The sequence below is a fragment of the Dehalococcoidales bacterium genome, from assembly GCA_035529395.1.
Taxonomy (GTDB): Bacteria; Chloroflexota; Dehalococcoidia; order Dehalococcoidales; family Fen-1064; genus DUES01.
The window spans coordinates 1-46051 of the sequence record DATKWT010000045.1; the positions used below are offsets into that span (position 1 = coordinate 1).

The 46051-nt window shown below is 55.8% G+C and carries 40 protein-coding genes; 24 read left to right on the forward strand and 16 right to left on the reverse strand.

The features are described from left to right. Positions 1–396 (reverse strand): CoA transferase (locus VMW13_02900; GenBank protein ID HUV43759.1); only part of this gene is annotated, 396 nt, incomplete at its 3' end. 247 nt (positions 397–643) lie between these two features. Between VMW13_02900 and VMW13_02905 the strand changes: the two genes are divergently transcribed. Genes VMW13_02905 through VMW13_02915 form a run of 3 tightly spaced genes read left to right on the forward strand, consistent with a single transcriptional unit; the run spans position 644 to position 2548 of the window. Continuing rightward, positions 644–853, forward strand: a complete 210-nt coding sequence (locus tag VMW13_02905; protein ID HUV43760.1) for a PLD nuclease N-terminal domain-containing protein — start codon at positions 644–646, stop codon at positions 851–853. A 1-nt stretch (position 854) separates the two neighbouring features. Then, entirely contained in the window at positions 855–1796 is a 942-nt protein-coding gene (locus tag VMW13_02910; protein HUV43761.1) for an ABC transporter ATP-binding protein, read from the forward strand. Further along, positions 1793–2548, forward strand: a complete 756-nt coding sequence (locus VMW13_02915) for an ABC transporter permease subunit (protein ID HUV43762.1) — start codon at positions 1793–1795, stop codon at positions 2546–2548. The genes VMW13_02910 and VMW13_02915 overlap by 4 nt, the downstream gene beginning before the upstream one ends. A 13-nt stretch (positions 2549–2561) precedes the next feature. Here VMW13_02915 and VMW13_02920 read toward each other — a convergent pair whose 3' ends face one another. Together VMW13_02920 and VMW13_02925 are read right to left on the reverse strand one after the other, a co-directional pair. Then, positions 2562–3428 carry an SDR family NAD(P)-dependent oxidoreductase gene (locus VMW13_02920; GenBank protein ID HUV43763.1) on the reverse strand — a complete coding sequence of 289 codons (867 nt, stop codon included), beginning with the start codon at positions 3426–3428 and terminating at the stop codon, positions 2562–2564. A gap of 27 nt (positions 3429–3455) precedes the next feature. Continuing rightward, the gene (locus tag VMW13_02925) at positions 3456–4790 is read right to left on the reverse strand and encodes an IS1182 family transposase (protein ID HUV43764.1); all 1335 of its coding nucleotides are present in this window, start codon (positions 4788–4790) and stop codon (positions 3456–3458) included. A 370-nt stretch (positions 4791–5160) separates the two neighbouring features. On the opposite strand from VMW13_02925, the gene VMW13_02930 reads away from it, so the two are divergent. Further along, a complete protein-coding gene (locus VMW13_02930) occupies positions 5161–5991 on the forward strand; it encodes an SDR family NAD(P)-dependent oxidoreductase (GenBank protein HUV43765.1) in 831 nt (276 codons plus the stop codon). Between the two features lie 243 nt (positions 5992–6234). Here the strand turns inward: VMW13_02930 and VMW13_02935 are convergent, their stop codons facing one another. The 7 genes from VMW13_02935 to VMW13_02965 all read right to left on the reverse strand — a co-directional run bounded on the left by VMW13_02935 (position 6235) and on the right by VMW13_02965 (position 14790). After that, positions 6235–7467 (reverse strand): serine hydrolase domain-containing protein, encoded by a 1233-nt coding sequence (locus VMW13_02935; protein HUV43766.1) that lies wholly within the window; start codon positions 7465–7467, stop codon positions 6235–6237. Between the two features lie 87 nt (positions 7468–7554). Next, positions 7555–8256, reverse strand: coding sequence for an HAD-IA family hydrolase (locus VMW13_02940; protein HUV43767.1), 702 nt, complete (start codon positions 8254–8256; stop codon positions 7555–7557). A gap of 63 nt (positions 8257–8319) precedes the next feature. Then, positions 8320–9486: an aldo/keto reductase gene (locus tag VMW13_02945; GenBank protein HUV43768.1), complete on the reverse strand. Its 1167-nt coding sequence runs from the start codon at positions 9484–9486 to the stop codon at positions 8320–8322. A 599-nt stretch (positions 9487–10085) separates the two neighbouring features. After that, complete coding sequence (locus VMW13_02950) at positions 10086–10997, reverse strand: AAA family ATPase (GenBank protein ID HUV43769.1); 912 nt, start codon at positions 10995–10997, stop codon at positions 10086–10088. A gap of 582 nt (positions 10998–11579) precedes the next feature. Continuing rightward, complete coding sequence (locus tag VMW13_02955) at positions 11580–12893, reverse strand: haloalkane dehalogenase (GenBank protein ID HUV43770.1); 1314 nt, start codon at positions 12891–12893, stop codon at positions 11580–11582. Then, positions 12890–13819, reverse strand: a complete 930-nt coding sequence (locus VMW13_02960; GenBank protein ID HUV43771.1) for an alpha/beta fold hydrolase — start codon at positions 13817–13819, stop codon at positions 12890–12892. The genes VMW13_02955 and VMW13_02960 overlap by 4 nt, the downstream gene beginning before the upstream one ends. Positions 13820–13944: 125 nt before the next feature. Then, on the reverse strand, positions 13945–14790 hold the full coding sequence (locus VMW13_02965; protein ID HUV43772.1) for an HAD-IIB family hydrolase: 846 nt from the start codon (positions 14788–14790) through the stop codon (positions 13945–13947). 251 nt (positions 14791–15041) lie between these two features. Between VMW13_02965 and VMW13_02970 the strand changes: the two genes are divergently transcribed. The 6 genes from VMW13_02970 (at position 15042) to VMW13_02995 (ending at position 21554) form a co-directional block, all read left to right on the forward strand. Continuing rightward, entirely contained in the window at positions 15042–16007 is a 966-nt protein-coding gene (locus VMW13_02970) for an ABC transporter permease (protein HUV43773.1), read from the forward strand. Between the two features lie 508 nt (positions 16008–16515). Next, a complete protein-coding gene (locus VMW13_02975; protein HUV43774.1) occupies positions 16516–19101 on the forward strand; it encodes a PAS domain S-box protein in 2586 nt (861 codons plus the stop codon). Continuing rightward, positions 19098–19520: a response regulator gene (locus VMW13_02980; GenBank protein ID HUV43775.1), complete on the forward strand. Its 423-nt coding sequence runs from the start codon at positions 19098–19100 to the stop codon at positions 19518–19520. The genes VMW13_02975 and VMW13_02980 overlap by 4 nt, the downstream gene beginning before the upstream one ends. Next, positions 19499–20203: a response regulator transcription factor gene (locus VMW13_02985; protein ID HUV43776.1), complete on the forward strand. Its 705-nt coding sequence runs from the start codon at positions 19499–19501 to the stop codon at positions 20201–20203. The genes VMW13_02980 and VMW13_02985 overlap by 22 nt, the downstream gene beginning before the upstream one ends. A gap of 174 nt (positions 20204–20377) precedes the next feature. Next, positions 20378–21130, forward strand: coding sequence for a sensor histidine kinase (locus tag VMW13_02990; GenBank protein HUV43777.1), 753 nt, complete (start codon positions 20378–20380; stop codon positions 21128–21130). Beyond that, on the forward strand, positions 21123–21554 hold the full coding sequence (locus tag VMW13_02995) for a response regulator transcription factor (protein HUV43778.1): 432 nt from the start codon (positions 21123–21125) through the stop codon (positions 21552–21554). The genes VMW13_02990 and VMW13_02995 overlap by 8 nt, the downstream gene beginning before the upstream one ends. A 69-nt stretch (positions 21555–21623) precedes the next feature. On the opposite strand, the gene VMW13_03000 is transcribed toward VMW13_02995, so the two are convergent. Together VMW13_03000 and VMW13_03005 are read right to left on the reverse strand one after the other, a co-directional pair. After that, positions 21624–23357 carry a CocE/NonD family hydrolase gene (locus VMW13_03000; GenBank protein HUV43779.1) on the reverse strand — a complete coding sequence of 578 codons (1734 nt, stop codon included), beginning with the start codon at positions 23355–23357 and terminating at the stop codon, positions 21624–21626. A 191-nt stretch (positions 23358–23548) separates the two neighbouring features. Further along, positions 23549–24793, reverse strand: a complete 1245-nt coding sequence (locus tag VMW13_03005) for an MFS transporter (protein ID HUV43780.1) — start codon at positions 24791–24793, stop codon at positions 23549–23551. A 231-nt stretch (positions 24794–25024) separates the two neighbouring features. On the opposite strand from VMW13_03005, the gene VMW13_03010 reads away from it, so the two are divergent. The 5 genes from VMW13_03010 to VMW13_03030 all read left to right on the forward strand — a co-directional run bounded on the left by VMW13_03010 (position 25025) and on the right by VMW13_03030 (position 33967). Further along, a complete protein-coding gene (locus VMW13_03010) occupies positions 25025–26374 on the forward strand; it encodes an MFS transporter (GenBank protein ID HUV43781.1) in 1350 nt (449 codons plus the stop codon). Between the two features lie 176 nt (positions 26375–26550). Next, positions 26551–27270 carry a ferredoxin family protein gene (locus VMW13_03015; GenBank protein HUV43782.1) on the forward strand — a complete coding sequence of 240 codons (720 nt, stop codon included), beginning with the start codon at positions 26551–26553 and terminating at the stop codon, positions 27268–27270. Positions 27271–27286: 16 nt separating this feature from the next. Further along, positions 27287–27922 (forward strand): hypothetical protein, encoded by a 636-nt coding sequence (locus VMW13_03020; GenBank protein ID HUV43783.1) that lies wholly within the window; start codon positions 27287–27289, stop codon positions 27920–27922. 244 nt (positions 27923–28166) lie between these two features. Continuing rightward, positions 28167–32681, forward strand: coding sequence for a DEAD/DEAH box helicase (locus tag VMW13_03025; GenBank protein HUV43784.1), 4515 nt, complete (start codon positions 28167–28169; stop codon positions 32679–32681). A gap of 56 nt (positions 32682–32737) precedes the next feature. After that, positions 32738–33967: a hypothetical protein gene (locus tag VMW13_03030; GenBank protein HUV43785.1), complete on the forward strand. Its 1230-nt coding sequence runs from the start codon at positions 32738–32740 to the stop codon at positions 33965–33967. Between the two features lie 79 nt (positions 33968–34046). Here VMW13_03030 and VMW13_03035 read toward each other — a convergent pair whose 3' ends face one another. The 4 genes from VMW13_03035 to VMW13_03050 form a co-directional block, all read right to left on the reverse strand. Further along, positions 34047–35324 (reverse strand): adenylosuccinate synthase, encoded by a 1278-nt coding sequence (locus tag VMW13_03035; GenBank protein HUV43786.1) that lies wholly within the window; start codon positions 35322–35324, stop codon positions 34047–34049. 549 nt (positions 35325–35873) lie between these two features. After that, the gene (locus tag VMW13_03040) at positions 35874–36974 is read right to left on the reverse strand and encodes a nitronate monooxygenase (protein ID HUV43787.1); all 1101 of its coding nucleotides are present in this window, start codon (positions 36972–36974) and stop codon (positions 35874–35876) included. A gap of 323 nt (positions 36975–37297) precedes the next feature. Beyond that, positions 37298–38206, reverse strand: coding sequence for an SPFH domain-containing protein (locus VMW13_03045; protein HUV43788.1), 909 nt, complete (start codon positions 38204–38206; stop codon positions 37298–37300). A 2-nt stretch (positions 38207–38208) separates the two neighbouring features. After that, entirely contained in the window at positions 38209–38664 is a 456-nt protein-coding gene (locus VMW13_03050) for an NfeD family protein (GenBank protein HUV43789.1), read from the reverse strand. Between the two features lie 178 nt (positions 38665–38842). Between VMW13_03050 and rpsB the strand changes: the two genes are divergently transcribed. The 9 genes from rpsB to VMW13_03095 form a co-directional block, all read left to right on the forward strand. After that, positions 38843–39628 carry a 30S ribosomal protein S2 gene (gene rpsB, locus VMW13_03055; GenBank protein ID HUV43790.1) on the forward strand — a complete coding sequence of 262 codons (786 nt, stop codon included), beginning with the start codon at positions 38843–38845 and terminating at the stop codon, positions 39626–39628. Beyond that, complete coding sequence (locus VMW13_03060) at positions 39618–40190, forward strand: elongation factor Ts (GenBank protein ID HUV43791.1); 573 nt, start codon at positions 39618–39620, stop codon at positions 40188–40190. The genes rpsB and VMW13_03060 overlap by 11 nt, the downstream gene beginning before the upstream one ends. A gap of 48 nt (positions 40191–40238) precedes the next feature. Beyond that, positions 40239–40973, forward strand: coding sequence for a UMP kinase (gene pyrH, locus VMW13_03065; GenBank protein HUV43792.1), 735 nt, complete (start codon positions 40239–40241; stop codon positions 40971–40973). After that, a complete protein-coding gene (gene frr, locus VMW13_03070; GenBank protein HUV43793.1) occupies positions 40966–41523 on the forward strand; it encodes a ribosome recycling factor in 558 nt (185 codons plus the stop codon). Before pyrH ends, frr begins: the two co-directional genes overlap by 8 nt. Positions 41524–41556: 33 nt before the next feature. Beyond that, positions 41557–42279, forward strand: a complete 723-nt coding sequence (uppS, locus tag VMW13_03075) for a polyprenyl diphosphate synthase (GenBank protein HUV43794.1) — start codon at positions 41557–41559, stop codon at positions 42277–42279. An 8-nt stretch (positions 42280–42287) separates the two neighbouring features. Continuing rightward, positions 42288–43139, forward strand: a complete 852-nt coding sequence (locus tag VMW13_03080; GenBank protein HUV43795.1) for a phosphatidate cytidylyltransferase — start codon at positions 42288–42290, stop codon at positions 43137–43139. Then, positions 43124–44263, forward strand: a complete 1140-nt coding sequence (locus VMW13_03085) for a 1-deoxy-D-xylulose-5-phosphate reductoisomerase (protein HUV43796.1) — start codon at positions 43124–43126, stop codon at positions 44261–44263. Before VMW13_03080 ends, VMW13_03085 begins: the two co-directional genes overlap by 16 nt. Continuing rightward, positions 44257–45555, forward strand: coding sequence for an RIP metalloprotease RseP (gene rseP, locus VMW13_03090; GenBank protein HUV43797.1), 1299 nt, complete (start codon positions 44257–44259; stop codon positions 45553–45555). Before VMW13_03085 ends, rseP begins: the two co-directional genes overlap by 7 nt. Before the next feature lie 127 nt (positions 45556–45682). Further along, the coding region (locus VMW13_03095; GenBank protein ID HUV43798.1) for an SDR family NAD(P)-dependent oxidoreductase at positions 45683–46051 on the forward strand (369 nt) is incomplete at its 3' end.

Sequence of the window (46051 nt, forward strand, 5' to 3'; positions counted from 1 at the left end):
GGACAGCCCGGCGTAGATGAGCCGGGGGTTCAACTGGCTCAGCGCATCGTAGTCCAGTTTGAACTTCTCCCGCTCGAAGAGCCGCAGGTTGGTGGTAAAGACATCGGCACTTTCCACCAGACGGTAGATTACCTCCCGACCCTCGTCCTGCGAGAGGTCAACCGCCAGGCTCCTTTTATTGCGGTTATAGGTCTCCCAATTGTAGTTGATATCGGACGGTGCACCAGCACCACCACTACCCAGGCCGGCCTGGAAACCCCGCCATGAGTCCCCGGTCTTCGGGTTCTCTACATGGATAACGTCAGCACCAAAATCAGCAAGGTGGCGGGCCGCCATCGGTACCGCAGCCACCTGTGAAACATCTATGACTTTGATACCGTCAAGCGCCTGGTTCATGTAGTCCTCCGGGTCATTCTTCGCGCACGTGTTTACTGAACGCCTTTGCTGACTTGGCCGGGCTGGCTGGTCGACATCTGTTCTACATCCGTGGAAGAAGCAGTGCCATATCATACCACACCACCGGCCATCGTTGGGCCACCCAGCAAACACGATATCACGTCAGGAATAGCCCTTTTTCTTCGTTGACAACCACCAGTAGTGACGTCTAAGCTTATTCATGGACAGCATGCGGGGAGGCAGTACTATGAATGATGTCGAGGTTCTCAGGGAGATGCTTCCCTTCCTTATACCGGTCGGCGTTATCGAACTCGGTCTGATGGCTTTCGCCCTGGTTGACCTTACCCGGAGGGAAGTGGTCAAGGGCGGGCGGAAGTGGCCGTGGGCAGTGGTGATTGTCCTGCTCGGCATTATTGGCCCCATCATCTACCTTCTTATAGGGCGGGAGCAGTACTAGTATGGAAGCTATCCGCTGCCAGAATCTTACCAAACGGTACGGTGAGATTACAGCTCTGGACAACCTCGACCTCACTATCGAGGAACACTCGGTCTTCGGTTTCCTCGGACCCAACGGCGCCGGTAAGACCACCACCGTCAAACTACTGACCGGGCTAAGTATACCCTCGGCAGGCACCGCATGGATTGCCGGGGAGGAAATCACCACCGGCAACGCGGTAGTCCGTACCGGTATTGGATTCCTGCCCGATGTTCCTGCCTTCTGCGACTGGATGACAGGGCAAGAGTTCCTTACCTTTGTTGGCGAACTGCACGGTCTTCCCTCACGAGAGATTTCCCTGCGCCGCGATGAACAACTCGAACTGGTCGATCTGAAAGACGCAGCCCGGCGCAAGATAGGTGGCTACTCGCGCGGCATGAAACAACGTTTAGGTATTGCACAGGCGTTGATAAACCACCCTCGTGTACTCTTCATGGACGAGCCTACCTCTGCCCTCGACCCCGTGGGCCGGCGTGATGTGCTGCTGTTGATAGAGCGTCTGAGAGAGCAGACCACTGTATTTATGTCAAGCCACATCCTGTCCGATGTTGAGCGCGTCTGTGATGTCGTCGGTATCATCGACAAAGGCAAGCTGGTCATCCAGTCAACCGTAGAGGAACTCAGGCAGCGGTATACCCGATCCATCTTCGAACTCGAGTTTGAGGAGGACACCGCCCCCCTGATGGCCAGAATAGAGTCTGCTCACTGGTTGGCCACCCAGGAGTTAGTAACTATCAATGAAGTTCCTACTCTACGTGTCCAGGTCAACAATATCGCTGAGGCAAAGCGGGAACTGCCGGGACTGGTCGCTGCCAGCGGGCTCACGCTACTCCGCTACGAACTGACACTACCGAGCCTGGAAGACATCTTCGTGGACCTGGTGGAAGGCGGGGGTGCGCCATGACCGGCCTGGTAGCCCTGCTCAAGAAGGAACTGAGAGAGCAACTGAGGACGTATAAACTGCTGATTGTTACCGCCGTCTTCCTGTTTTTCGGCTTTGCTACTCCCCTGCTGATAAAGTACACGCCACAACTCCTGGAGGCAACGGGAGAGGATATCATAGTGCAGATGCCGGAGCCCAGTGCTGCAATGGCAATCGGGGAATACGCCGGTACAATTGTCCAGATCGGCGTTCTGATAGCCGTTCTCATGCTCATGGGTGCAGTCGCCCGAGAGAGGAACAGAGGACTCGCCGCCATGATTCTCAGCAAGCCGGTCAGCCGGGGTGCTTACATCACCGCTAAATTCCTGGCGACAAGTGTCAGCTTCATAGCTGCCCTTGTCCTGGGTTCAACCGCCTGCTGGATATACACCGTTCTACTCATCGAGCCTGCCAGCGTATCCGCTTTCCTCGGTCTAAACCTGCTGATGGCACTCTTCCTGGTCTTCTGTCTATCGGTCACGCTGCTCTGCTCAAGCCTGTTCCGAAATCAGCTGATAGCTGGTGGTGTGGCCCTGGTTGTCCTGGTTGTCCAGGCACTCCTCACCCAGGTACCCGGTTTTGGAGACTACATGCCCGGTCAATTGACCGGCTGGGGAATAGGGTTGCTTTCCAGTCCACAGCCCGCGGCATGGCCCGCCGTGGCGGTATGCATGGTACTCACGATTGCCTGCTTGTTCCTGTCCCCCGTGGTATTGCGTCGCAAGGAGCTATAACCGTAACGGTGTCCTAGCGCAATATGTACCCGCCGTCAACATTCAGGGCCTGGCCGGTGACGTTTCGGGCGTCATCGGAAGCAAAGAAGACTACCGCCCGGCCCATATCTTCGGGGGTCTGCTCTCTGCCGAGAGGGGCATTGGGCTCAACAAGGCGTGTCCGCCAGAACTCCTCGGGCGTCAACTCCTCAATCTCCGCACCAGCAAAACGCTCCGGAAGCTCTTCTCCGGACTCTTTTGCCTGCTTGATTTGGTTGTACATAGCGGTTGCCCCTCTCTCCCATAGCGGGGTGTAGACCCACCCCGGGCAGACACAGTTGACATTGATGTTGTTCGGGGCCAGCTCACGGGACAACGACCACGTGAAGGAAATCACACCTGCCTTGAACACCGAATAGGGCATATTGCCGAAGTCGCCCAGTCGACCGGAGATGGACGAGATGTTGACTATCTTACCGCTCTGCTGCGCTGTCATGTGGGGAACAACAGCCCGGCACATGATAATCGTCGGCTTGAGGTTGATTTCGTAGGAACCCAGCCACTCTTCGTCGGTGCGGTTCGTTATGCGAGCCGGCTCAGTCCGGGATTCCGGTACTCCTCTCATACCACCGACGTTGTTGACCAGGATATCAATCCTGCCAAAGCAGTCCATTACGGCAGCTACCGCTCCTTCCACATCATCACTGGCGGTAAGGTCAGCGACTACAGGAAGTGACCGGCGTCCCATCTTCTTGACCTCATCGGCTGCGCTCCGGGCGTGTTCACCATCAATATCAATCACGGTAACATCCGCGCCTTCTTCAGCGAGGCAACGGACTATGCCCCTGCCAATCCCCTGCGCTCCACCGGTAACTACCGCCACTTTTCCTTCGAGTTTCAATCGACCCTCCTTTGTAGAACTTATTTTCTACCTAACTATGGTAGCGGTGTCTCCAGAATCCACCTGCGGATGTTCTCGGCGACTTCCTCTCCGGCGTCCTCCTGGATGAAGTGACCTGCGTTCCTCACTCCTCAGCTTCTCCCTCATCGCTTTCACGAGACTCTCGCGGCCGTCCCGCGTAATCCTCCGGGCAGGACCTTTTGTGCACTCTTCCCTTACAGCGCATCCCTTACAGAACTTGCCTCGGTATACAATGAACGGTGGCTTGCCTTTCCGTTTCATCTCTTGATATCGCTTTAAGTCCTGACCCTCAGGACAGATATAGACATCCCTCATCTGGTCGTACTGAAAGTTGCTTTTGTGATACCTTTTCTCAGACTCGCCTTTCTTCTCCAGCACTACAAAGAAGTCATCAGGCATGTAGGCATCTAGCCCCCTCTGCTGAGTATATTCCAGATTCTCATAAGATGAGTATCCAGCATCAGCGCTTGCCTCTTGGGGCAGAGTCCCCAGATTTTGTTCCACCGCTTCTACCATCTTTATTAACTCGTGGTGGTCAGTCGTTTCCTGGGTGATGTCGGCAGCTACGATTACTTGCTCCTTTTCGTCCACTGCAATCTGTCCATTGTAGCTGGGCTGGATTGCCCTGCGGCTGTCCTGCATCAGCCGAGATTCCCGATCGGTTATATTGACGCGCTTAAGCTTTCCCCTTTCAAGCGTTTCCCTTGCCTCGTTGAGCCTCTTCAACCGGTATTCCTTTTCTCGGAGTTCCTTTACCATCTCCGAGCCATCCCCATCAGGATGCGCCTGTTCTTCGCTCTCATCTATCCGGATCGAGGCTTCGATCATCCGTCTCACTTGCTCCTTGATGCACTTAATCTCCTTCTCAAGACTGTCCCTGTCGCGGCTTTGCCTCAACGCAGCATTGGCTTTAAGTTTTGTGCCATCGAAGGCTATATGCCCGAGTCCCACCATGCCCACGGAGGCGCAGAGCCTAACCACCTCCACGAATAGATCCGGAAGAATACCAGCATGCTGGGAACGGAAAAGGCAGATGGTTCTGAAGTCAGGTGTTTGTAGCCCCGATAGAAACATGAAAGCAGTATCAGTTTTCAGTTCTTGAGCAACTCTGCGAGAGCTATATATTCCTAGGCTATAGGCATAGATGATCACTTTTAGCATCATCGCTGGATGATAGGCTGGTGCCCCGCCACCTTCATACTGACCAAGTAAAAGCGACGAATCAAGGGTATCCACCACATCACTGATAATACGCACTTCGTGATCCTCAGGTACAAATTCATCCAGCGATGGGGGAAGTAGAAAATTCTGATCTTGTCTGTATTCCTTAAATATCTTCATCTCGTGGCCTCCAACGGAAAGACCTTCTTGTGGAATATTATACCCTACTTTGCCACGTGGGTGTGATCGTAGGGGGACTTTTTAGACAGCCTGATATAGTATGTTGTTACCTCGATATGGCATATAAAGGTTCCTGGCTTGCCCCCATAGAGGGTGCTACTTCTTAGATCTCGGTTACAGTCAATATCCGTGTTTCATTCACGGCAAGGAGGGACTATAATAGGGCTGCCAGGGAGCAGAGTAAAGAGCTTTGACTGTCGATTAACTCAAAGGCTACAATTGTTCCACTTTTGCTGACCACATACATACGGGGGTAGGTCAGCGTGAAAGCCGTCACATAAACTGAAATGGAGGAAAAAAGGACGTCAACATGAGTGAGAAGCATTTAGAAGACAAAGTCGCCTGGGTGACCGGTTCCTCGCGGGGCATTGGTCGGGTGATTGCCGATCATCTGGCGGCCTTGGGGGCGAAAGTAGCGGTTCACGGCACGAGTCCCACCTCAACCCGTGCCTTTAATGAGGCTGAATCGCTGGACGCGGTGGCCGAGGCCATTACCGCAGCCCATGGGAGCGTAGTGCTGCCAGTCTGGGGCGATCTGACCGATGCGGCCACGGTTAAGCAGGTCGCCGAGCAAATTCGCCAGAAGTTCGGCCAGATCGATATTCTGGTGAACTGTGCCGGAGGTGACATCGGTTCGCAGGGTGTTATGGGAGAGAATGCCGGTAAACCGCTGTCCAACGATGCCGTGTTTATTGCCCTGGAAGATGTGCGGACAGTGCTGGACCGGAACATAATGACCTGTATTTTGTGTTGTCGTGAGGTGGCGCCGGAAATGATCGCCCGCAAAGCAGGCTGGATCGTCAATATCGGCAGCGTTGGTGGGCTGTCGGGCCACGCTGGAGAGGCGATCTACTCAACGGCTAAAGCGGCCGTCCACGAGTATACACGCTGCCTGGCGGCCCAGTTGCGGCCCGATAACGTATACGCCAACGCAGTTGCGCCCGGGCCGATTATTACACCCCGCTTTGAAGCCAGCCGGCCCATTAATGAGTCCATGAAATTGACCGACGGTACGCTCGAGCGGTACGGCTGGCCGATTGAAATTGCTCGGGCGGTTGAGTTTTTTGTTACCCAGGATTCGTCATACATAACCGGGCAGGTGCTGCGGGTGGATGGCGGGATTCAATTGTGGCCGGCTTAAAAGCCGGCGAGTGTCTTTGTTTTGGGAAATTGAAGCCCGGTGCTCTACCTAAGCCGAACTCCTAACTGCAGTTGCCTACAAAACGCATAGGGTCACAATCAGCCAGATTGTTAGATCACGACCCCCTGTGCGTGCGGAATGTAGCTGCGACATTTGAGGGAGGAAGTGCTGTTGAGGTAGTAACTAAGCAATCTCCACCAAATAAGGGCTAGCAAACCATTGAAGAGCTGCTAGCCTTCCCCTTTAATCTACTATCGCAGGGTAAATCAAAGACTTCAATTGACCCCGGAAATTAAAGGTATTTGACGGCATTAGCTGCGTTAAGAATATTACGATGAGGTCCTGGGCCGGGTCTATCCAGAATATAGTACTGGCGGCTCCTCCCCAGTAATACTCACCAAGCGAACCTACCTGCTGGGATTTAACCAAGTCAATGATGACAGCGAAACCAAGTCCGAAGCCGACACCTTCATTAGCCGTCTCACTGAATGCGCTTATACTGAGGTCAGTAAGGTCTTGATTTCCCGGCAGATGATTAATCGTCATATATTCAATTGTTCTTGGACCCAGAAGACGAGCGCCGTCAAGTTCTCCCCTATTTAAGAGCATCTGGCAGAACCGGTAATAATCGGCCGCAGTTGAAACAAGCCCACCACCACCGGAAAAACAGGCAGGAGGCGTCAGATATGCACTCTTAGCAGGGTCATCCATTAGCTGCAATCTCTTCTTATCATCACGATTATAATTAGCGGCGAAACGGTCTACCTTTTCTGGAGGTACATGGAAACTGGTATCTACCATTCCTAATGGCTCGAAGATATACTCCTTCAGGTATTCGTCAAAACTCATTCCGGATATCACTTCCACCAAGCGACCGCATACATCAGTCGAAATCCCGTAATTCCACCTCGTACCCGGTGAAAACTCAAGGGGTAATTTAGCTACTTCTTGAACCATTTCCTTAAGTGTTCCCTTACGTCGGTCCATTACATTTAACTTCTGATAAGCTGCACCTACCGGCGTACCTAACTCCGCGGGTGCACCATACGTAAGACCTGAAGTATGTGTAAGAAGGTCTCGAATAGTCATGTCCCGCTCTGACGGTTTCGTCACGAAGTTTGGGTATTCTCCGGAAACATAAACCTCCAGGTTTCTCCACTCAGGTATGTATTTGTAGACTTGGTCCCCGAGCTGGAAGTGACTGTGCTCATAAAGCATCATCAAGGCAACCGTAGTAATCGGCTTGGTCATCGAATAAATACGAAAGATAGTGTCCTCAGCCACAGGTTTTGCCCGTTCGATATCCATCATGCCTGTGGGAGATAAATAGGCTACCTTACCATGGCGGGCAACCAGGGTAAGAGTACCGGCGATTTTCTTAGGTATCAGATACCGGTTCAGTAGGTGGTTTTCTATCCGGACTAGGCGTTCACCTGCGAGGCCGACTTCTTCTGGATTTGCTACTTTAATAGTCACGATTAATTCTCCTTATGTTTCAGTGCCCTCTGCAGCGAAGGCTGCATCTTCATCTCGCGGAACTCGTTGATGGCGAAGCCCAGGTGCTCAACGACCTCCATCCTCTTTTATTACAGTCAGAATGTCTGTCAATGAGGAGATAGTGAGGCCATCCCACTGTTCGCGGTTCATCAGATGCGACTCGGTGCTGTCTGCATCAGGGCGGGTCAGGACAGGCTTCATACCGACGCCTAGTGCTCCACTTAACTCCTGACTACCACCATCACCAACAAACAGGCATTCCTCTGGTCGGACCTCAAGTCGTTCGGCTGTGAGTTTGTATATCCGTGGGTCAGGCTTCCTCATTCCCACTAAGCATGAGAATACTGCCACATCAACCAGGGGAGCGAAAGGCGTTTCTGGCCAGACAGTCGGAATCTCGTGAGTGCAATTGCTGAGGAGGCCAATCTCATACCCTTCTTCCTTCAGGCGCAAGAGCACTTCTATGGCGCCCGGCTGCGGCGTCATAACGTCACGTATATGGTCCAGCCTATGTTGTACTGCGAGTTGCACCTGCTTATCTCTGGGAAGTACACCCAGTTCACGACAGACTTGTTTAACATCGGCCTCGCAGTTCTGATTTACACCTGTGTTCCGCTTTCTTGAAGTGGTGAACCACTCCCGCCTGAAGTCATCGGAAGGTAGTGATAGTGCAGAAGCCATCTTAACCAGTGCTTCGTTGTAATCTTGAGACGAGAAGTTGCCTGCCAGCGTCCCAAATAGGTCGAATATTACAGCTAGATACCCCATCGTTTCGAGTTACGCTCTCAGAATCTCCTTGTATCTCGGTTCACCGGTACAGCCTATGGGTAGCTACTTACCGAATAGCTCCGCGGCTCGCCTCATGTTGGCGACGACGTCCACACCGAATGGGCAGCGGTCTGTGCAGATACCACACTCGGTGCACGCTGAGGCGTGAACGGCGAGGGATTCATACTGGGTGATGGTGTTGCCGTCCATGCTGTAGCTAGCAGTATCTGTGATTCGCGTCGTCACGGCGATGTCTATGGCCTCTGGACAAGGTAGGCAGTGGTTGCAGTACATGCAGGCCCCATGCAGCTTCCACATGGCGTTAGTATCGATAGCGCTGTAGTCCTTCTGCTCGTCGGTGGCATCCAGATAGGCAAGTGCCGCCCTCATCTCGTCGACATTCTTGCAGCCGGGCACGATGGTGGTGACGCCTGGTTGTGACAGAGCATAGCTGGCGCATTGTACCGGAGTCAGGACGATGGAACTGGGATTCTCGGGATTGAACAGCCGACCAGCGGCGTAGGGCTTCATGGCCACTACGGCAACACCCGCGGCGGCACATGTATGGTACAGCTCCTGGCGCGTCGGTGACGTAGTCTCTTGCACCGCTTCGGCTTTCTGAAACGTCCCAGGCTCCCACACAGTTTCGAATCTCATATCACCGGGCAGGATGTCCGTCGCTGGATTCACCGGGAACATCAGTACGTCAATGTGTCCGCCCCTCACTGCCTTAAGGGCAACAGGTACGGAGTGGCCGCTCATTCCGAGTAGTCGTGCCTTGCCTTCCTTCCGGAGTCGCTGGGCTACTCCCAGCAGACCCTCCGGCTCAAACACCTTGTTATAATCACCCTGCTCATCAACGCAGTGCAGCATAAGCACATCGACGTAGTCCGTCTGGAGCCGTACCAGAAGGTCCTCGAAGGACTTCTCGCACAACGCTTTCTCCCTATGGGGAGTGTACTGGTTATTCTCCAGTACAGCCCCTAGATGACCGGCAACCATCACTTCCTGGCGCCTGCCCTGGAGGGCAATACCGAGATTCTTTCTTACCGCTGGAGCAGGCAAAGGTATATCTATGTAATTAAGGCCCTTGTCCAGCGCTTCGTCTACCACGGAGACAACAGTGTCTAGCGAGGCCGGTCTTCCCAGACTGAAGTCCCATAGATACTCGGCGCCCAGTCCTATGACACCGACATCCAGACCGCTTCTTCCCAATTTACGATACTGCATACGCCAACGACCCTCCTCTGTTGCCGTGAACGTTCCCCTACTGAGCCGGTGCCCACAGTCTATGACTGGGAGGTGAGGATGTCAAGCAATGCAGCTTGCCAGATGCGGGCATGAGTACCCTCTCACCTGCCCGTGCAGCTACTACGACGGCTTTTGGCAATATTATGTACTTGTTGCGGTTAACAAAACATCGGATTGGTCAACCGAAGACACAAAACCTAGGATTGTTACCTATGGTTTACCATATGGTTTACGATGACGTTTACCATACCGTTTACCTGTATGGTTTACCTCCGTTATTGCAGCTGATATTTTTCTCTAATCGAGGCTAATACAGGAGGGGGGGACCCGCCTGAGGGTACACGTGAAAAATGAAGGAACTCTGTTGCAGACGCCACACGGAAAAACGTGAAAGAGAAGGTCTCTTGATTGGATAGGCTATCAGCGAACAGAGTAGAACCGGTTACCCGTGGCTGCCAGCGCGGAGTGCCGCCAGGCTGACGGTCACACACATAGTCTTATTGCTGGATGAGGCCGACTCACCGGATACGGAAACAGGTATACGGTACGGTTGATTACCGCAGGTGGGATAGATCCCCTCAGCTCAGGAGCAGCCGGATCGTTTTGTCGATGCCCAGTTGTGGGCTCAAGCGGGCAACCCTTACCGCGTCTCTCACGTCCTGGCAACGACCGCCAAGCTTCCTGGCTATCTCTTCCGCAAGCTCTGGAGTGCTACCTTCACGATGTACCAATACGCCCTCGACGACCGAATGGAACTGTGCCGCGTCATAAGGTCTTAGCGTCCGCATGGCAAACCTGGACATCAGTTCCGGAGATAGCCTGGCCACTCGGTTGGTTGCTGCCACGACTCTAATGGCAATGGTGGCATCGAGTGCCCTGCCTTTCTTGGCCCGCACCAGTCTACCACCCTCCATCAAGCTGAGTAATGCCGCGGTATCGACGGCGCTCATCTTGTCCAGTTCGTCGATGAGCAGAATCTGCGGCTCCCGTTCCGCTACCACGTCCCACAGTCCCGCCTTGCTGGTTGCCGACCCAACAAGCCATAGAGCCTGCTTGCCACACACTCGCTCTATGTCCCACAGGAATAGGGACTTTGCGAGTGCCGGTGGCCCTGCCAGCAGCACATGCACTGGCTTGTCCGCAAGGAGTGCAGCCGTCAGGAGTTCCTTGACATCTTCATGGCCAATGATGTCTTCGAAGATGTCGCTGGGGAGTGTCACGGTTTCATCTCGATGTTTCTCACAGGCTTCTGATGCCTCCGTCAGCAGTGTTGCCTGCTGCCGGCCCAGGTCGGTTAGCAGCAATCCCCGATGGCTGTTTGAGTGGAACTTCTCCTCAAGCAGTCCCTTCAGCAATAGGCTATTCAGAGTAGGTGGGGCAACACGGACATCACTCCAACGCCATCCCAGGCTGAAGTCCTCCGGATCATGGGTCTGCTCGTATTCAAGTGTCTTGAGTAAGGCATCCGTCTGCTTCTGATTTAGGTTCATTCTACTCACCTCCCAGTGATAATAACAACGGCAGGGTGTAACTCCTTTGTCCCCTCTCCCTTCGGTTCTCTACCCCGTTCCGCCGACATTTTGCTGACAAACTGCTCAGTATCAGGCAGTATATGATGGTATGTCCAGGTACGATACATCACCGCGGTAACAACAGAAAAGGACCAGATACTACCTGGAGGGGCGGTGTGGGACATCGGGCTTCTTATGTTGGCTAAGACGTAGTCTACCAGACGACCGGATATCCGGTCCTCCCAGGCAGTCTATCACCAACTTGACTGCCAATTGTGCACTTCCACAAGGGGAAGGGGAAGAGATTATATCTGGGGGACACCGGCAGAATCTGGTTTCGGATTCTGCTAACGTCATTCTGTAAGAATGACGCCCAGACACCCCCGCCATAGGGGGCTCAGGCCCTTTCCAAGGGGTAGGCCCACTATGGACTTCCCTTTTTCAGAACCCTGTCAGAGTAGTAGCTCCATTTGAAAGCAGGGTAAAAATGCAGGGCAAACGAAGTTTGTATTAAGTTAATGCCCCACAGCAAGCTGTGGGGTAGTTTATTATATTCTCTAGCTATGGTAGCGGTGTCTCCAGAATCCACCTGCGGATGTTCTCGGCGACTTCCTCTCCGGCGTCCTCCTGGATGAAGTGACCTGCGTTCCTGATGGGCAGCGGGGGAGCGCAGTTGCGGAATATATTGCGGAACATACCCTCTCCTGCCCTGGTTATGGCGTCTCCCTCTGCCCAGGGTAGAAGTACCGGTAGCTCAAGCGTCTTCAGCACCTCGATGGCAACATGGTTGTCATAGGCACCGGGATGGTCCGGGCGTATCGGTACCTGACGGGGCCAGAGGAGGGCCGCTGTCTGATACTCCACCGAAGGGAAGGGCGCCCCGTAGGCGGCTGCTTCGGCTTCGGTCAGTTCGCGGTTGCCGACCGCCTGCTTCATCATTGCCGGCAGGTCGAACTCTGCCAGCCGTTGTGAAAGCCTTCGCCACGTCATAAAGGCTCCTCCCATTCCGCCGGTCTCCGCAGCAGACGACCCACCAGGTCTACCCCCATCGGGGATACCGGTGTTCATCGGGACAATCCGGGCAAAACGTTCGGGCAACTGAGAGACAACCCGCAGGCCAACCAGACCTCCCCAGTCCTGGCAGACCAGCGTGATTCGCTTGAGGTCCAGTTCCAGGATGAGCTTCCGCATCCAGCGCACGTATGCCCTGTAGCTGTATGCGTTATCCGCAACCGGCTTATCGGACCGTCCAAACCCTATCTGGTCGGGCACTATGACACGGCCTACCCCGGATAGAACCGGTATCATGTGTCGGTACAAATACCCCCAGGTCGGCTCACCGTGAAGCATCAGTATCGGGTCGCCGGAGCCTTCCTCCACGTAGGCCATGCGCAGACCTTCAATCTCCACATAGCGCGGCTCGTAGGGGTAGTCCGGCAGATTGGCAAAGCGTTCCTCCGGCGTACGCATCACTGAGCCGTCAGGCCAGGACAACTGCACCCGGTCGGTCTGCTGCTGAGCGAACCCGGCCACCAGCCTGATATCGGCGGGGTCCATGCCCTCGGTGACTTCCGCCACCCACGTCCCGAAGTCAAGCAGGTCACTATCAATCTCGTGCTCCGGGGGACGCGGCTCGTAGCGGTCCCAGAAACCGAAGACGGTGGCTGTCGAGGGCCGACCCCTACCGAGGTCCCCCAGTTCCAGGGCGTAGAGGTGGTCATGCTCCGAACGCCAGTAGACCCTGCCCGCGCGGATACCGGTCGCTCTCTCCAGTGCTTGGGCGACTTCCGGGCGGATATCAAGCTCCTGCTCTACCAGCAACGGGTCGGCACGGAGATAGGATAGCTGTTCAGCGGATGGTGTAATGAACTTCATAATGACCTCCCCACCGTCCTGTCAAGGAACTCGACTATGCTTCGGGCGATATCCGGGCCGCGGTCATCCTGAAGGAAGTGCGCCGCATTTTCAAATGTTATCGGGCCTTCGGCATGTGGCAGTAATTCCTTCAGTCGGTTAGCGTACTCTATTGGAAAGACATTGTCCTCCGGCGCCCAGATAAGGAGGGTCGGAATCCGAGCCAACTCCGGCAACCGTCGCTCGATGGTGAGCATGTCCTCCCAGCCACGGTCGCCTTCACGCATCGGGATGGTGCGCGGCCATGTCAACACCACGTGGTCCGAATCCGCCTCATCGTAGATGTGGTGATAGGCACGGGCTTCCGGCTCACTCATGCCCCGCCGGGAGACAAGTGATGGCCCGGCGTGGGACAGAATCTTGTGCCGTTTCATAAAGAACTGACCTATCAGCGGTGCGTGCCACGTTGTCCAGGGACGCGACGAAGAATGGAAGCGGCCGACATTACCGGTAAACAACCAGGTATTCATCAGCACCATTGCATCGAGTCGTTCCTGGCGCTGCAAGGCGGCACCAACTCCCTGTGGGCCTCCCCAGTCCTGCCCCACGACGACGAATCCCCGCAGTCGTAGCTGGTCCATGAGAGATACCAGGTCGGCAATGTGGTGGGGCGTCGTGAGAGCGCTGTCTACCCGCGGTTTGTCAGAGTAGCCCGCCCCAATCCAATCCGGCACGATAACCCGGTACCCGGCCTCGGTCAGCGGCGGAATGAAATAGCGGTATAGGAAGCCCCAGGTGGGATTTCCATGGAGGAGCAGGACCGGTCGGGCTCCGGGGTCACCCTCGTCGATGTAAGCCATAGTCCGCCCGTTCACGGTAGCCGCATGCTGCTCCCAGGGAAAGATTGCCTTGAGCCAGTCAGGTCTTTCAAGCAGTTTTCGGGTCATACGAACATCACCTCCTTTCGATGAGAGAAACAGAATAGTGTTTCAGGTTAACCGTAAGCGCAATTATAGCAGGCTGCTACGATAGCCGACAAGCAGAGTCACACAACCCCGATGTCCCGGCCTCGTTATTGCACCTGCCCGCTTATTGCCAGCACTCGCTCCAGCACCACAGCCACACCGTCGTCATCATTACTGGTAGTGGAATATCTGCAAAGGGATAGTACTTCAGGAACGGCATTAGCCATGGCTACCGCAGTACCACATGAGGCCAGCAAATCAACATCCGGAATATCATCTCCAAAGGCAAGCACATCAGCCATTGCGATTTCCCGCGACAGGAGGAGATGCCGTAGAGCGCCGGACTTTGATGCCCGGATACTCAGGATATTGAGAAACGTCATCCCGTTAGCCGGCACCACTGATACAATATCGCCATATCGCCGCGAGACCTCCGCAGCAAGGTCAGAGACATCGCTCCCACCACGACTGGCGGCAATCTTTGCGGGGTTTCTCGACAGAGCCTCGTCCACGGACGTGACCATATCCGGTGTTGCCGCGTTGAACCGCCAGAGCGTGTCTGCGTCGGCTGCCCAGTTGGCACCGAATTCCCAACCTTCGATTTCCACCGTCACGCGCACTTCCGGTCCCATGCCTACGAGCAGGTCCACAATGCCCCGGGCCACCCCTGTCGGGAGCACCTCCCGAAACTCACCTGACAGTGGCGGTGTTGTCAGGGCGACAGCGCCATTCATAACTACCAGAGAGCAGATGTTTGTCAGGTCATTACCGACCAGGCGGCGAAGCGTCCGGATGGGTCGAGAGGTGGCAATAACAACGGGAATGCCCCGTGCTACGCACCCTCTGATAGCCATGCGATTGCGCTCGGATAACTGTGTCCGGTTGTTTAGCAGGGTCCCGTCAAGGTCAACGGCAATCGCACCGGGAATACGGTTAAATGTGGGAATGTTCATCGCTTTCCAACTCCGGAACAGCACCCTCTTAAGTACGCATAGGTCACGCAGACAGCGCTAAGCGCCAAAAACATTATGTGTCAAAGAGACAACTTTTGCAAAGTAAACGGGAACTGCCGGTTGACTGTTCGAATGGGCAGCATATGCTTCGGGGAAGGACGCCCGGGTCACCGTTCCGCGATATTGATAATTGTCCGCACTATAATGTAGAATGAGCCAATGTTTCTTCCGTAAAAGGAGTGCCACGAGCAATGCGCAACTACATAATCCGAAGAATTGCTCTCATGATACCCACTCTTTTATTGGTAACCATAGTGGTCTTTCTCACCATTCGCCTTGTTCCCGGCAGCGCGGTGGAGATGATGGCTATCGAGATGGGGTCAAGGGAATCGACCGGTGGGCAGCTGGACATCGAGGCAGTCGAGGCAATGCTCGGCATGGACATGCCCTGGCATGAGCAATACCTGACATGGATGCAGGGTATCTTTATGCGCGGCGATTTCGGAGATTCCCTATGGTTAAAGCGCCCCGTACTCCCCGAGATAATCGCCAGGCTACCGATAACCTTTGAGCTTGGCCTTCTCGCATTTCTAATCTCACAGATAATCGCCATCCCGATAGGTCTCTATTCCGCGATACGTCAGGACACCATTGGCGACGTCCTGGGAAGGACTTTTGCCATTGTTAACCTGGCGACGCCTGCCTTCTGGCTGGCGACTATGATTATGGTCTTCCCATCCATATGGTGGGGCTGGTCGCCACCAATGCGCTACATTCCTTTTGGTGACGACCCCATGTCCAACCTCGAACAATTCCTCATTCCTGCAATACTCATGGGCACGGCGATGTCGGCAACGACAATGAGGATGCTGCGCACCACAATGCTTGAAGTACTGCGGCAGGACTACGTGCGGACTGCCTGGTCAAAAGGTCTGAAAGAGCGCGTAATCGTCATTCGCCACGCCATGAGGAACGCCATGATTCCCGTGATTACCATGATATCCGGCCAGGTACCCATTATGATAGGTGGTGCCGTCATAATGGAGCAGATATTCAGTCTGCCCGGTATGGGGCGCCTTTTTCTGGATGCCATCAACAGAAGAGACTATCCCTTTGTCAGCGCAATAAACACTCTGCTGGCTGCATTCGGTATGGTACTTATTTTACTGACAGACCTAAGCTATGCCTTTCTGGACCCACGGGTACGCTACAGGTAGTATTCATATCCATTGACAGAGTAAGTGATTAATCTGTCGGCCGACCTGACAGTCATTCCCTCTCAGTATTCTCCTTACAAAACCAGCACGGGTTCTTTCCACAGACAAACTCCGTGTCAGTTTCCTGTGCCCCGTATCCGATACTTCTGGAAAAGCACATACGTCCTTATCCCCTGCAGAACACACCATAGCCAGATACCAGCTACATCACCTCTTTAAATACGCAGCATCAGTACTACGAGTGAATATACACCCCGGCATCTGACACTATATTTTACGATTGTGACTTCCCTTTGTCAGTACATATCTTATTCAATCACTTGACAGTTGACAATATGTATGACAAGTGCTAACTTATTATTGTATTTGATGTCAGGTCTCTGTCAGTGTATTGTTAGTGCCTTCCGGTTCCCGGTTAGTTGAATCCAGACACTATTACTCTGACAGTCTGAACTGACATGAATTCGGTATTTTGTCTTACTGACCTCGGTCGGGAGTAACAAAATTCATGACTGGTGATGATAGAACCAGAGACCAACGTCTCCGGGAACTGGAGACTCTGTACCTGCGTACGGCAGAGCTTGAGGCATCCCGAACCGAGCTTGAACATAGCAAGGAAGAACTCCGTCAATCAGAAGAGCTACACCGCGTCACGCTCAGCAGTATCTCGGATGCCGTCTGCATGACTGACAACTCAGGAAACTTCACATTTGTCAGCCCAAACGTAGAAGCTGTTTTTGGTTACTCCATTGAGGAAGTGCGCCGCCTGGGCAATATCTCGAAGCTTCTGGGGGACATTCCCGTTGCACCTGCTGAGTTGGAAGCCCGAAAAGAAGTGCGCAACATCGAGCGCGAGATTACTGACAAAGCCGGCAAACGCCGCGTCCTCCTCATCGATATGAAAGGTGTTTCCATCCGGGATGGAAGCGTGCTCTACTCCTGTCGCGACATAACCGACCCCAAGCGAATCCAGGGAGAACTGCGACGGCACCGTGACCATCTTGAGGAACTCGTTGAAGAACGTGCCACTGAACTGAGGAAAAGTAACGACCAGCTTGAGCAGCGCAACAAGCTCCTCAGCGCTTTGAGTCGCGTGCAAACCCAGTTCATCTCCGAGGCGGACCCCCGCCTCCTGTTCGACCATTTGCTGGATGAGTTACTTTCCCTGACCGATAGCGAGTACGGTTTCATTGGCCAGGTACTCTACAATTCCGATGGAGAGCCGTACCTGAAGACCCACTCAATCACCAATATTGCCTGGAGCGGTCGATCAAACGGTATCTACGGGAGCGACGAGACCACCGGCATGGAGTTCCATAACCTGAAGACCCTCATCGCTGCAGTAATGTCATCGGGGAAACACATTATTGCTCATGACCCGACCGCCGACTTCCGGGGGCGTGATGTTGCCGAAGGCCACCCACGCCTGAACGCATTTCTTGGACTCCCCCTGCACAACGGCAAGGGACTTATCGGCATGGTTGGCATCGGTAATCGTCCCACAGGATACGATGCCATGCTGATAGAATTCCTCCAGCCTTTCCTGGCAACCTGCGGGAGTATCATAGAAGCTCACAGGAACGTCCAGCAACGCCGGCAGGCGGAAACCGAACTCGCTAAATCCGAGCGCAATTTCCGTAACTCTATCGATAGTTCTCCCTTGGGAACTTCCATTGTGACCAGGGGCGGCAAGCTTGTTTACGCCAATCAGGCTTTTCTTGATATCTATGGTTATGACAGTATCGAAGAACTGAAAGCAGTGCCCCTGAAGCAGCGCTATGCGCCGCAGAGCTACGAGGAGCACCGGGAACGAAGGTCAAAGATGCGGTGGGGAGAGCCTTTGCTCGCTTCCTATGGACTGAGCATCGTCCGCAGGAACGGTGAAATCCGGCATCTTTCCGTATCCTGGAGCGGTATGCGATGGGATGGTGAACGGCGCTTTCTGGTAATATACCAGGACATCACGGAGCGCAAGAGGGCCGAGGAGATACTCCGTACCAGCGAAGCAAGCCTGACCAATGCCCAGCGCATTGCCCGTCTTGGGAACTGGGACTGGGATATCAGGAACAATACTGTCCAGCTATCTGAGGAGGCATACCGTATTCTGGGCCTGGAGCCCGGGGCTCTCGCTGAACCATACAAGGTACTGTCTAACATCATCCATCCCGATGATAGGGAAAATGCACAGAAGTCAATTACCCGGGCACTTTCCGAAGGCAGACCTGATGACCATGACTATCGCATCGTACGTCCCAATGGCTCTGAGGCCATGGTCCATGTTCGTGGTGAGGTTAAGTACGATGATAATGGAATACCTCTCAGCGCTACAGGTACAATCCAGGACATCACCGAGCTTCGCGCCCTGGAGAGGAAGGTCATTGAATACCAGGAACTGGACCAGGTTAAGACCAACCTTCTTTCCACAGTCTCCCACGAGTTGCGCACGCCATTATCGATAATCAAGGGATACGCCACCCTTCTGCTGGACTACGATGAGAGACTGGTAAACGAGGAGAAACGCGAGTACCTGGAATCGATAGACAGAGCCACGAATCGGCTGACCGAACTTGTGGACCATATTCTGGACATGTCTCGCCTGGAGTCAGGTCTACTCCAGCTGGAACGCGCACCAACATCAATCGCGAAGCTGGCCCGTGAAGCAGTAGCTGAAGCCAGAGTCAGGGCACCTGTCCATAAGATACAGTTAAACATGGCAAAGAGACTGCCGAAGGTGGACGTTGACGCCAAGCGAATTCGGCAGGTACTGGATAATATCATCGACAACGCTGTCAAGTACTCCCCGGAGAAAACGACGATAACCGTGTCCGCCGAGCGGAAGGACGATGAACTGGTGGTCAGCATCTCAGACCAGGGTGTAGGTATCCCGGCCAAAGACCTTAACAGGGTATTTGACCGTATGTTCCGCGTTGAGCAGGGACTGACGCCAACAGTTGATGGAGTTGGTCTGGGGCTGGCGATCTGCAAGGGGCTCGTAGAGCAGCACGGGGGACATATCTGGATGGAAAGCGAAGAGGGCAAAGGAAGCACCTGTCGCTTTGCCTTGCCAATCTTGAAGGGAGAGTCACAAGTATGACGACCAGACACAAGGTCGAGTCTGTCCTGGTCATCGAGGATGAGGCTGACATCCGGAATTTCGCCTTCCGGGTGCTGGAACTGGAAGGTTATCGCGTTCTCCAAGCCGGCGATGGAAACGAAGGCCTGAAATTGGTCAGGAAAAATCGGGGACTTTCCATGGTGCTTCTGGACCTGAGGCTACCCGGTCGCGACGGCTGGGTAGTGCTTCAGGAGATGAAGAAGGACCCTGAGCTTTCCATGATACCCGTTGTCGTGTTTAGCGCCCTGGCAGCGGCATGGCAGCGGAAGAGGGCGCTCGGTATGGGTGCCGCCGCTTACCTGACCAAACCAGTTGACGCCACCAGCCTGAAACGGACAGTTTCCTCCACAGTGCACTTGAAAGGAGTGACGTCGGCATGTCGTCCAAAAAACCGTTAGTGCTCGTGGTTGACGACGACGTGCGAATGCTGCGCATGGTGCGTCGGATACTCGAACTGGAAAGCTACCGCATCATCACTGCTGGTAATGCTGAAGCGGCTCTCGATGTATTCGACGGTGAGAACCCTGACCTGGTACTGCTTGATGTCATGATGCCCGGCATGGATGGATACACCGCCTGCCAGCGTATCCGCGAATTTTCACAGATTCCAATAATCATGGTGACGGCGCGGAGTATCGACGAAGAGAAGGTCCGGGGACTGGACTCAGGTGCTGATGATTACATCACCAAACCTTTCTCCGCCAGTGAGCTTACCGCTCGGGTACGCGCAGTACTCAGGCGAGCCCCACTCCGGGATGAGACTCGGGAGCCCGTACTGAAATGTGGTGACCTGGTAATTGATTTCGGCCGTCAGCGCGTCACCCTGGACGGTCAGTACCTGAACCTTACGGCGACGGAACACCGGCTGCTCTCGTATCTGGCTCGTAACGCGGACCGCATACTTACTCCGAATCAGATTCTCGAGAAGGTCTGGGGCGAGAAATATCTCGGCGAAACCAACCTCCTCCAGGCAAACATTACCCGGCTTCGCAAGAGGCTGAAGGATAGCGCCAAAAACCCCAAGTATATTCTGACACGTCCGGGAATCGGTTATATGATGGTGAAGAAGCCGGAACCATAAGGCGGACCGGTTCATCACAGCGCCCTTCTCCTTCACAGCCTGCTCACTATCCTGCATCTCTACCTATGCGATATTGTCAGGTATTTGTAAGGTTATTACCCCTGTTTGTCAGGTACTCGTTACCCCAGTTCTCTAGCCTGTAAGTGGAAGCGTCATCTTATACATGGAGGCACTATGGTTGTCAGGGATGCCCGACCGACTCGCCGGGATAATAAACAAGCCATCCGTCCCGAGAACATGCTGGAGGAGATACACCTCGTCCGGGAGAATGAGCGCCGCAGGCTTTCAATCGAAATACATGATGGCGTTGCCCAGTGGATGATAGGCACTCTCTACCGCATTAAGGCCTGCCGCAGTCTTTTGCCTCAATCCGACTCAGACCACCTGACGAACGAGCTTTCCGATATTGAGAGAACACTCCAGAGAAGTGTCAGGGAACTCCGTCGTATCATATCCGACTTGCGTCCCTTCCCTCTGGAAGAGCTGGGGCTTATCACCGCGATACACCAGATGGCAAATGTCCTCGAAGAAGAAGACATCAACTGTCGGTTTGAAGTGGATGGTGTGCTGCCCGGACTTACCCCTGCTGAAGAGAGGGCTACCTTCGGTATAGTCCAGGAAACACTGACGAACGTTCGCAAGCATTCCCAGGCCACGCGTGTCAGCCTCCGGATCCGTTTTCAGGAACAGACTGTTTCCGTAGCGATAAAGGACAACGGCGTCGGCTTCAATCCCAAGAACATCGCCGATAAGCAGTTCCGACCCAGCCATATTGGGCTCCTCGGCATGAAAGATACCGCGGCGCTGGTTGGTGCCTACCTGAAGATTCACAGCAGTCCGGGAAAGGGTACCTCGGTGAAATTCGCCTTCCCTCCCGCATCCGGACAGATGCACAAAAGACAGGAGAGAGGTGAAGGGATTGTCTGACATCCGTGTGCTCCTGGTCGATGACTATGAGGTAGTACTGTTGGGATTGCGGCGAATGCTCGAGCTTGACGGCCGGATTAAGGTAGTCGGTGAGGCGAGTAACGGTGAGGAAGCTATTGCTAAGGCAGCCACGCTCCAACCCGATGTCGTCACCATGGACCTCAGGATGCCGGGGATGGACGGCATAACGGCAACCCGTCGGTTGAAGCAGGAGATGCCCAACGTGCATGTCCTGGCCATGACCATGTACGGGGATGACTTGATACAGGAAGCCATCGAAGCGGGGGTATCCGGTTACATCCTTAAGGAAACCGATTGCGACCAGATTATTCAGGCCATCCACCAGATATGTGCCGGCCTGCACCCCATGATACCACCGCTGAATCTCCGCCTGCCCGCAGAGTTCATTCCTATCAATTCGTAAGCCCTGCTCTACTGCCTCGCCGGTAAGAAGGCCAGTCTCCTATGCCTGGTTTCTAAGTCCGGAACGCTCTCAATTGGTCTCCGGGATTACGGGCATATCGATATACGAGGCATAATCAGACTGGTGGTATATTGTCTGCACCGCCGGAATACCCTTGGCATCCTCACCAAACGGATTCCCGGTATTCATGTTCCGGTCGATTCGCGGGAAATTACTGCTGGATACGTCTATCCGAATACGGTGTCCCCTACCAAAGACGATACTCGTCACCGCCAGGTCAATCATGTACTCGTAGACCTCGCCCGGATTTACCGGTTCCGGTCGGAGCACAGATTTCCGGCACCGTGCCCGGATGCAACCCTCGGCTATGTTGTACGCAGAACCATCCGGATAAACATCGATTAGCTTGGCCGTGAAATCGGTATCCTTTGCCGATGTCGACGCGAACAGGTGCAGCATCAGTGGGCCGGTGACCTCAATCTCCTCCGTGAGTTCCGGAGTAGTGTAGCACAGGACATCATTGCGGTTCTCTATCCGTGACTGGTCGAACGGACCCGGTATCAGGCTGCCTGTGGGAAGTATCCGGCCCCCGACAGTGGGCACGGGGAAGCGGGGGTCATAGATGTAGACGTCCGCTGGCTCGGCACCCGGGGTATCCCTGCTGAGAAGGCCATTCCCAGACGCCGTGTTAGAGCGGCCCTTGCTATGCAGGAAGAATCGTTGCCACTCGGTCTGCGGCAGCGGCCAGGTATCGGCATTGCGCCACCGGTTCGGACCCATCACGAAGTAGCGGACCGGGGCCATTTTGCGGCCCTCTATCCCGCGCAGGTACCTGTCAAAGAAGTTAATGTGCCGTTCCATGGTGAAGGTGGCCATACTGGCCCCGGCCGGACCGAAATGGAGACCGCCAACATAGGCCAGCAGGTTACCGCCATGAGACCACGGTCCGCAGAGCACGTACTGCCCTTCCCGGGCGAGTTCGGTACCGCCATTCCCGCGCATCCCCAGGAAGTTTTTGAACAGGCTACCAGAAAACAGGTCATACCAACCGGCGGCGTGGAAACAGGGGACCTTAACCCTGTGATACGGCCAGTGCAGGTCTTCTTCAGACTTCACATTTGGTGGAATATCATCGGTCATACGGGCTCCGAAGGCCTGAGAAAGCCCCTCAAACTGGAAATGTGGCACCTCTTTGAGGGGCAGATACTCGTACACCTCGCTGAGGTTGAACCTGGCGCGGTCCAGCATCTCCCGCGCCCCGGTAACGTCCTTGCCCTGCTTCCTCTGTCGCTCCAGCATGTCAATCGCCATCGTAGTAAACCAGCTTATGGACTGCTCCAGGTCTATCGGGCCGCCAAGACGGGAATCACTCAGGGGGCCTGACGTTGTTATCTGAGGGGCAATTGCCTTCAGGTGAGGAGGGTCTTCTATTGCGGCCTGCCACTGGTTGCGGCCGAGGTAGGAGCCACCGAATGTGCCGACATTACCATCGCACCAGGACTCAGCAGCGACTGCTTCAATCGTGTCGTAGCCGTCGAGGTCCTCCGGAGCTCCGGGCATGAACTCCCCTTCTGAGGCAAACCTGCCCCGCGTGTCCTGTATCACGAAGGCATATCCAGCGAAAGCGGCGTGCACCGCTGACAGGAAGTCACTGTCACCTCCCATTACCTTACTATATGGGGTACGGACCACGATCGCCGGATGTTTCCCGCTGTTATCCGGCCGGTATATGTCAGCCCGCAGCACAACCCCGTCCCTCATCGTCATCGGTATGTCCCGGTCGATACGAATCGAGTTCGCCATGGTCTCCTCCTTCTAATGTACTTCGCCGGGTAATCTACCGTTCCGCCGTTGACTGTAGATGCTTTGCATTCCAGTAATCCCGGCATGTGCCACCCATGATACAACATCCACGGTGCGCAGACAAAGAGATGCAGATAGCATGATGAGGTAATCCACAACTTGTCGCAGAAGTTGTTCAGATAGCATTCGATTTAATCCCTGGTGCCCCTCAGGAAGAGCGAGCAGACCACGGATACAGCGACCACCGCGGCTCCGGCAGCAGTGAAGCTGGTATGGAAGCCAAACCGCTCAATGAGGTAACCCATAACCGGAGCGAGCAGGCCACCGGCCTCCATACCGGCAAAGTAGTAGACTCCCAGTATCGTCGAACGCCGGCGCTCCGGTGTGTTGGCGATGATGAAGGACTCCGTTGCCGGCATTCGGACATACATTGTGGCACCTATCACCAGCAACAGGGCACCCAGACCGACACCAAACGATGCCAGGTTCATCAAATAAATCAGTGGGCCGGTAACCAGAGATACTACCAGCACCACTCGTACTTTACCGAGACGGTCTGAGAGGTAACCTCCCAGGGGGCTTGCCCACAGCCCGGCCGAGTAGATAATGGCCAGGTAGGTCGCTGCTGCTCCCTCACTCACACCATGCCGGTCTACCATGAAGAGGGGTACAAACGTGACTACGGAGAAGGCTACCGCCTGGGTGAATACCGTCAGGACCATAAATGTCACCAGGTGGCGCCACCGGTTCGGCAGGTCTGGTTGTTCGCTGCCTTCTTCAACGACATCATCTTGAAGAACGGGGTCCCTGATACGCCGTCCAAGGAGCACGAAAAACACGACCCCGAATATTGCCGTGGGAATGGCCAGACCAAGGAAGGAACCTCGCCAACCCCAGGCGGAGGCGATACCGGCGGCAATCAGCGGTGCCAGAAAGAAACTCCCGCTGCCCCCCACCAGATGAAATCCGAGGGCACTGCCTCGGTTTTCCGGCTTCACCGACGCCGAAATCAGGGGTGAGGCTGATGGGTGGTAACCACCGCCGGCAATACCCATCAGTACCAGGAATACAATCATCATGACAAAGGTCTGGGAAAGCCCTACCAGGACCCCTCCTACCGCCACCCCGCAGATACCTATGGTAAGCATTATACGGGCACCTATACGGTCGGCAAGCCATCCGGCAGGTAGCTGCCCGATTCCATAGGCAAGGCTGAAGGCCGAAACTACCAGTCCGGCCTGGGTATAGCTCAGGCCAAAATCATCACGGATAAAGGGGAGCATCGGTACCGGCAGTGCCGTTAGCAGGTGGTGGGCAAAGTGTGCCAACACAAAGAGAGGTACCAGCCCTGAGAAAAACGTGCGCATCCTGGTTTTGAAAATAGCGGTATCCTTTCGAGGTATGTCCTTCGCGCCGGAGAAAACACGCTGTGACATTGGTTGGTCAGCACCGACGCGCCCTCATTGTACGTCATTTCCGCAGGTCTCAACAATAGCGTTCCGGGTGTATAAACAGGATACTTATGTTGACCTACGTCACTACTGGTCGGTATACTGTAGACACTGCTTGCCAGTGAGCTATTCATACCTCTCCGGCTGGAACACCCAGCCTCCCGGCTCGCGGTCGCTGACACCCGTACCCTGTGATGGAGCACCCGGATTCGTTATATGGTTGTTGCTGAAGAAGATTTGCTGAGCAGAATCAAGAATTTCAGACTCCGCAAGGTGTACTTCGGGTGGTGGACGGTACTTACCGGCGGCCTCATCGCCCTCTGGGGACACGGCTTTCACACTTATGGGTTCTCCGCTCTTTTCAAACCCATTTCTTCCGAGCTTGGTTTTAGCCGTACCGTGACGTCTGTCGCCGCCAGTATCGGCCGGTTTGAAGGCGGTATCGAGGCTCCCATAACAGGCTGGATTACCGACAGGTTCGGCCCTAGATGGATTGTAATTCTCGGTATCTTCTGCATATCTCTGGGCCTTATCCTGATGAAGTACGTCAACTCCCTGACAACCTTCTACATCTTCTGGGGAGTGTTGCTCGGGACGGGTACCAACATCGCACTGACTTTGCCGATGGATACCGCAATATCGAACTGGTTCATCAAGAAGCGCGGCCTGGCACTGAGCATCAAGTGGGTATTCTCCGGACTTTCCGGCGTGCTGGTGATGCCGCTCGTTACCTGGTTGATAACTGTTCAGGGTTGGCGTGATACCTGCTTCATTGGCGGACTGGTAATGGGGATTATCGGTCTACCCCTCGCCTGGTTCTTCCTGAAACAGCACCGACCGGAATACTACGGCCTATTGCCCGATGGTGCCCAGCCTGATGAGCAATCCTTAGATGCGGAGCAGATGATGCAGAAGGGTGTCGAATATGCCGCTGAAACTGGAGAGACAGAGTTCACCGTTCGGCAGGCCATGAAGACCCCCTCTTACTGGCTGTTGATATTAACGCAGATGTTCCACAGCCTTGTCATGCCGGTGATGAGTATCCATTGTATCCCTTTTCTTACCGATAGGGGAATCGACCCCGTCCAGGCTGCCGGCATGATGGCAATCTGGGTCACAGCGAGCATTCCAGCCAGGTTTCTCGGCGGACTTATTGCCGACAGGGTCAGTGTCAACCGCCTTCGCTTCATCATAGGTGGGTCGTATCTTCTGCAAGCCATCGGTGTGGCCATTTTCCTGCAGAACCCGACGACTACTACGATCTATGTCTGGTTTGTTCTCTACGGTATCGGACAGGGCATCCCAATGACGGTAAACCCCGTGATGAGAGCACGCTACTTTGGGAGGAAGAGCTTCGGTTCCATAGCGGGATTTTCCCGGATGTTCATGACACCTGTGGGCGTTATTGGTCCGGTTTATGCCGGCTGGATATATGACACTACCGGCAGTTACATGAACGCCTTCATACAGTTCGCTATAATGCTGGCCGCCTCTGCCTTGCTCTCGACATTAATAGTACCACCGAAGCCACCCGACAGGATTCACGACGTGCGCAACATTATGTAATATGCACCGGATGGTACTACAGAGAAGCCGGACGGAAACTACCCCGTTCAAATCAAGCTGATATATATTGGTCTCTGTTGACAAAGCCAGCCCCACCACCTAAAGTGTCCCGGTGCTGGTCTTGATATCAGTCGATGCCGGTCAGCGCATGAGCCAATACCCGAGAGAGGAGAGCTATGAAAGTAGATGAGGACAAGTGTACCGGCTGTCTCGAGTGTGTTGATTTCTGTCCGGTAGAGGCCATTAAGGAAGCCGATGTCGGTGGTACGGTGTATATTGACCAGGACGAGTGCGTGGAGTGTGGGGTCTGTCTGAGAGTGGGATGCTGCGAGTACGAGGCACTCTGGCAACCGGAGTTGGAATGGCCCCGAATCCTGAGGGCGCAGTTCAGCAATCCCGGCGTAGTCCACCCCAACACCGCCATCTACGGACGGGGCACCGACGAGTCCAAGACCAACGACGTAACCGGTCGCTACCCCCGGGGGGGTATCGGTATCGCCGCCGAGTTGGGCCGACCCGGCATCGGTACACGGCTGAGAGATGTCGAGACAGTAGCACGGGCAATACTCCCCCTGGGTGTGGAGTTCGAGAAAGACAACCCCACCTATTACCTCTTCGAGGACCTTGAGCAGGTCAGAATGCGGCCTGATGTCCTCGATGAACGAGTGCTTTCCGCTATCCTGGAGTTCAAGACCACCCGGGAAAAAGCCCCGGAAGTCCTGAAGACTCTTCACAGGGTCGCCGGAGAGGTAGACACCGCCATCAGTATCAATATCGGCTCCAAGCTCGAACCGGACGGCACCCTGCCCGCAGAGAAAGCAGCCATAGAGGCTGGTTTTCAACTCCGTCCCAACGGCAAGAGCAACCTGGGACTGGGACGACCTCTGGTCGAGTGATAGCAGGAGGAAAGCAGTGACACACACGAACCACCGTCAGGGTACCATAGAGAGTTTAAGCAAGGACTACGTGGTCTTTATCTATCCGGCAAACGGTATCAACGACGAGGGTGCCGGGCCAAAGGTAGAGCAGTTCCTGCAAATGGCGTACCGGCACGGCATGGTCAATGCGGGACCGGCGCGCACCGGGGACAGATTCATGGTGGACCCTGAGCGTGTGGTCAACAGGCCCGGGCGGGCAGGCAGCGCTTACGCCGTTTTCGATGATAAGGAGAGGGTGGTCACCTTCGTGAAGGACGTCATTAAGGCGGACTTCGGGATATCAATAATCGTCAGCGGGCTCTTTGACGAGGTCGACGATATCTGTGAGCAGGCAGGCATCAAGCGCCACACTGCGCAATGCTCTCTGGGCATCTGGGGACAGGTAGACAAGCTGCCCGCGGAGGCCATTCTGGATATTGCCACCATGTGCGGGCATGGCATGATTTCCTTTAACCTGGTGAAGCGGATGGCCGGCGAGGTCAGTAAAGGCCATACCTCTCTCGAAGAAGCCAGCCGCATCCTGGCCAGGCCCTGCTCCTGCGGAATATTCAATCCGAAGCGCGCTCAAGAACTCCTCAAGCAGATTATCGATAGCGGTACTATCGAGTAGGGGTCAACCAATGAGGGCCGGTATGAATCATCGACGTCTGCTCAACAACTCCGTAGCCACCAAGTGGACGTACTACGGCACGTGCCCGGTATTCGACTGAAGCGATAATATACTCCTTGCCAACCGATGCCTTCCACCGGCACCGGGTTCATATTTCTCACCGGCAGGAGTAGAATATATCCATAGCACGATATCCGGCGGTGGATGTCCGCTCCTGCATCAAACGCTGGTTACGGAGACAGACGTGAGCACTCTTTCTCGTTTCCACCCGATTATCACCCGGTGGTTCCTGGAGGAGGTCGGGCAGCCGACCGAGGTACAGGAAGATAGCTGGCAGAGGATTTCCGGTGGTGAGCACGTCCTCATTACGGCGCCAACCGGAAGCGGTAAAACGCTGGCCGCATTCCTCTGGGCAATTAACCAACTGGTGACCGGACAGTTTACCACCGGGCACACCAGTGTCCTGTACGTATCTCCCCTGAAAGCGCTCAACAATGACATCCAGCGAAACTTACTCGGGCCACTCGACGAACTTAGAAATTCCTTCCGGAAGTCGGAGATACCTTTCCCTGATATCCGCGTTCTGACCCGCAGCGGCGATACACCGCAGTCGGAACGGCACCAGATGCAGCGCCACCCGCCGGAAATCCTCATCACTACCCCGGAGAGTCTAAACCTCTTGCTCAGTTCCAATGGTGGCCGTTCAATCCTGAGGGGTCTTGCCACGGTAATCCTCGACGAAGTCCACGCCGTGTTCGGAAACAAGCGGGGCGTGCACCTGATGACGGCCGTGGAGCGACTCGTCCCGCTCAATGACGAATTCCAGCGTATTGCCCTATCGGCGACCATCCGCCCCCTGGAGACCGTGGCTGAGTTTATCGGCGGGTTCCGGGTCGAAGGGGACGCACATTCTCCACTTCACACACCACGGACTGTCTCCATCGTGCGCTCCGATACAACGAAACAGTACGACATTCGAGTGCGGTTCCCCGAAGAGGCGGTAGACCGTCAGGTACAGGATTCCATCTGGGAGCCGCTGGCGGAACAGTTCAAGGAAATTATCGGTAGAAACCGCTCGACGCTCCTATTCGCCAACGGCAGGAGGCTATGCGAAAAACTGGCGCTGATGCTCAATGAGGGGGAAGAGGCACCGATAGCATACGTGCACCACGGCTCCCTTTCCCGCGAGATACGCGCCGAAGTCGAGCGTAAGCTGAGAGAGGGTGAACTGCGAGCAGTGGTGGCAACCAACTCACTGGAGCTGGGTATCGATATCGGTTCGCTGGACGAGGTGATACTGGTACAATCGCCTCCCTCGGTCTCATCGGCAATTCAGCGTGTCGGCCGGGCCGGCCACCAGGTGGGTGAGGTCTGCCGGGGCGAGATATTCCCCACGCACCCTCAGGACCTGCTGGAAGCAGCGGTGCTCGCCTTGGCCATACCGGAACATGACATGGAACTCACCGGGCCTGTCCTGTGTCCTCTTGACGTGCTGGCACAGGTCATCGTCTCCATGGCAGGCATCGAGAAGTGGGACATCGATGAACTCTACATACAGGTTACCGCCAGCTACCCCTACCGGCACCTGAGCCGGGAGCAGTTCGACCTCGTCCTGAACATGCTGGCCGGACGCTACGCCGATGCCCGGATACGTGAACTGAAACCACGTATTTCCATTGACCGGCTCGACAACAGTGTGGTCGCCCGGAAAGGAGCTCTGCTGACACTGTACACCTCGGGCGGCGTGATACCAGACCGCGGCTATTTCCACCTCCGCCACCAGGAGACCGGCGCCCTCATCGGGGAGCTTGATGAGGAGTTTGTCTGGGAAGCATCGACCGGCCAGACATTTGCCCTGGGCACGCAGAACTGGAGAATCGACCGCGTCACGCATAATGACGTCTTCGTGCTTCCCGGCAACCCCAGGATAATGGCAACACCGTTCTGGAGGGGCGAGGAGAACTACCGCGACTTCCACTTCTCAGAGCGTATCGGCCAGTTCCTGGAAACTGCCAACAACAGTCTCGATGATGCTGCCTTTATCGATACGCTGCAACGTGACCACCGCATGGATTCCACTGCATCGGAGCAACTGGTTGCCTTCCTGAAGCGCCAGAAGGAGAGGACGGGCTGTGACCTTCCCCACCGACACCATATCGTAGTGGAGTCTGTCAGCACGGGGCCGGGTGGGGTGCCGGGGAACCAGCTCATACTGCATACCACCTGGGGTGGCCGGGTCAACCGTCCGTTTGCAATGGCGCTGGATGCTGCCTGGGATACCCGCTATGGTCAGCGACTGGAGATGTATACCGGCAACGATTGCATTGTGCTCCAGTTACCACATGATGTCGGTGGCGATGAGGTGCTCTCGCTGGTATCGAGCGCAACCGTCGAGCAACTGCTCAGGAAGCGACTGGAAGGCTCCGGGTTCTTCGGGGCCAGATTCCGCGAGTGCGCCGGGCGGTCATTGCTCCTGACGCGCGGCAAAATCGGCCAGAGAATGCCACTCTGGATGAACCGTATGCGCTCACAGAAGCTGCTCGATTCCGTTGTACGGTATGATGATTTCCCCATCCTGCTCGAAGCCTGGCGTACCTGCTTACAGGACGAATTCGACATGGAGAGTCTGCGGCAGGTGCTGGCAGAGCTTGAGTCAGGAGCAATTCAATGGTCGGAGGCGCATACTCTCTACCCGAGCCCGATGGCACAGAATGTCTCCTGGCGGCAGACCAACCAGTACGTCTACATGACCGACGAACCGACAGCGGGAACGACTTCCCGGCTGCGCAGCGACCTGCTCAACCACGTAGTCTTCACTCCCGGAATCCGTCCCGGCGTTGCCCGCGAGCCGGTAGCGCAGTTCGAGATGAAACGACAGCGACTCGCCCCGGGGTATTCACCGGAGACACCGCGAGAACTGGTGGACTGGGTCAAGGAACGGCTGCTGATTCCGGTACCGGAATGGGAGCGCCTGTTACAGGTAATGCACGACGACCACGATACTGATACCGATGAGTTGCTGGAGTCCCTCACCGAGAGGCTGGTACGAATCAGCCCACCGGCGGCTTCGGACGCACTGGTAACAGCCCTGGAAACACTGCCCGGAATCGCCCACGCCCTTTACGGAGAACAGAAGGTAGCAACAGGACCGCTTGTTGGCTCACATGCTGTACCGGCCGGCGGAGTTAGTATGGCCACCGGCATGATAGAAGACCTTGACGAAGTCCTGACCGAAGTACTGGGAGAGTGGTTCCAGTTCTACGGTCCGGTCACATATGATTTCGTCCAGGCCACGCTCGGCATCGAGAAGCAACGCCTGTCCCTGGCCCTGGAAGACCTGATTGACTCCCAGAAGGTAATCATGGGACCGCTGGTGACGGATAGCACCGATGAATGTATCTGCGATAGTGAGAACTTCGAGGTCCTGCTCAGGCTGGCTCGGGCAAGCGCCATCCCTGTCTTCGAACCACTGGATGTGGAGTGGCTGCCCCTCTTCCTGGCGCACCACCAGGGTGTTATCGACCCCGCTGATGATATCGAGGGCCTGTTCCGGTGCGTCGAACAGTTACTCTGCCTGCCGACACCGGCGGCTCTGTGGGAATCAGAAATCCTGCCGGCAAGACTGCACCCGTATTCCACCTCCTGGCTGGACAGCGCAATGCAGGAAGGCGACCTCCGCTGGGTGGGCAGTGAGAATCGTCGTGTAGCTTTCTGCTTTGAGCCTGACCTGGACCTGATGCAGGGAGACAGAGAGGATGCAACAGGCACGGAGGAGTCTCTGGACGAGGAATCCCGCCTGACCGACATATTCCCCAGGTCGGTAGGACGATACGATTTCTCGACACTGCGCGCGCTGTCCGGCTATCGCACCGACGAGTTGTCGAATGCGCTCTGGCAATCAGTGTGGCGAGGACGAGTCACCAATGATACTTTTGCGGCACTGCGTCGGGGAATCGAGAACCGCTTCAGAGTACCGAAGTTGACCGCTACTGCACCAGACCTCCGTCATCGCGGTCGACGGACCGGCGGCCGGGGCGGTTTCGCCAGGTGGAGAAGCTCTGTTCCCTTCGCGGGCAACTGGTTCCGGCTTCCTGCTCCCGAACCGGATGAAGACCTCCTTGAGACCGAGGAGCGGATGAAGGACCGGGCAAGACTCCTGCTGGACCGGTATGGAATCCTCTTCCGTGAGTTACCGGAGAGAGAGATGCCTGTTTTTCATTGGAGAAATGTCTTCCGCGCCCTGCGGTTGATGGAGCTTTCCGGGGAAGTGCTCGCCGGCTACTTCTTCCACGGCATCCCCGGGCCGCAGTTCATCTCACACCAGGCTTTTCACCGTCTGCAGCGGAGACTGCCGGAAGATGCCGTCTACTGGATAAACGCGACCGACCCGGCATCCCTGTGTGGGGTCCAACTTGAAGCGATCAGGGGGTCTCTACCCAGGCGCATTGCCGGCACACACCTTGTCTACCGGGGTACCAGGCTGGTAGCAATATCAGGGCGGAACGGCCGGACTCTAATCTTCAAGGTTCTGCCCGACGACCCGCACCTGCCGGAGTACCTGAGCCCGCTGCGCCACCTGCTGACACGACAGTTTCAGCCGGTACGCCGGATTACCATCGAGACCATCAACGACGAGGAAGCGGCGCGCAGCCCGTATATCGATGTACTCCGGACAGCCTTCGATGTTGCCATCGACTACAAGAACGTGATACTCTACCGGAAGGCGGGCCAGGTGCAGCAAGACGCAGAACAAGTTTAGACACAGGACGTACAGGACTCTCCGGACCTTGATTTCCAGAATACAGGGGGATATCCGTGACAAGCCACTTCCTTTCCGGTGAAAAACTGTACCAGGATGTGGTGGCGTACTCCTCCTTCGGCGACCACCGGACGGCAACCGATGGTGAGGAGAAGACTACGGACTGGATGGCAGAGCGGCTGACGGCATGCGGTCTCGATGTCAGTTTCCAGACCTTCTCCCAGGAGACCTACTTCGTCGATAACACCAACCTGACTGTCGACGGTAAGGAGATGGGCTGCTTCCCACTGTGGCCGCCCACATGGACCGGCCAGACACCCGTTCGGGGTCGACTTGTAGCTACCGATACCGGCCATGATATTCCGGAGGGGAGTATTGTGCTCCTCAAACCGTCCTTCAGCTACGGTGCGCCAGCCTTTTCCAACGAGGGGGATAATTCTGCTATTCGTGCGGCTGCCGGGGCAGGGGCAATTGCAGCAGTTGTCATCGGCAATGGGCCATCGGACGGAATGCATGCCTACAATACCCCCGTAGAGACAGCGCGCCGGCCGATTCCGGTGGTACTTACTCCAAAGCGAAATGAGGCTGTCCTGGTCAAGGCCGCAGAAAGACATGCCGAGGTATCCCTGCTCCTGGACGGGACTGATATTCCGAACGCACAGCCGAGAAACATAATCGCAAAGCTTAACCGCGGCGATGACATTATCGTTATATCCACGCCCAAGAGTGGTTGGTTCACCTGCGCCGGCGAGCGCGGCCCCGGTGTTGCGCTGTCCCTGGCCCTGGCACGGTGGGCGAGTGAACGCAACTCCAATGTGAGCTACCTGTTCGACGCCAACACCGGCCATGAGACCGGCGGCACCGGTATAATGCGATTCATCGAGGAACTGGCCCCATCACCTGACAGGACGCTGGCCTGGATACACCTTGGCGCCAATATTGCCACCTGGGACTGGGAGGAAACTACCGGTGACCTTGTGAAACGGGCACGACCGGAGGACTATCGAGTGGTCTGCAGTAGCGAAGAGCTCCTGCCCCTGCTCAATACCGCCCTGGCGGAACTACCCGGACTGGAACCGCGTGCAGGCCGGGGGATAGGTGAAATGAGGGAAGTTATCCGCATGGGGTACCGGGGATTCGGGGTCAATGGCGGGCCGTACCGGTACTTCCACACGCCGGAAGACGTACCGGAAGTCGGGACCGCCCCCGAACTCCTCGAACCGATGGCTGCGGCACTGGTCAGGGCACTGGAATTGCTGGAATCTGAGGTGAAATCACAGACGTGACCCCGGAGGGAGTCAAAATAATGCCAGATACCTGCTCCCGACCTGGCAGCATAGAAGAGCTACCCTGCAACCCTTCCCATCACCGTACTATTATCTCACTCCGCTCCGGTCCCACCGAGATATAGCGCACCGGTTTCTCCAGGTGCTCCTCGATATACTCTACGTAGCGCTGTGCGTTCGCCGGAAGACCGTCATAGGTACGAATGCCGGTTATATCTTCATCCCATCCCGGCAGTTCCTCATACACGGGCTTCGCCTCGTAAAGCAGCGGTGTCAGGGGAAATTCCGTCTCGATATTACCCCTGATTTCGTAGCCCACGCAGACCTTGAGCACCGGCTCAGACGAAAGGATGTCCAGCTTGGTCAGGGCGATTTCATCAACCTGCTGGACCTGCACTCCGAACTCCGAGGCTACCAGGTCGAGGTGCCCGGTCCGTCGCGGTCTACCGGTGGCGGCGCCGTACTCGCCCCCACCTTTCTCCCGCAAACGAAGACCGACTTCATCATCCAACTCGGTGACGAACGGGCCTTCACCGACACAGGTCGAAAAGGCCTTGACGACACCGATGACATTGTCTATCGGGCGACTGAACAGCCCCGCCCCGATGGGTGCAAACGCTGTCAGGGGTGAGGACGAGGTAGTCATCGGGTAGATGCCGTAGTGGATATCCCTGAGTGCTCCCAGTTGTCCTTCCAGCAGGATGTTCTTGCCTTCGACGACGGCCCCTTCAAGAAGTACAGTCGTGTTACATATAAAGTCTTTGGCCTTACCTCCGTATTCCTTGAGCCATGACAGGGTGGCTGCCAGAGTATGAGGTTCGCCGCCGTATACTGAAGTCAGCACGGCGTTCTTCCACTCCAACAGGTCGGAGACCCTGTCCGCCATGTATTCCGGATAGAGCAACTCACCTACCTGTATCCCCTTCTTGAGGTACTTGTCCCCGTAGGCCGGTGCAATACCGCGTACGGTGGAGCCGTACTTCTTACCGGCCAGTCTCTCTTCTTCCAGCCGGTCCTGGTCGCGGTGGAACGGGAAACAGATGATGGCACGGTCGCTCACCTTCAGATTCCCGGTGTTTATGGTTATCCCACAGGCACGAATGTACTCAATCTCCTTGGCAAGGTGCTCCAGGTCTATCACCATCCCCGGCCCGAGCACGTTCACCACCCCCGGCCGGAATATACCCGAAGGAAGCAGGTTCAGGGCAAACTTGCCGTAGTCGTTGATAATCGTGTGTCCGGCGTTGTTGCCTCCCTGGAAGCGCACGACCACATCGTGTTCCGCGGACAGCAGGTCGACCATCCTTCCCTTACCTTCATCCCCCCAGTTCACCCCCACAATCGCCGTTATCTTCATCGGTCTCCCTCCTCACGGACCTCTCGCTGCGGGACAGCCACCGCGTCAGCCCTGATTTCTTACCGTGGTACCGCCCTGCCCCGCACACTATAGATGCTCGCCCCCGGGACGTCAAGAGGCGTGTGTCTCCCTCTAGCAAGCCTATGAAAAACCCTTTCGACCACTCCCCGTGCGGCCCAGATGTGGCGCCCCTCAGACGGGGCGGTGCCTTCCCCTTCCTGTCCAGGAAGGAGCCTTCTGCGGAAGGGGGGAAAGATTATATCTGGGGGACACCCCCGGGCCCCTGCCAGAGGGGGTTTCGGCCCCTCTCAGAAGAGGAGTTTCAGCCCCTCTGAGGGGCGCCCCCTCTTATTTAATTCTTCTCCTTGTGGAAGTGTACAATTAGTGGTCGAGCTGGTGATTGAGTATTTGAGATAGAATGGATTAGCGGGGATTACAGATGGTACACAGCAACGGCTGGGTCCGACTCTGTGGTCGCCTCTTCTGAGAGGCGCCCCCTCCTTGATACCCCCCTTGCCAAATCGCTGCATTCTACCTCGTCGACACCATTCACGTGGATGCCGCAATCTCATATTCCATTTGCAGAGTCTCGATAAGCTCTCTAACGGAGATGATTTTGTCTACCCTGTGGGCATTAGCCCCGGCAAAGGCAAATCCTCTTTCAATGTCCCCCTTCTTGGCATTGGTCAGGGCGACACCGATGCAGTACGGCGCACTCCTTGCATCACAGGTCTTCAGACACTTCCAGGGGCACTTGAATGGTATCCTCGCCCCCGATGATATCTGCTCGAGGAACCCATTCCGTATGGCTCTCCCCGGTAGTCCAACCGGGCTGTCGATTATGACAAGGTCCTCTTTCTTGCACCTCACATATGCTTCCTTGAATTCTGGGGAAGCATCGCATTCGTGAGTTGCCACGAACCTGGTTGCCATCTGCACCGCCTGAGCCCCTGATTGAAGGAACCTGTGAATATCGGCACCTGTATACACCCCTCCGGCAGCGATTACCGGAATGCTCTTACCAAAGTATTGCCCATAGTGCTTTGTCACCGCGATTACTTCCGGCAGTATCTTCTCCAGGGCATAGTCAGGATTAGTGATCTGCTCTTTCTTGAATCCAAGGTGTCCACCGGCTAATGGGCCCTCAACCACCACCGCATCAGGTACATGATTGTAGTGCCTCTCCCAGTATTGAAATATGACTCTGGCCGCCCTGGCAGAGGATACTATTGGAACAATCCTGGCTGTGACCTTTCTGGACCCATCCGAAGACAATACCGTAGGAATCCTCAGCGGAAGTCCGGCGCCAAGAAAGACCAGGTCTGCGCCTTCATCCACCGCGGTCTGCAGAAGGTCATAAGAATCTGAACTGGCTACCAGTATGTTCACGCCAATAATGCCCGTCGTCAGTTCCCTTGCCCTTCTTATTTCTCTTTGCAAGGCTCTCTTATTGGCTTCCTTGAAATTCTTGTCGAAATCAGTCTCAAGCATGCCGATTCCCGTGGCGGCAATAACTCCGATGCCTCCCTCGTTGGCAACGGTTGAGGATAGACTCGATAAGGAAATACCAACCCCCAGTCCCCCTTGCACAATCGGGATACTTGCTTCCAGATCGCCTATCCGCAGTCTTGGTGCCTTATTGAGGCTCATACACTACACTCATTTAGCCAGGATGCCGTCTTTTGCCCGAGCCGCGCTGGCTTCTCCGAAACACTGCCCCCCGTTGGGTGAATCCTGTAGCTCCCCTCTGGTCTACTCCTCTTGTTCCAGTGCCGTGTAGACACGCGCAGTCAGCATTCCAATGTTCATGGCCCGTACCCGCCTGCGCTGCCGTTCAAGCCTAATCATAAGCTTTTATTCATCTTTTCTCAAGTCATGACGAAGAACACGACACGGCAGACCGTCGACGGTACATCGATGGTCTGCCGCACATTGCGCCTGGCCTTCTTCGGATGGAACAGTCCTGGCCGGACTCACTTCGAGCTATCGCCGCTTGACTGTTTCTCCCCCAGTCCCAGGACGTTTATCAGCCGGGACTGGTCGGACATAACGAGTTTGGTGTTATTCTCAAGAGCTGCCTGGGTAACCTGGAGCTGCTTCAGCAACTGGGCATTACCGACAAAGAACTTATCGGCCGCATTGGATACTTCTTCAACCGCCTTAGCTTCACCTTCAGCCCTCAGAATCGCAGCCTGCCTGTCACCCTCGGCCTCCAGTATCTCGCGCTGCCGGTTACCCTCGGCCTTCAGTATCGCGTTCTGCTTATCACCCTCGGCCTCCAGGATTTGCTTCTCCCGGTAAGCTTCCGCTTCAAGGATAATTCCCCGTTTCTCGCGCTCCGCCTTCATCTGCTTGCTCATGGCATCGGCAATGTCCCTGGGTGGCTCAATCTCCTTGACCTCTACCCTGGTTACCTTTACACCCCATTTATCGGTAGCCTCATCCAGGGTCTCCCGCAGGGCAGCATTGATGCGTTCCCGTGACGTCAGCGTTTCATCCAGGCTCATCTCACCGATGACGTTCCTGATGTTGGTCTGCGCCAGCTTGCTCACGGCCATGCCGAAGTTGGCTACTTCATAGGTCCGTGCCTTGGCATCCGCTACGTAATAGTAGACAACCGCATCCACGGTAACGGCAACGTTATCCATAGTAATTACCGGCTGCGGTTCAATATCAAGCACCGTTTCTCTCATATCAACCTTTACCGCAAGGTTGTCAATGAATGGGACAAGGAACTTCAGCCCGGGGTCGAGCGTTTCCTTGTACCTGCCCAGCCGCTCGACGATGCCTCGCTCAAACTGCCGAATCACCTTCAAGGAACGGAACAGGATAATTACGGCCACCACCAGGATTACAATAAGCGCAATAATTCCACCTGACATCTTCAGTCACCTCCTTCTGTTTTCTTTACTGTCAGAGTCGTCCCACGAATTTCGATAACGGTTACCTCCTGCCCTTTCTCCATCTCTTCATCGGCCGATGCCCGCCACCGAACCCCGCGAACTTGAATCCGGCCGGGGGCATACTTCGTAATCTCTTTCACCACGACACCCCGTGTTCCGATGATGGTATCGATGTTCGTCTTTGCCTTCCTGGTCTGCGTCCAGCGGCGGAGGTATCTCCGTCCGGCGGCGATGTAGGCGAAGCAGAGCACGCTGGTGACAATAACGGCCACCGGCCAGGAATCGAACGGTGAGGCGACAAGCCCCCCTGCGATAAAGACCGAACCGATGATGACCAGCTCGAACCCGCTGAAACCACCGCCGAGGAACTCGACCAGGACCATCGCGAGTCCTACACCCACGAATATCAGCCACAACCACTGGTCTGCAAACTCCATTTTACCTCCCTTTTCCCCAGAATCCTGACAGGTCCTCCAAATAGTAGCTTACTGGAACTTGAGTTTATTACTCAGTAAGGAGTTTGTCAACAGTCGTTTGAGATGATTACCCCACCAGTATTGCCCGTGCCGTGACCCGTATGGTATACTGTGTAGGAATTCGGCAAGGGGGTAGAGTTTGGCGGAGACCGTCACAATAAAAGAACTACTTGAGGCTGGGGCCCATTTCGGGCATCCGACCAGTCGCTGGCATCCTCGCATGAAGCAGTACATCTTTACCAAGCGTGATGGCATTCACATCATTGACCTGGAGCGAACCGCCAGTATGCTTGAGAAGGCCTGTGAGTTTATCAAGCAGGTAGCCGTCGAGGGCGGTGACGTCATGTTTGTGGGCACCAAGAAGCAGGCCCACGATGCCATCGAAGAAGAAGCCCAGCGATGCGGGATGTTCTTCGTCAACCTGCGCTGGATAGGGGGTACCCTGACCAACTTCGCCACCATCCAGTCACGCATTGACTATCTGGTGCGCCTGGAAGACCAGCAGGCCCGGGGAGGCTTCGTTGGACTCCCCAAGAAAGAGATTCTCAAGATTGGAGAAAAAATAGCCCGTCTCAATCGGCAGATGGGGGGCTTCAAGGAGATGACCCGCCTGCCCGCCGCGCTGTTCATCATTGACACCACGAAGGAAGGCATCGCCATCGCCGAAGCCAAACGGGTCGGAGTACCGATAGTAGCCGTGATAGACAGCAATTCCAACCCTGTCGATATTGACTACCCCATTCCCGCCAACGATGACGCTATCAGAGCCATCAGGCTGGTATGCAGCAAGATTGCCAACTCCATACTGGAAGGCAAGGCCGCGGTAGCGATGGAAGCCATCGAGGAAGGAGAAGGGGTAGACCTGGAAGAACCAGAGCAAGTTCCGGATGGTGAACCGCTGGTGTATACCCCCGATGATGAATAACAACATGAGCGTTTCTACGGAGAAAATCAAGGAACTCAGAGACCAGACAGGTGCCGGCATAATGGACTGCCGGAATGCGCTCCTCAAAACAGAAGGAGACATGGAAAAGGCAAGCGAGATTCTGAAAGAGCAGAGTCTGGTCCGGGTAGACAAGAAGAGCCAGCGTGAGACCTCGCAGGGACTGGTTGAGACCTACGTACATACCGGCGGACGCATCGGAGCGATGGTTGAGCTGAACTGCGAGACTGACTTCGTCGCCCGCACCCCGGAGTTCCAGGAATTAGCGCACAACCTGGCAATGCAGGTTGCCGCCCAGGAACCCCTGTGCATCACTGAGGAACAGATGCCTGAAGATGCCGATACGGAGCCGGAGATAGCCTGCCTGCTGCTCCAGGCCTTCATCAAGGACCCTGAGAAGACCATCCAGGACCTTATCACCGAGACCGCGGCCAGGGTTGGTGAGAACGTCAGAGTAAGCAAATTTGCCAGATTTGAACTGGGGCAGGGAGAGTGCCGCGTGGCCGAACTGAGTGCAGACGTTGCTACCGGTGCGGACTCCTGACCATAACAAAATAGGTTGTGAATAAGGCAAATGGCTGCTCCCAAGCAAATCGTTACTCCTAAGTATCGGCGCATCGTCCTCAAGCTCAGTGGTGAGGCCTTCAGCGGCGGAGCCGATTTTGGTATCGATCCCACGGTCTCCACCTGGGTAGCCAGGCAGATCAAGCGGGTCAGCGAGATGGGGGTGGAAGTCGCCGTCGTCGTGGGTGGTGGCAATATCTGGCGGGGCGCTCAGGCGGAGCAGCACGGGATGGACCGGGCCACCGCAGACTATGCCGGAATGCTGGCCACAGTAATCAACGCCCTCTCCCTTCAGGATGCCCTGGAAAGGGAAGGTGTGACCACCAGGACCCAGTCTGCACTGAATATCCAGCAGGTAGCCGAACCCTACATCAGGCGAAGGGCTATCCGTCACCTGGAAAAAGGCAGGGTGGTTATCTTTGCAGCGGGAACGGGAAACCCATTCATGACCACGGATACCGCCGCCGCCCTGCGGGCGATAGAGATTGGTGCAGGGGCACTGTTGATGACCAAGAACAATGTTGATGGCATCTACAGTGCCGACCCCCGCAAAGACCCCAAAGCCAGGAAGTTCGATTCCATTACCTACCTCGATGCCATCAATATGCGGCTTGAGGTAATGGATGCTACCGCACTATCCCTCTGCCTGGAAAATAAACTGCCGATAATCGTCTTTAATTTCCTGGCAGACCGGAGTATAGAACGTGCCGTGATGGGCGAGCCAATCGGCACACTGGTGTCCAGCAGGAAGAGCGATGAGTGAGGATACTCTGCTAAACATCGAACAGAAGATGCGGAAATCGCTGGAGGCCCTGCAGAAGGAGCTGGCCGGTATCCGCACCGGGCGCGCTTCACCGGCATTGATAGAAAACGTCAGGGTGGAGTATGCCGGTGCCATCATGCCACTTAACCAGGTCGCCAGCATCTCCACACAAGGGGCAAACCTGTTAATAATCCAGCCCTGGGACAGGGCAAGCGTCAGCAGCATCGAGAAGGCTATCCTGGCATCTGACCTGGGTCTGAACCCGGCCAGTGATGGCCGCGTCATACGAGTGAATATCCCCCCGCTGACTGAAGAACGTCGACAGGAACTCATCAAGGTCGTTCGGCGCAGGATTGAGCAAGGGAGGGTGGAAATCCGTAATCTGAGGCGGGAAGCTTTGGACGAACTCAGGACACAGGAGAAGAACAAAGAGCTCTCGCAGGATGAGGATAAGCGTCTACAGGCACAGCTACAGAAGATCACCGATGGTTTCATTGCCGAGAGCGAGCGCATCGGTCATGACAAAGAAGCGGAAATCCTGGAGGTCTAGTCCGGTTCTCAGAAATACACAGGGGATGGCAGGATGACGGTTGCGAAATCGACCCCCAAACAACTGGAACGTCTGCCCAACCATGTAGCCATCGTACCCGATGGCAACGGCCGATGGGCAGAAAAACGTGGCTGGCCCAGGCTTGAGGGCCACCAGGCCGGGGCGGAAAACATGCACCGCATGGTGCAGTACCTCAATAAGTACCCGATAAGCTACCTTACCCTCTATGGGTTCTCCACCGAGAACTGGAACCGTCCCGAATCTGAGATTAAGGGCCTGTTCCAGATTCTAACAGCATTTATAGACCGGTATCTTGATGAAATCCACGAGAAGGGTATCAGGCTGCGCCATATTGGCCGACTTCATCAGTTGCCGCAGAGCCTGCGGGAGTCGATAACCAGGGCAATTGCGGCCACCAGGGACAACACCAGCATGACGCTCTGCGTTGCCTTCAACTACGGGGGGCGCGCCGAGATCGTCGACGCCCTGCAGCGGCTAATTGCCGATGGTGTCAGACCTGAAGACATTACCGAGGAGTCACTCAGCAAGTATCTCTATGCCGGCGATATACCTGATGTCGACCTCTTGATTCGTACCGGTGACGAAACCAGGCTGAGTAATTTCCTGCTGTGGCAGACAGCCTACAGCGAGTACCACTTCACCAGGGTCCTCTGGCCGGACTTCAGCAAGCGTGACCTGGACAGAGCCCTCCTGTCATACAGCCGAAGGAAAAGGCGGTTTGGCGGGCTGGGGTAGTAGCCGGCATGCTTAAAAAAAGGATCATCACCACTCTGGTCATCATCCCCCTGCCTGTTGCGGCTATCTGGTTTGGAGAACCCTGGTTTACGGCCCTGATGGCTGTGGTGGCAGTGCTTGGCGTCATGGAGTTCTATCGGTTGGCCGTCGCCTCCAGGGCATCGCCACTTGTCCACATTGGGGTGGTACTGACTCTTCTCTTTATCATCAGTCGGAACCCGGACCTGTTATCGTTTCTGGCACCTCACTTCGACCCCGGCCTGTTGATACCACTTCTATTGATGCTGGCAATCGCGCTCCCCATGCTCTGGCTTCTGATACGACCGCGCACCGGCGCAGCCTTTGTCAACTGGGCGTGGACGCTCGGCGGAATCCTCTATGTGGGCTGGCTCCTCAGCCACCTGGTGTCACTGAGGGGCATGACCGACGGTATGAACTGGGTATTCCTTGTTATTCTGGCCAATGCTGCCTCCGATACCACTGCCTTCTTCATCGGCAGGTCTTTCGGACGCCACCGCCTGGCACCGCGAATCAGCCCCAACAAGACCTGGGAAGGCGCCCTGGCCGGAGTGGTCGGCGCAATGGTGTTCAGTTTGCTATTTACTGCGCCACGACTGTTTGCCGCAACCAACCCACTCTATGTCGAGGGCTTTATCTGTTGGCAGGCGCTGAGCCTCGGCCTCCTCGTCAGCGTGTTCGGACAGCTTGGTGACCTTGCAGAATCGCTGCTCAAGCGCCATGCCGGAGTCAAAGACTCCGGCAGCCTGCTGCCGGGACACGGGGGCGTCCTGGACCGGATGGACAGCATTATCTTCGCAGGTATCGTGGTATACTACTATGTAGTATGGGTAATACAGTAAAACGGCTGGCCATCCTCGGTTCTACCGGTTCAATCGGTAGACAGACGCTTCAGGTCGTGCGTAACCTCCCATCCCGGTTCCGCGTCGTGGCATTGACGGCAGGACAGAACATTGACCTGCTGTCCAGGCAGATGGAGGAGTTCCGGCCGAGCTTCGTTCATTGCCAGGCAGAAGACATTCCCCGTACCGGTTTCGAGCATCTCCTTCCGGAGGAGATGGCCCGTCACACCGAGGTAGATATAGTTGTCGTTGCCACCTCGGGGAAGGCAGGGTTGACCGCAGTGTTATCGGCGGTCAGGGCCGGTAAGGATGTCGCCCTGGCCAACAAGGAATCGCTGGTCATGGCCGGCGATATCATCACACGGGAGGCGGAGGCAAACGGTGCCCGCATCTTTCCGGTGGACAGCGAACACAGCGCCATCTGGCAGTGCCTTCGGGGTGAAGAAAAGTCCGTGGCCCGCATATATCTAACTGCTTCAGGGGGGCCTTTCCGTGGCTATTCACCGGAAGAGCTGGAGCGAGTAACCGCCGCCCAGGCCCTGAAACACCCCTCCTGGCAGATGGGAAAGAAAGTCACAATCGACTCCGCTACCCTGATGAACAAGGGGCTGGAGATAATCGAAGCCCACTGGCTGTTCGATGTTCCCTATGACGGAATCCGGGTTATTGTTCATCCGCAGAGCATCATTCATTCCATGGTTGAATTCGCCGACGGCTCGATCAAGGCCCAGATGAGCTATCCCGATATGCGACTGCCGATTCAGTATGCCCTCACTTACCCCGAGCGCCTGCCCAATGCAGAGCTTCCCCGGATAGACTGGTCTGTGGTCCGGGAGCTGACCTTCGAGCAGCCGGACCCTGACCGGTTTCCCTGCCTGAGGCTGGCAATCGAGGCCGGAAAAACGGGAGGGACCCAGCCCGCCGTCCTCTGTGCCGCCGACGAGGTGGCCGCTGACCTCTTTCTATCCGGAGACATCGGCTTTACGGACATCGCCCGTCTGGTGGGGCAGGTGCTGGCGGAGCACGAGACCATCACCGGGCCGGGCCTGGAAGACATCATCAGCGCTGACGGCTGGGCGAGGCAGAGGACGCATGTACTGGCCGGGGAGGGCAACCCATGCTGACGGTACTTTCCTTTCTCGGCGTTATCATAGTGATAGTCTTTGCCCACGAGCTCGGGCATTTTGTAACCGCCAAGCTGTCCCACGTGAAGGTGGAGGAGGCAGGCCTTTTCTACCCGCCACGGTTGTTCGCCTTCAAGCGCGGTGAGACAGTATACTCGATAAACGCCCTTCCCCTGGGCGGATTCGTCAAGATGTCCGGCGAGGAAGACCCCGATGCACCTGGCAGCCTGGCAAACAAGAGTATCCCTACCCGGCTGCTCGTCCTCGGTGCCGGCTCGATTATGAACTTCCTGCTGCCTGTCCTGCTCCTCTCGATTGCCTTTATGGTCCCCCATGATACCGTTATCGGCGACGTCGAGGTAATGGACGTAGCACCGGACTCTCCGGCGGCCCTTGCCGGGATTGAGCCCGGGGACATCATCCTGAGCATTAACGGCAAAGTCGTGAACAATTCCGGTGACCTCCAGCGCTACCTGTACCGCTACCTGGGCAGCACCATCCCGGTCTCCATCCGGCACACCGACCTGTCCACAGAGGAGGTGCGCTTGACTCCCCGCTGGGAACCCCCGGAGGGGCAAGACCCCATTGGCGTGACCACAGTCCAGTGGGTAGCAATTAAAGCGATAGCACCAGACTCCCCGGCCGCCGGGGCAGGCATCAGACCGGGAGACGTTATCCTGAGCATAGACGGAGAAGAAGTGCATAGCGTCGACGACCTGGGGGACTATCTTGACCGGCGCCTGGATACCGAGGTAGCTGTCCTCATCCGGCGTACTGACCTGACCACGGAAGAGGTCCGCCTTACACCCCGGTCGGACCCACCCGCAGAGGAGGGGGCTATGGGTGTTGCCGTATACACCTCTTCCGGGCCGGTCACGCGGCAACAGCTTTCGTTCTGGCAGGCTATACCGAAGGGTTTCGGCCAGAGTATAGAAATCTTCGTCCTGTTCAAGAACGGCGTTGTCGGTATTATCAGTGGTGCTTTACCATTCGACCTGAGAGGGCCGGTGGGTATCGCGCAGATGACCGGAGAGGTAGCCAGGGCGGGAATAGGTCCCCTGCTGGAGTTTGCCTCCCTTATCAGTATCAACCTGGGAATCATCAACCTCTTCCCGCTTCCGGCGCTGGACGGTGGCCGGCTCATCTTTGTCTTCCTGGAGTTTGTCCGCCGGGGCAAGCGCATCTCCCCGAAGAAGGAATGGCAGATACACACCATCGGCTTCTTCCTGCTGATAGCGGTCTTCCTGGCGGTTACCGTCCAGGACATATTCAGAATCGCTGGCGGCGGGTAGAATCCCGTAGCAGGCTGCTGAAAAAGGGGAGTACAGAGGGGCTTCGCCCCTTCTGAGGGGGCTCCCACCTTCTGAGGGGGGCTCCCACCGGACACGGTATTCCCCACTGAATATGGAGGGCATACGGATGGTTTCTACCCGGTTCTCTCTCGAAGGTAAAGTCGCACTGGTAACCGGCGGCAGTCGTGGTATCGGTCAGGCCACCGCGCTGGCATTCGCCGAAGCCGGTGCCGATGTAGCGGTGACCAGCCGGAAACTGCCTGACCTGGAGCTGGTAGCCGAAGAGATACGGGGCCTGGGCAGGAAGTCGATAGCCGTGGCAACGCATGTAGGCCGCATGGACCAGATACAGAACCTGGTCGATACAGTCGTCGCCGAATTCGGCAGGATTGACGTCCTGGTAAACAACGCCGGTACCAGTGTCGTCTGGATGCCGGCGCTTGAGCTGGAGGAAAGGGCCTGGGACTCGATAATGAACCTCAACCTGAAGGGTCTC

Coding starts and splice junctions, on each gene's coding strand:
- VMW13_03045 (HUV43788.1), bottom strand. CDS start 38,206: ATGTCAGGTGGAATTATTGCGCTTATTGTAATCCTGGTGGTGGCCGTA.
- VMW13_03015 (HUV43782.1), top strand. CDS start 26,551: ATGAAAGTAGATGAGGACAAGTGTACCGGCTGTCTCGAGTGTGTTGAT.
- VMW13_03035 (HUV43786.1), bottom strand. CDS start 35,324: ATGAAGATAACGGCGATTGTGGGGGTGAACTGGGGGGATGAAGGTAAG.
- VMW13_02930 (HUV43765.1), top strand. CDS start 5,161: ATGAGTGAGAAGCATTTAGAAGACAAAGTCGCCTGGGTGACCGGTTCC.
- VMW13_03060 (HUV43791.1), top strand. CDS start 39,618: ATGATGAATAACAACATGAGCGTTTCTACGGAGAAAATCAAGGAACTC.
- VMW13_02925 (HUV43764.1), bottom strand. CDS start 4,790: ATGAAGATATTTAAGGAATACAGACAAGATCAGAATTTTCTACTTCCC.
- VMW13_02975 (HUV43774.1), top strand. CDS start 16,516: ATGACTGGTGATGATAGAACCAGAGACCAACGTCTCCGGGAACTGGAG.
- VMW13_03085 (HUV43796.1), top strand. CDS start 43,124: ATGGGTAATACAGTAAAACGGCTGGCCATCCTCGGTTCTACCGGTTCA.
- VMW13_02915 (HUV43762.1), top strand. CDS start 1,793: ATGACCGGCCTGGTAGCCCTGCTCAAGAAGGAACTGAGAGAGCAACTG.
- VMW13_03000 (HUV43779.1), bottom strand. CDS start 23,357: ATGGCGAACTCGATTCGTATCGACCGGGACATACCGATGACGATGAGG.
- VMW13_03010 (HUV43781.1), top strand. CDS start 25,025: ATGGTTGTTGCTGAAGAAGATTTGCTGAGCAGAATCAAGAATTTCAGA.
- VMW13_02980 (HUV43775.1), top strand. CDS start 19,098: ATGACGACCAGACACAAGGTCGAGTCTGTCCTGGTCATCGAGGATGAG.
- VMW13_02940 (HUV43767.1), bottom strand. CDS start 8,256: ATGGGGTATCTAGCTGTAATATTCGACCTATTTGGGACGCTGGCAGGC.
- VMW13_02985 (HUV43776.1), top strand. CDS start 19,499: ATGTCGTCCAAAAAACCGTTAGTGCTCGTGGTTGACGACGACGTGCGA.
- uppS (HUV43794.1), top strand. CDS start 41,557: ATGACGGTTGCGAAATCGACCCCCAAACAACTGGAACGTCTGCCCAAC.
- VMW13_02960 (HUV43771.1), bottom strand. CDS start 13,819: ATGACCCGAAAACTGCTTGAAAGACCTGACTGGCTCAAGGCAATCTTT.
- VMW13_02950 (HUV43769.1), bottom strand. CDS start 10,997: ATGAACCTAAATCAGAAGCAGACGGATGCCTTACTCAAGACACTTGAA.
- VMW13_02910 (HUV43761.1), top strand. CDS start 855: ATGGAAGCTATCCGCTGCCAGAATCTTACCAAACGGTACGGTGAGATT.
- VMW13_02990 (HUV43777.1), top strand. CDS start 20,378: ATGGTTGTCAGGGATGCCCGACCGACTCGCCGGGATAATAAACAAGCC.
- VMW13_02970 (HUV43773.1), top strand. CDS start 15,042: ATGCGCAACTACATAATCCGAAGAATTGCTCTCATGATACCCACTCTT.
- VMW13_03050 (HUV43789.1), bottom strand. CDS start 38,664: ATGGAGTTTGCAGACCAGTGGTTGTGGCTGATATTCGTGGGTGTAGGA.
- VMW13_02965 (HUV43772.1), bottom strand. CDS start 14,790: ATGAACATTCCCACATTTAACCGTATTCCCGGTGCGATTGCCGTTGAC.
- rseP (HUV43797.1), top strand. CDS start 44,257: ATGCTGACGGTACTTTCCTTTCTCGGCGTTATCATAGTGATAGTCTTT.
- VMW13_02945 (HUV43768.1), bottom strand. CDS start 9,486: ATGCAGTATCGTAAATTGGGAAGAAGCGGTCTGGATGTCGGTGTCATA.
- VMW13_03080 (HUV43795.1), top strand. CDS start 42,288: ATGCTTAAAAAAAGGATCATCACCACTCTGGTCATCATCCCCCTGCCT.
- VMW13_02955 (HUV43770.1), bottom strand. CDS start 12,893: ATGAAGTTCATTACACCATCCGCTGAACAGCTATCCTATCTCCGTGCC.
- frr (HUV43793.1), top strand. CDS start 40,966: ATGAGTGAGGATACTCTGCTAAACATCGAACAGAAGATGCGGAAATCG.
- VMW13_02905 (HUV43760.1), top strand. CDS start 644: ATGAATGATGTCGAGGTTCTCAGGGAGATGCTTCCCTTCCTTATACCG.
- VMW13_03040 (HUV43787.1), bottom strand. CDS start 36,974: ATGAGCCTCAATAAGGCACCAAGACTGCGGATAGGCGATCTGGAAGCA.
- VMW13_03005 (HUV43780.1), bottom strand. CDS start 24,793: ATGTCACAGCGTGTTTTCTCCGGCGCGAAGGACATACCTCGAAAGGAT.